This window comes from Lampropedia aestuarii (assembly GCF_004803635.1).
GTDB lineage: Bacteria > Pseudomonadota > Gammaproteobacteria > Burkholderiales > Burkholderiaceae_C > Lampropedia > Lampropedia aestuarii.
This window is the reverse complement of record NZ_SSWX01000019.1, coordinates 1-56925: the sequence shown is the minus strand read 5'-3', so window position 1 is coordinate 56925 and position 56925 is coordinate 1. Positions and strand designations below refer to the sequence as shown.

Annotated in this window: 52 protein-coding genes and 1 riboswitch (1 of these 53 only partly in view); of the genes, 30 read left to right on the top strand and 22 right to left on the bottom strand. The window is 56.2% G+C overall.

Annotated features, from left to right (window positions below; all coding sequences use genetic code 11):
* The 5 genes from E8K88_RS13775 to E8K88_RS13755 all read left to right on the top strand — a co-directional run.
* Positions 1-367: the final stretch of a branched-chain amino acid ABC transporter permease gene (locus tag E8K88_RS13775; RefSeq protein ID WP_136407258.1), read on the top strand. It extends 698 nt beyond the left edge of the window; the window shows 367 of its 1065 coding nt (coding positions 699-1065); the start codon falls outside the window, past its left edge; the stop codon is at positions 365-367.
* A gap of 59 nt (positions 368-426) precedes the next feature.
* Positions 427-1749 (top strand): ABC transporter substrate-binding protein, encoded by a 1323-nt coding sequence (locus E8K88_RS13770; RefSeq protein ID WP_136407257.1) that lies wholly within the window; start codon positions 427-429, stop codon positions 1747-1749.
* 111 nt (positions 1750-1860) lie between these two features.
* On the top strand, positions 1861-2688 hold the full coding sequence (locus tag E8K88_RS13765) for an ABC transporter ATP-binding protein (RefSeq protein WP_136407256.1): 828 nt from the start codon (positions 1861-1863) through the stop codon (positions 2686-2688).
* A 133-nt stretch (positions 2689-2821) separates the two neighbouring features.
* Positions 2822-4075, top strand: coding sequence for a phenylacetate--CoA ligase family protein (locus tag E8K88_RS13760; protein WP_136407255.1), 1254 nt, complete (start codon positions 2822-2824; stop codon positions 4073-4075).
* A 140-nt stretch (positions 4076-4215) separates the two neighbouring features.
* Entirely contained in the window at positions 4216-6183 is a 1968-nt protein-coding gene (locus tag E8K88_RS13755) for a gamma-glutamyltransferase family protein (protein ID WP_136407254.1), read from the top strand.
* 133 nt (positions 6184-6316) lie between these two features.
* Here E8K88_RS13755 and E8K88_RS13750 read toward each other — a convergent pair whose 3' ends face one another.
* From E8K88_RS13750 to E8K88_RS13700, 11 genes are all read right to left on the bottom strand, one after another.
* Positions 6317-6655, bottom strand: a complete 339-nt coding sequence (locus tag E8K88_RS13750) for a DUF6616 family protein (RefSeq protein WP_136407253.1) — start codon at positions 6653-6655, stop codon at positions 6317-6319.
* Between the two features lie 35 nt (positions 6656-6690).
* Positions 6691-7479, bottom strand: coding sequence for a HEAT repeat domain-containing protein (locus tag E8K88_RS13745; protein WP_136407252.1), 789 nt, complete (start codon positions 7477-7479; stop codon positions 6691-6693).
* Positions 7476-7982, bottom strand: a complete 507-nt coding sequence (locus E8K88_RS13740; RefSeq protein ID WP_136407251.1) for a MarR family winged helix-turn-helix transcriptional regulator — start codon at positions 7980-7982, stop codon at positions 7476-7478. The genes E8K88_RS13745 and E8K88_RS13740 overlap by 4 nt, the downstream gene beginning before the upstream one ends.
* Before the next feature lie 226 nt (positions 7983-8208).
* Complete coding sequence (gene fdx, locus E8K88_RS13735) at positions 8209-8547, bottom strand: ISC system 2Fe-2S type ferredoxin (protein ID WP_136407250.1); 339 nt, start codon at positions 8545-8547, stop codon at positions 8209-8211.
* A gap of 50 nt (positions 8548-8597) precedes the next feature.
* The gene (gene hscA / locus E8K88_RS13730; RefSeq protein WP_136407249.1) at positions 8598-10472 is read right to left on the bottom strand and encodes a Fe-S protein assembly chaperone HscA; all 1875 of its coding nucleotides are present in this window, start codon (positions 10470-10472) and stop codon (positions 8598-8600) included.
* A gap of 66 nt (positions 10473-10538) precedes the next feature.
* Positions 10539-11066: a Fe-S protein assembly co-chaperone HscB gene (hscB, locus tag E8K88_RS13725; RefSeq protein WP_136407248.1), complete on the bottom strand. Its 528-nt coding sequence runs from the start codon at positions 11064-11066 to the stop codon at positions 10539-10541.
* Between the two features lie 114 nt (positions 11067-11180).
* A complete protein-coding gene (gene iscA / locus E8K88_RS13720) occupies positions 11181-11504 on the bottom strand; it encodes an iron-sulfur cluster assembly protein IscA (RefSeq protein ID WP_136407247.1) in 324 nt (107 codons plus the stop codon).
* Between the two features lie 114 nt (positions 11505-11618).
* Complete coding sequence (gene iscU / locus E8K88_RS13715; protein ID WP_136407246.1) at positions 11619-12017, bottom strand: Fe-S cluster assembly scaffold IscU; 399 nt, start codon at positions 12015-12017, stop codon at positions 11619-11621.
* A 158-nt stretch (positions 12018-12175) separates the two neighbouring features.
* Positions 12176-13390, bottom strand: a complete 1215-nt coding sequence (locus E8K88_RS13710) for an IscS subfamily cysteine desulfurase (RefSeq protein WP_136407245.1) — start codon at positions 13388-13390, stop codon at positions 12176-12178.
* 71 nt (positions 13391-13461) lie between these two features.
* Positions 13462-13998, bottom strand: coding sequence for a Fe-S cluster assembly transcriptional regulator IscR (gene iscR / locus E8K88_RS13705; RefSeq protein WP_136407244.1), 537 nt, complete (start codon positions 13996-13998; stop codon positions 13462-13464).
* A 454-nt stretch (positions 13999-14452) separates the two neighbouring features.
* Complete coding sequence (locus E8K88_RS13700) at positions 14453-15439, bottom strand: bile acid:sodium symporter family protein (RefSeq protein WP_205880094.1); 987 nt, start codon at positions 15437-15439, stop codon at positions 14453-14455.
* A gap of 346 nt (positions 15440-15785) precedes the next feature.
* Here E8K88_RS13700 and pstS point away from each other — a divergent pair, with 346 nt between their 5' ends.
* From pstS to E8K88_RS13665, 7 genes are all read left to right on the top strand, one after another.
* On the top strand, positions 15786-16826 hold the full coding sequence (pstS, locus tag E8K88_RS13695) for a phosphate ABC transporter substrate-binding protein PstS (RefSeq protein ID WP_136407243.1): 1041 nt from the start codon (positions 15786-15788) through the stop codon (positions 16824-16826).
* A 275-nt stretch (positions 16827-17101) separates the two neighbouring features.
* Positions 17102-18124 carry a phosphate ABC transporter permease PstC gene (gene pstC / locus E8K88_RS13690; RefSeq protein WP_136407279.1) on the top strand — a complete coding sequence of 341 codons (1023 nt, stop codon included), beginning with the start codon at positions 17102-17104 and terminating at the stop codon, positions 18122-18124.
* The gene (pstA, locus tag E8K88_RS13685; protein ID WP_136407242.1) at positions 18121-19008 is read left to right on the top strand and encodes a phosphate ABC transporter permease PstA; all 888 of its coding nucleotides are present in this window, start codon (positions 18121-18123) and stop codon (positions 19006-19008) included. Before pstC ends, pstA begins: the two co-directional genes overlap by 4 nt.
* A gap of 70 nt (positions 19009-19078) precedes the next feature.
* The gene (gene pstB, locus E8K88_RS13680; protein ID WP_420813578.1) at positions 19079-19849 is read left to right on the top strand and encodes a phosphate ABC transporter ATP-binding protein PstB; all 771 of its coding nucleotides are present in this window, start codon (positions 19079-19081) and stop codon (positions 19847-19849) included.
* A 19-nt stretch (positions 19850-19868) separates the two neighbouring features.
* The gene (gene phoU / locus E8K88_RS13675) at positions 19869-20570 is read left to right on the top strand and encodes a phosphate signaling complex protein PhoU (RefSeq protein ID WP_136407240.1); all 702 of its coding nucleotides are present in this window, start codon (positions 19869-19871) and stop codon (positions 20568-20570) included.
* Between the two features lie 15 nt (positions 20571-20585).
* Complete coding sequence (phoB, locus tag E8K88_RS13670; protein ID WP_136407239.1) at positions 20586-21299, top strand: phosphate regulon transcriptional regulator PhoB; 714 nt, start codon at positions 20586-20588, stop codon at positions 21297-21299.
* A gap of 194 nt (positions 21300-21493) precedes the next feature.
* Complete coding sequence (locus E8K88_RS13665; RefSeq protein WP_136407278.1) at positions 21494-22243, top strand: uracil-DNA glycosylase; 750 nt, start codon at positions 21494-21496, stop codon at positions 22241-22243.
* Positions 22244-22265: 22 nt separating this feature from the next.
* Here E8K88_RS13665 and E8K88_RS13660 read toward each other — a convergent pair whose 3' ends face one another.
* The 3 genes from E8K88_RS13660 to E8K88_RS13650 form a co-directional block, all read right to left on the bottom strand.
* Positions 22266-23768 carry a Ppx/GppA phosphatase family protein gene (locus E8K88_RS13660; protein WP_136407238.1) on the bottom strand — a complete coding sequence of 501 codons (1503 nt, stop codon included), beginning with the start codon at positions 23766-23768 and terminating at the stop codon, positions 22266-22268.
* A 152-nt stretch (positions 23769-23920) separates the two neighbouring features.
* On the bottom strand, positions 23921-25084 hold the full coding sequence (locus E8K88_RS13655; RefSeq protein ID WP_136407237.1) for an iron-containing alcohol dehydrogenase: 1164 nt from the start codon (positions 25082-25084) through the stop codon (positions 23921-23923).
* Between the two features lie 463 nt (positions 25085-25547).
* Positions 25548-26666 (bottom strand): PLP-dependent cysteine synthase family protein, encoded by a 1119-nt coding sequence (locus tag E8K88_RS13650; protein WP_136407236.1) that lies wholly within the window; start codon positions 26664-26666, stop codon positions 25548-25550.
* A gap of 378 nt (positions 26667-27044) precedes the next feature.
* Here E8K88_RS13650 and E8K88_RS13645 point away from each other — a divergent pair, with 378 nt between their 5' ends.
* Positions 27045-28019, top strand: a complete 975-nt coding sequence (locus E8K88_RS13645) for an alpha/beta hydrolase (RefSeq protein ID WP_240754536.1) — start codon at positions 27045-27047, stop codon at positions 28017-28019.
* 26 nt (positions 28020-28045) lie between these two features.
* On the opposite strand, the gene E8K88_RS13640 is transcribed toward E8K88_RS13645, so the two are convergent.
* Positions 28046-30013, bottom strand: a complete 1968-nt coding sequence (locus E8K88_RS13640; protein WP_136407235.1) for a hypothetical protein — start codon at positions 30011-30013, stop codon at positions 28046-28048.
* Positions 30014-30422: 409 nt separating this feature from the next.
* Between E8K88_RS13640 and E8K88_RS13635 the strand changes: the two genes are divergently transcribed.
* The 3 genes from E8K88_RS13635 (at position 30423) to dtd (ending at position 33793) form a co-directional block, all read left to right on the top strand.
* Positions 30423-32135, top strand: a complete 1713-nt coding sequence (locus tag E8K88_RS13635; RefSeq protein WP_136407234.1) for a M14 family metallopeptidase — start codon at positions 30423-30425, stop codon at positions 32133-32135.
* 115 nt (positions 32136-32250) lie between these two features.
* Complete coding sequence (locus tag E8K88_RS13630) at positions 32251-33273, top strand: P1 family peptidase (RefSeq protein ID WP_136407233.1); 1023 nt, start codon at positions 32251-32253, stop codon at positions 33271-33273.
* A gap of 73 nt (positions 33274-33346) precedes the next feature.
* Positions 33347-33793, top strand: a complete 447-nt coding sequence (gene dtd, locus E8K88_RS13625; RefSeq protein WP_136407232.1) for a D-aminoacyl-tRNA deacylase — start codon at positions 33347-33349, stop codon at positions 33791-33793.
* A 222-nt stretch (positions 33794-34015) separates the two neighbouring features.
* Here dtd and E8K88_RS13620 read toward each other — a convergent pair whose 3' ends face one another.
* Together E8K88_RS13620 and E8K88_RS13615 are read right to left on the bottom strand one after the other, a co-directional pair.
* The gene (locus E8K88_RS13620) at positions 34016-34531 is read right to left on the bottom strand and encodes a hypothetical protein (RefSeq protein WP_420813577.1); all 516 of its coding nucleotides are present in this window, start codon (positions 34529-34531) and stop codon (positions 34016-34018) included.
* Between the two features lie 97 nt (positions 34532-34628).
* Positions 34629-35147 carry a hypothetical protein gene (locus E8K88_RS13615; RefSeq protein WP_136407231.1) on the bottom strand — a complete coding sequence of 173 codons (519 nt, stop codon included), beginning with the start codon at positions 35145-35147 and terminating at the stop codon, positions 34629-34631.
* Between E8K88_RS13615 and gltS the strand changes: the two genes are divergently transcribed.
* From gltS to E8K88_RS13585, 6 genes are all read left to right on the top strand, one after another.
* On the top strand, positions 35147-36352 hold the full coding sequence (gltS, locus tag E8K88_RS13610; RefSeq protein WP_136407230.1) for a sodium/glutamate symporter: 1206 nt from the start codon (positions 35147-35149) through the stop codon (positions 36350-36352). The genes E8K88_RS13615 and gltS overlap by 1 nt on opposite strands.
* 492 nt (positions 36353-36844) lie before the next feature.
* Entirely contained in the window at positions 36845-38044 is a 1200-nt protein-coding gene (locus E8K88_RS13605; RefSeq protein ID WP_240754535.1) for an ABC transporter ATP-binding protein, read from the top strand.
* Positions 38045-38234: 190 nt separating this feature from the next.
* Positions 38235-39212 (top strand): ABC transporter substrate-binding protein, encoded by a 978-nt coding sequence (locus E8K88_RS13600; RefSeq protein WP_136407229.1) that lies wholly within the window; start codon positions 38235-38237, stop codon positions 39210-39212.
* A gap of 186 nt (positions 39213-39398) precedes the next feature.
* On the top strand, positions 39399-41072 hold the full coding sequence (locus tag E8K88_RS13595) for an ABC transporter permease (RefSeq protein ID WP_136407228.1): 1674 nt from the start codon (positions 39399-39401) through the stop codon (positions 41070-41072).
* Positions 41073-41290: 218 nt separating this feature from the next.
* Positions 41291-41767, top strand: a complete 477-nt coding sequence (locus E8K88_RS13590) for a helix-turn-helix domain-containing protein (RefSeq protein ID WP_136407227.1) — start codon at positions 41291-41293, stop codon at positions 41765-41767.
* Between the two features lie 23 nt (positions 41768-41790).
* Positions 41791-42363 carry an RES family NAD+ phosphorylase gene (locus E8K88_RS13585; RefSeq protein ID WP_136407226.1) on the top strand — a complete coding sequence of 191 codons (573 nt, stop codon included), beginning with the start codon at positions 41791-41793 and terminating at the stop codon, positions 42361-42363.
* A gap of 58 nt (positions 42364-42421) precedes the next feature.
* Here the strand turns inward: E8K88_RS13585 and E8K88_RS13580 are convergent, their stop codons facing one another.
* Genes E8K88_RS13580 through E8K88_RS13570 form a run of 3 tightly spaced genes read right to left on the bottom strand, consistent with a single transcriptional unit; the run spans position 42422 to position 45675 of the window.
* A complete protein-coding gene (locus tag E8K88_RS13580) occupies positions 42422-43399 on the bottom strand; it encodes a Bug family tripartite tricarboxylate transporter substrate binding protein (RefSeq protein ID WP_136407225.1) in 978 nt (325 codons plus the stop codon).
* Positions 43400-43456: 57 nt separating this feature from the next.
* On the bottom strand, positions 43457-44470 hold the full coding sequence (locus E8K88_RS13575; protein WP_136407224.1) for a hydroxymethylglutaryl-CoA lyase: 1014 nt from the start codon (positions 44468-44470) through the stop codon (positions 43457-43459).
* The gene (locus E8K88_RS13570) at positions 44467-45675 is read right to left on the bottom strand and encodes a CaiB/BaiF CoA transferase family protein (RefSeq protein WP_136407223.1); all 1209 of its coding nucleotides are present in this window, start codon (positions 45673-45675) and stop codon (positions 44467-44469) included. The genes E8K88_RS13575 and E8K88_RS13570 overlap by 4 nt, the downstream gene beginning before the upstream one ends.
* 205 nt (positions 45676-45880) lie before the next feature.
* Between E8K88_RS13570 and E8K88_RS13565 the strand changes: the two genes are divergently transcribed.
* Complete coding sequence (locus E8K88_RS13565) at positions 45881-46789, top strand: LysR family transcriptional regulator (protein ID WP_136407222.1); 909 nt, start codon at positions 45881-45883, stop codon at positions 46787-46789.
* A gap of 169 nt (positions 46790-46958) precedes the next feature.
* On the opposite strand, the gene E8K88_RS13560 is transcribed toward E8K88_RS13565, so the two are convergent.
* A complete protein-coding gene (locus E8K88_RS13560; protein ID WP_136407221.1) occupies positions 46959-47438 on the bottom strand; it encodes a CYTH domain-containing protein in 480 nt (159 codons plus the stop codon).
* A 426-nt stretch (positions 47439-47864) separates the two neighbouring features.
* Between E8K88_RS13560 and E8K88_RS13555 the strand changes: the two genes are divergently transcribed.
* The gene (locus E8K88_RS13555) at positions 47865-48446 is read left to right on the top strand and encodes a hypothetical protein (protein WP_136407220.1); all 582 of its coding nucleotides are present in this window, start codon (positions 47865-47867) and stop codon (positions 48444-48446) included.
* Between the two features lie 240 nt (positions 48447-48686).
* Here the strand turns inward: E8K88_RS13555 and E8K88_RS13550 are convergent, their stop codons facing one another.
* Positions 48687-49262, bottom strand: coding sequence for a hypothetical protein (locus tag E8K88_RS13550; protein ID WP_136407219.1), 576 nt, complete (start codon positions 49260-49262; stop codon positions 48687-48689).
* Positions 49263-49685: 423 nt separating this feature from the next.
* On the opposite strand from E8K88_RS13550, the gene E8K88_RS13545 reads away from it, so the two are divergent.
* From E8K88_RS13545 to E8K88_RS13520, 6 genes are all read left to right on the top strand, one after another.
* Entirely contained in the window at positions 49686-50525 is an 840-nt protein-coding gene (locus tag E8K88_RS13545; RefSeq protein ID WP_136407218.1) for a MetQ/NlpA family ABC transporter substrate-binding protein, read from the top strand.
* Between the two features lie 92 nt (positions 50526-50617).
* A riboswitch (TPP riboswitch) is annotated at positions 50618-50752 on the top strand.
* A gap of 93 nt (positions 50753-50845) precedes the next feature.
* Entirely contained in the window at positions 50846-52306 is a 1461-nt protein-coding gene (locus tag E8K88_RS13540; RefSeq protein ID WP_136407217.1) for a sodium:solute symporter family transporter, read from the top strand.
* 391 nt (positions 52307-52697) lie between these two features.
* On the top strand, positions 52698-53792 hold the full coding sequence (locus E8K88_RS13535; protein WP_136407216.1) for a CaiB/BaiF CoA transferase family protein: 1095 nt from the start codon (positions 52698-52700) through the stop codon (positions 53790-53792).
* A gap of 348 nt (positions 53793-54140) precedes the next feature.
* Positions 54141-55100, top strand: coding sequence for a class 1b ribonucleoside-diphosphate reductase subunit beta (nrdF, locus tag E8K88_RS13530; RefSeq protein ID WP_136407215.1), 960 nt, complete (start codon positions 54141-54143; stop codon positions 55098-55100).
* A gap of 234 nt (positions 55101-55334) precedes the next feature.
* Positions 55335-55712 carry a pyridoxamine 5'-phosphate oxidase family protein gene (locus E8K88_RS13525; RefSeq protein WP_205880092.1) on the top strand — a complete coding sequence of 126 codons (378 nt, stop codon included), beginning with the start codon at positions 55335-55337 and terminating at the stop codon, positions 55710-55712.
* A gap of 268 nt (positions 55713-55980) precedes the next feature.
* The gene (locus tag E8K88_RS13520; protein ID WP_136407213.1) at positions 55981-56814 is read left to right on the top strand and encodes an aminoglycoside phosphotransferase family protein; all 834 of its coding nucleotides are present in this window, start codon (positions 55981-55983) and stop codon (positions 56812-56814) included.
* Positions 56815-56925 lie beyond the last annotated feature (111 nt).

Genomic DNA, 56925 nt, shown 5'->3' with positions numbered 1-56925 from the left:
TGCTGTGAGCTCGTTCATTATTGGTCTGGCTGGCGCGTTGTGGGGCTTTGTGCACCTAGGTGCTTGGGAGCCAGCGGCCTTTAACCTTGATATGTCGTTCAAGCTGCTGTTCATGATCATCATTGGAGGCCTAGGCTCAATCTCGGGGGCGTTGTTTGGTGCGGCTTTTTTTGTGATGCTGCCGCTGGTGCTGACCTTGGTGCCGCATGCGATTGGCCTGCCCCTGTCCACTGCCACCGTGACCTATGTGGAACACATGATTTTTGGTGCGCTGATTGTGTTCTTTCTGATTGTTGAACCCCATGGCTTGGCGCGTTTGTGGGCCACAGCCCGCCAAAAAATGCGTGTCTGGCCGTTCCCACACTGAATCTGGTTTTGTGTTTTCCCCGTGTGCTTCACTATTTCAAACCCATTAAGGAGACATCCATGAAGCTATCTCACACCTTGCTGGCTGCAGCGAGTTCACTGGCCTTGTTGAGCTCTTTGGGCAGTGTCGCCCATGCCCAAGCGCAAGAGCAATACGTGCCCGCCTTGGTTTACCGCACTGGCCAGTTTGCGCCCTTGGGCGTGCCATGGGCTGATGGCAAACTGGACTACTACAAGCTGGTCAATGCACGTGGCGGCATCAACGGCGTGCAAATCAAGTATGAAGAATGCGAGACCGGCTACGACACGGCCCGCGGGGTTGAATGCTATGAGCGCATGAAAGGCCAGAACGGCGGCGCACCGGGCTTTGAGACCCAATCGACCGGCATCACCTTTGCCGTCAGCGACCGCGCTCCCGGCGACAAAATGCCGGTATTCACGCCTGGTTACGGCCTGTCCCAATCGGTCGATGGCGAGGTGTTTGAGTGGAACTTCCCGCTGCTGGGCACCTACTGGACGGCTGCTGACTCCATCATTCAAGACATTATGAAGAAGGAAAACGGCAACCTCAAAGGCAAGAAAATTGCTTTGGTCTACCACGACTCGCCTTATGGCAAAGAGCCAATCCCGCTCTTGCAAGCGCGCGCCAAGAAAGAAGGCTTTGAGCTGATTTTGCTGCCGGTGACAGCGCCTGGCGTCGAACAAAAATCCACCTGGCTGCAAATTCGCCAGCAGCGTCCGGACTACACCTTGTTGTGGAGTGCCGGTGTGATGACCCCAACGGCGGTGCGCGAAGCCCAGGCCACCGGCTATCCACGCGAGAAAATTTATGGCGTTTGGTGGGCTGGCTCTGACCACGATGTGCGTGAAATTGGCCAAGGTGCCAAAGGCTATAACACCGTGACCATCCACAACACAGCAGCCAAAGGCGCTGTGCATGATGCGATCAAGACCGAACTCTACGACAAAGGCCAGGGCAGCGCGGCATCCGCTGCGAGCTTGGGCCAGCTGGCCCACACCCGCGGCATGGTCATTGCGATGCTGCAAGTCGAAGCCATCAAGGCGGCGCAAGAAAAATTCGGCAAAGACAAACCCATGACGCCTGAGCAGGTGCGCTGGGGTTTTGAGAACCTGGACTTGAGCGAGGCCGATCTGAAAGAGCTGGGTTTTGAGGGCATTGTGCGACCGATCAAAACCAGCTGCAAAAACCACATTGGCGAAGACTGGTCGCGTATTGCGCAGTGGGATGGCAGCAAATTCGAAGTGGTTTCTGACTGGTACCAGGCTGACCAAAGTGTCGTAGCTCCGCTGGTCAAGGAGTATGCCGATCGCTACGCCAAGGAAAAGAACGTCACACCGCGCGATTGCAGCGCAGTGCAGTGATGGCGACCTGATCGCAGGGCGCTGACCTGGTCACAGTGCGCTGAGCTTGCTGCAGGACCAGCGCCTTGTTTCGCTGATATTTGGAAGAACGGATTTTTGAAAAGGTTCGCCATGAATAATGCCACTGCACCTGCTGGTGCGAAAACCATTCTCGAAGTCAATGGCATTGAGGTCATTTACAACCATGTGATCCTGGTGCTCAAAGGCGTGTCCCTGGTCGTTCCAGAAGGCGGCATTGTGGCAATTCTGGGCGGCAATGGGGCGGGTAAAACCACGACCCTGCGGGCCATTTCCAACTTGCTCAAGGCCGAGCGTGGTGAGGTTACCAAAGGCTCGATCGAATTGCGCGGTGAGCGCATTGAAGCCTTGTCGCCCGCTGATCTGGTAGAGCGCGGCGTTGTGCAGGTCATGGAGGGAAGGCACTGCTTTGCCCACCTGACGATTGAAGAAAACCTCTTGACAGGCAGCTATACACGCAAGGACAAGGGCGAGATTGCAGCCAATCTGGACAAGGTCTACAACTATTTCCCGCGCCTGAAAACACGGCGCACCTCACAAGCGGCCTACACCTCAGGCGGCGAGCAGCAAATGTGCGCGATTGGCCGCGCGCTGATGACCAACCCCAATCTGGTCTTGCTCGATGAGCCTTCGATGGGCCTGGCGCCACAAATCGTCGAAGAGGTGTTCCACATTGTCAAAGACTTGAACAGCAAAGAAAAAGTCACGTTTTTGCTGGCTGAGCAAAACACCAATATGGCGCTGAAATACGCCGATTACGGCTACATCATGGAGTCAGGCCGCATTGTGATGGACGGCGAGGCCCAGGCGCTGGCCAGCAACTCCGATGTCAAAGAGTTCTATTTAGGCGTGGGCGGCGATGGCCGTAAAAGCTTTCGCGATGTCAAAAGCTACAAGCGCCGCAAACGCTGGTTGGCGTAAACGCCGCACTCCAATGGTGCATTGAGCCCGTCGCCAGTGCACCCGTTCATCTGCCCATTTGCCCTGCGCTGAAATCCAGTGCATGGGCTGGGCACACTTGTTTTTTAGGATCTATACATGAGGAGCCATTTGCATGACCAGCCCATTGGATGCGCTTGAGACGCGTGCTCCGCAAGAGCGAGAGCAGGCGCTGCTGGCCGCATTGCCGGCCCAAATTGCCCATGCCCAAGCACACAGCCAGGCATTTGCCAGCATTTTGCAGGGCGTGGATGCTGCGGCGGTGACCAGCCGCGCAGCCCTGGCCCAATTGCCGGTGACACGTAAATCCGAGCTGTTGGAGCGCCAACAGCACGTTCGCGCGCAAGGCGGCAATGTGTTTGGTGGTTTTGCGACGATTGGGTTTGGCGCTGCCATGCCCAGAGTGTTTGCAAGCCCTGGCCCAATCTACGAGCCGGAAGGCTTGCGCCAGGACTATTGGCGCATGGCACGGGCTTTGCGTGCCGCAGGTTTTCAAGCCAGTGATCTGGTACACAACAGCTTTAGCTACCATTTCACGCCAGCTGGCTCGATGATGGAGACGGCTGCCCACGCGCTGGGATGCACGGTATTTCCAGCCGGCGTTGGCCAGACCGAGCAACAGGTGCAAGCGATTGCCGAGCTCAAGCCTGCCGCCTATGTGGGCACGCCGAGCTTTTTGCGACTGCTGATTGAAAAATCCCAAGAGTTGCAATTGCCTATTCACAGTATCCGTAAAGCCCTGGTTTCTGGCGAGGCCTTGCCGCCCTCTTTGCGAGCCTGGTTTCAAGAGCAGGGTATTGAGGCTTACCAAGCCTATGGAACGGCTGATTTGGGGTTGATTGCTTACGAAACACAGGCGCGTCAAGGCTTGGTGGTTGACGAGGCCGTGCTGCTGGAAATTGTCAGGCCAGGCACCAACGAGCCGGTGCCCGAAGGCGAAGTGGGAGAGGTGGTGGTCACCACACTCAACCCCGACTACCCGTTGATCCGCTTTGGCACAGGAGATTTGTCAGCCGTCCTGCCTGGCATGTGCCCGACAGGGCGCAGCAACACACGCATCAAAGGCTGGATGGGCCGCGCTGATCAAACCACCAAGGTACGCGGCATGTTTGTGCATCCGGCGCAAGTGGCTGAAGTGCTAAAGCGTTTTACATCGATTCGCAAGGCGCGTCTGGTGATCAGCGGGGCCATGGCCAATGACCACATGTTGCTACAGGTTGAAGCATTGGATGGCCTTGGTGAGAGCACGCAGGCCATTGCGGCAGCCATGCGAGAGGTGACCAAATTGCGCTGTGATGTAACGCAGGTCGAACTTGGCGCACTGCCCAATGATGGCAAGGTGATTGACGATACGCGCCGTTACGAATAAGCGCAAACTCCAAGGGTTTTGGCTGATGCAGGTTCGGAAAAATGTCTTGAGAATGCTGTAACTATGTAGGCTGGCACTGTTTATGCTTGAGCTGGTGCACCTGTTGTGGTTTATCTCTACCAAATAAAAAAGGACATTGGATGAACAAGAAATCCTTGTTGATGCTGACACCTATTGCTTTTGCTGTGCTTGTGTCCGCTTGCGGTGGTGGCAATGACAATATCGTCTCCAGCGACCTGATTGTCGATACCAACCCCAATAGCTGCACCGTCGCATCCAGTAACGGCACCGGCGTGGTCGTCGGCTCGGGTTTACCGGGCGATCCAGCTGCACCTGAGGCCGCCTCGGGTTACCGCTTGGGCTACAAAGCCAAATATTCCAACAGCTACATGGTCGTAGCCAACACGCCACTGGCCAGCAAGGCTGGCTGTGAAGTGCTGCGCGCCGGTGGCACGGCTGCAGACGCGGCAGTCGCTGTGCAAGCCGTTCTGGGCTTGGTCGAGCCACAATCGAGCACCCTGGCCGGCAGTGCTTTCATGCTGTACTACGATGCTGCGACCAAGAAAGTCACTGCCTACGACGGCCGCGAAACTGCGCCTGCCGCGGCTGGCAACTACTACTTGATGCGCCAGGATCAGGCGGATGAAAACTCGACAGCGCCGCTGCCAAATGCACGCCGCAGTGGCCGCTCGATTGGGGTGCCAGGCGCAATGCGCATGTTCGAGATGGCGCAAAAAGAGCACGGAAAACTGCAATGGAATGCATTGTTTGACGACGGCATCAGCTTGGCTTCCAAAGGCTTTGTCATCCCAGCACGTTTGGGCAGTGCGATCGCCAGCAACGCCAGTAACTTGGCGCTTGATGGCAATGCGATGGAGATTTTCTTTCACCCGGATGGTTCACCTCGCAAGAGCGGTGAGACCATGACCAACGCGCCCTATGCGAAAACCCTTGAGGCTTTGAAAGCGCGTGGCGCCAATGCCTTGCACGAGGGTGAGATTGCCCAGGCGATCATTGCCAAAGCGCAGCAAAGCGTCGGCGACGATGCAGCCAAAACACCGATGACGCCAAGTCTGATGACGATGGCCGATTTGGCCGCCTACCAGCCGAAAAAGCGTGACCCGGTCTGTACGACGTACCGCAATGAATACTATGTGTGCAGCATGTCGCCACCGTCTTCAGGCGGTATCGCGATTGTGCAAGCCCTAGGTATTTTGGAGAACTTTGAGCTGAAAAAATACCCACCAGCGAACGCCACGGTTGAAGGTGGTATTCCTGATGTGATGGGGGTGCACCTGGTCTCTGAGGCTTCACGCCTGGCCTATGCCGATCGCGATAAATACGTCGCCGATACCGACTTCGTGCCATTGCCCGCCAATGGCGTCTCCAGCATGCTCAACAAGGACTACCTGAAGGCCCGCGCCAACTTGATCAGCTTGGATCAAAGCATGGGCGTGGCGGCTGCTGGTGATTTTGGTACGGCACGCAACCAAGGCATTGACACCACGGTGGAGTACGGCACAACGCACTTCTCGATCACCGATGCATACGGCAACGTGGCCTCTGTGACTTCCACGGTGGAAGGCAGCATGGGCTCCTACCACATGGTAGAAGGTTTCTTGCTGTCCAACCAGTTGACTGACTTCTCATCCAACCCAGTGGATGCCAATGGTGATCTGGTGGCCAACCGTGTCGAAGGCGGCAAGCGCCCACGCAGCACGATGGCGCCTACGCTGGTCTTTAAAGGCACTGAGCCAGGCGAGTTCCTGATGGCCACTGGCTCACCAGGCGGCGGCACCATCATCCAGTACGTGCTCAAAACGGTGGTGGGTGCGCTGGACTGGGACATGGACGCCCAAATGGCCACGTCGATGGTCGACTTTGGTGCCACCAATAGCCGCACCACGAATATCGATGGTGCCAACACCACTCTGGACCTGACAGGCTTGATCGCAGGTCTGCAAGCCAAAGGCCATACGATCAATAATGGCGCGCAATCCAGCGGCATCTCGACCATTATGCGTGTGACACGCGATGGCAAGACCCAATGGGAAGGGGGCGTGGACCCGCGCCGCGAAGGCATTGTGCTGGGTGATGGTTCACAATAATCCGAGCTGTTGCCTGTGCGTCGGTGAGGCCTGCCCTTATGGACGCCTTCAAGTACGAAGAGCCTGACTCCATGGTGGAGTCAGGCTCTTTTTTTGTGCTGGCGGGGCGCGTTCACCATGCCAGGCTAGCGAATTAAGCCGCTTGCAGGGCCGCCAAATGCGTTTCAAAACTGCCGCTTTCGCAGGCCGCGTTCAGGTGGTCAAAATATTGGTACCAGCCACAGGCCTGTATGCCTGAGAGCAGGGCATCTCTGGCGCTGGCTGATTCAAAGCGCCAAATGCCGATGAACTGGTGCTGGCTGTTGTGCGCAATGCCAGGGGCAATGGCACTCAAGCTGAGCAACTCGACACCCAATGCAGCCAAGCCTCCCATCGCGGCTTGAATGCTGGCCAGCCAGGCCTGTTTGTCTTGCGCGGGCAGGGCTTTCCATGCGGCATTGGGGGTATACAACTCAACAAGGTAATGTTTCATGGGTTTTATAGTCGGGTGATCAGTGTCAGATAGGATTACAAGCTGCGCTGGGCGCGTGCGGCAATGCGTTGGGTGGCGGGGTTGTTGCTTTGACTGAGCCATTGCTGACACAGCGCGCGCACCCAGTCGGGCTGGTCTTTGGCAGCATCGTTGAGCCAGTTGGCCACGGAATCTTGTACATACACGCTGCCATCGGCGCGTAATGGCTGCAAAATCGGCAGTGCCAGTGCGGGATCTTGTTTCAGCTCGTTGATGTGGGCGCACCATACGCCACGCGGGCGCAGGGATTCGCTGGCAAAGCGGCGCATGTATTCAGACGGATGCGCGGTCCAGGCAGTCAAGGCCTGGATCGCCTCGGGCAGCTGTTGTGCCAAATGCGGGCGCAGTGCCAACCAGGACCATTCACGCACGCCAAAATGGGAGTCATCGGCCAGCGGAGCCATGCTGCTGAGTCGCTGCTCCAGCGAGGCTGCGGGCGCAGCAGCCAGCATGAAGCAGGCCCAGGCCCGCACGGTGTCAGAGCCATGCTGCTGGCATTGGACGATGCCGTCGGCACCCAGCGCATCCCAGAGCAAGCTGCCGATGCTGCGCATGCGTTTTGCAATGCCCAGCGTACAAGCTTGCTCGGCTTGGGTGAGCACGGCTGCAGGCAGATTTGGGAACGCTGTGCGTAGCAAGAGCATGTAGTCCAGTGCGAGTGACTCTGTCAACGTGGCGCTGGCGATCTCGCCTTTGGACAGTGCTTGTAGCACGTCGGCAGGAATATCGGCCGTGCGGCTCGCACCTTTGCGTGCGATGGGGCGTGCTTTTGGGGTGTTGGTCATGGCATGGCTCCGTGTTTGGTGGCAGGCAATCCCTGCGCGACTTTGTTCAGCAGCACTGACAGCTGCATGCGTTCTGGCTCTGTCAGAGGCGCAAACAGGGTGCTGATCCAGCGTGTATGTTGCGCGAACACCGTGTGTGCGACTTGCAGGCCGTGCTCTGTCAAGCGTATGCGCAAGGCGCGGCGGTCTGCGGCTTCTGCATGGCGTGCAATCAGGCCATCACGTTCCAAGCCGTCGAGCAAGCCCGTCACCGTGGCGCGGCTGATACCTGCTTGCTGCGCCAGTGCATGCGGCGCAAGTCCATCGTTGGCCGCTGCCAATAAAAACAGCATCACAAAGCGGCCTTCTGTCAAACCGTGCGGTGCCAATAAGCTGGCGCAATCACGGTCGATGCGGCTGGCCAGCGACAAGGTCTCAAAGCACAAACGGATGTTGTCCGCTTGCGGCAGCCGCTGCTGCTGTGCCTGCGCGAGCAGGGCCTGGTATTTTTGATCTAACTCCATTGAAGGCGCCATATGATAAGGTAGCTAATTATATGGTCAAGTAGTACCTTTCTGCAACCAATGGCCATGCGAGCACCAGGTTGCCTGCGCCAGGCAGCGTGGATAGAGGCTGAGCAGCCCGATCTCGCATGCGGCTGTGCGCGAGAGCCAAATGCACAAAAAGCGCTTTGACAAGCGCTTTTTGTAAGAGGGACCGGCTGCTATATGCAGCGGTAGGGCACCTCGCTCAATGGTTTTCTTTGGCGTGGTTGATGGTGTATTTGGGAATTTCAACCGTCAGGTCTTCGTTGGCAACAATTGCCTGGCAGCTCAGACGCGATTGCGGCTCCAGGCCCCAGGCCTTGTCCAGCAAGTCTTCCTCGGTTTCTTCTGGCTCGTTCAAGGAATTGAAGCCTTTGCGCACAATCACGTGGCAGGTGGTGCAGGCGCAACTCATATCGCAGGCATGCTCGATTTCAATGCCGTTTTCCAACAGGGCTTCGCAGATTGAGGTGCCGGTAGGCACATCGAGCTCGGCTCCATTGGGGGCCAGTTCAGCGTGGGCAAGAATAATGACTTTAGGCATACGTGGATCAAATCTAATGGGGGCAATGGCGGTGCGAAGCGTTTATCTGATTACAGAGATTGCACGTTTTTGCCCGCCAGGGCTTGTTGGATACTGCGGTTCATGCGCTCTGCAGCGAATGCTTCTGTGCCGTGCGCCAGCGCGTGGGTGGCCGCTTCAATGTCCGCTGCGCAACCGGCTTCAATCATCGCATGGATGTGCGCGATCAAGCCGTCAATGCGCTCGTGGTCTTGTGCAGACAAGAGATCGCCATCGGCTGCCAGTGCCGAGCGGGTGGAGAGCACCAGACGTTCTGCGTCCACACGCGCTTCGGCTTTAGCGCGGGCTTGGATATCTTCTTGGGCTGTAGCAAAGCTCTCGCGCAGCATGCGCTCGATCTCCGAGTCGGCCAGGCCGTACGTGGGCTTGACCTGCACGCTGGCTTCAACACCCGAGATCAGCTCTTGGGCGGTGACGCTGAGCAAGCCATCGGCATCCACCGTGAAGCTGACGCGAATGCGTGCAGCCCCTGCGGTCATGGGCGGAATGCCGCGCAGCTCAAAGCGTGCCAAGCTGCGGTTGTCAGCCACCATGTCACGCTCGCCTTGGAGCACGTGAATGGCCAAGGCGGTTTGGCCGTCTTTGTAGGTGGTGAAGTCCTGGGCTTTGGCGGTCGGGATGGTTTCGTTACGCGGAATGATGCGCTCGGTCATGCCGCCCATGATTTCAATGCCCAGCGACAAGGGCACGACATCGAGCAGCAAAACATCGTCTTGGCTGCGGCTATTGCCGGCCAATTGGTTGGCCTGGATCGCAGCGCCCAAGGCCACCACCTCATCGGGATTGAGGTTAGTCAATGGCGTTTTGCCAAACAGTGCTGCCACCGCCTGCTGCACCGCCAGCAAACGGGTCGAGCCGCCAACCATCACAATGCCTTCAATATCCTGCGGACCCAAATCGGCATCGCGCAAAGTTGCTTTGATGGACTCCAAGGTGCGTGCGATCAAAGGCTGAGCCAATGCAGCGAGCTGCTCGCGTGTCAGCGTCAGGGTTTGGCTCTTGCCAGCCCAGCGCACTTGCAGTGGCGCCTGGTCCAGCTCGGACAGCGCTTCTTTGGCGCTGCGGGCCTGGCTCAGGGCAAAGGCTTTTTCGGCGCTGTTGCTCGGTGCTGCACCGACTTCGGCGATGGCCCATTGCACAATCGCAGCATCGAAATCATCACCGCCCAGGGCAGAGTCACCACCTGTGGCCAGTACCTCAAACACGCCTTGCGTCATGCGCAAAATCGAGGCATCAAAGGTGCCGCCACCCAAGTCGTACACCACGTACACGCCTTCGCTACCGTGGTCCAGACCATAGGCAATCGCAGCTGCCGTGGGTTCATTGATCAAGCGCAGCAAGCGAATGCCTGCGAGCCGAATGGCATCTTTGGTGGCTTGGCGCTGGGCATCGTCAAAATAGGCCGGTACGGTAACAACAGCACCATACAAATCGTCATTGAAGCTGTCTTCGGCTCGCTGGCGCAAGGTCGCCAGAATCTCGGCGCTGGCTTCCACTGCGGTTTTGGGGCCGGCTCCGGTTTGCACCGCGAGGTTGATCGCGCCTTCTTCACCGGTTAATTCAACCAAGGTGTAAGGCAATTGCTCCTGGTGGGCGATTTCTGCCAGGCTGCGGCCAATCAAACGTTTGGCAGATACCACCAGATTGGCAGGATCGCTCGCGCCTGCTTCCAGCGCGCGATAACCAATGGTGCGCGCTGCGCCTTGCGGGTAATGGACGGCTGAGGGCAGCAGTACATGGCCTTGCTCATCGGGCAGGCACTCGGCCTGGCCGTTGCGCACAGCGGCCACCAAAGAGTGCGTGGTGCCCAAGTCAATGCCCACGGCCAGTTTGAACTGGTGTGGATCGAGGCTTTGGTTGGGCTCGGCAATTTGCATCAATGCCATAGTCGGTCAGGGCTCCTTCGAATCGGTCTTTGCGCCAACAGCCGCTGGGCTGCGCGCTCAATTAGGTCATGGGCGGCTGGCTGGCAGTTGCAGCTGGCGCGCGCGCACACGCTCCATAAAGCGCGAGAGAAACATCCAGCTGCGGATCTGCTCCACAGCGGTTTCGTATTGCTGGTGCTCATCCAGTGCTTGCTCTGTGGCCGCAATGGTTTTGTCAAGTTCGGCCTGTACCTCAGCGGTGATGCTGTTGACGTCGCCTTGCGTCTGTGCATCATCCAAGGCTTCCAGCCACTCCATTTGCTGCATCAGAAACTGCTTGGGCATCGCCGTGTTGTCTTCGGCGCCAATGGGCAGGCCATGCAGTTCGCACAAATAGCTTGCACGTGAGAGTGGATTTTTCAGGCGTTGATAAGCCTCATTGGCGCGCACCGACCATTGCATGGCCATGCGTTTTTCTGCTGAAGATGCATTGGCAAAACGATCCGGATGAACTTGGGCTTGCAGTGATTTCCAGCGCTGGGCCAGCTCGGCCGCGTCTTGCTTGAATTGTTTGGCCACACCCAGTAGCTCAAAATCATCGGATTGGAGGTTCATAGCCATCAAGGCACCAGGCTGTGGTGCATGCAAAAAACAAGGCCGCCCCAAAGGCAGGCGGCCAACCATAAAATGGGCGAAAACGGATGGAGCGCGAAGACGTGTTGCTTCGAATTAAATTCGGAAGCTCTCGCCACAGCCACAGCGATCGCGTTCATTCGGGTTGTTGAACTTGAAGCCTTCATTGAGGCCTTCGCGGACAAAGTCCAACTCCGTGCCGTCCAGGTACGCCAAGCTTTTGGGGTCAATCAAGAGTTTGACGCCATGGTTTTCAAACACCACGTCCAAGTCTTGTATTTCATCCACATATTCCAGTTTGTACGCCAAGCCGGAACAGCCTGTGGTTTTAACGCCCAAGCGCACGCCCAAGCCTTTGCCACGCTTGTTCATATAGCGCGTGACATGCCGTGCTGCAGCTTCTGTCAATGTGATGGCCATAGGGACATTTCCTTTAAATCATCATCGCGTCTGTCTAAAACAGGCCCAAATGCGTTTACTTGCCTTGGGCTTGAGGGTTTTAGGGCAGGGCGCTAATCAATGGATTGAACCTGCTTAGGCCGGCTGGCTTTGTGGCTGCTTGTCGCGGTAATCTTGCACAGCTGCCTTGATCGCGTCTTCTGCCAGGATTGAGCAGTGCACTTTCACTGGTGGCAAGGCCAGCTCTTCTGCAATGATGCTGTTTTTCAAGGCTGCTGCTTCGTCCAGTGTCTTGCCTTTGACCCACTCTGTCACCAACGACGAGGACGCAATTGCGGAGCCACAACCATAGGTTTTGAAGCGTGCGTCTTCGATCACACCCGTTGTCGGATTCACTTTGATTTGCAGCTTCATCACGTCGCCACAAGCGGGCGCGCCAACCATGCCGGTGCCAACGGAGTTGTCGCCCTTGTCAAACGAGCCAACGTTGCGGGGGTTTTCGTAGTGGTCAATCACTTTGTCTGAGTAAGCCATTGCAAGCTCCTTTTCTTTACTTGTTCATGCTGCCAAGCTGTATCGCTCATGTGGGGTCGCAGCAATCAAAAATCAATGGGCCGCTGCAATGCAGACAATGCCCTTGCCGTATCTTTCAGGCCATGGGTGCTTATCGCTCCGAGGCCTGTATGCCACTTTTAGTGGGCAGCCCACTGGATGGTGCTCAAATCGACGCCGTCTTGGTACATTTCCCACAGCGGGCTCAATTCACGCAGGCGAATCACATTCTCACGAATGGTTTGAATCGCGTAGTCCACATCTTCATCGGTGGTGAAGCGGCCAAAGGTCATGCGCAAGCTGCTGTGCGCCAGCTCATCGCTGCGGCCCAGGGCGCGCAATACATAACTGGGCTCCAGGCTGGCCGAAGTACAGGCCGAGCCAGAAGAGACGGCAATGCCTTTGATACCCATGATCAGCGATTCGCCTTCAACAAAGTTGAAGCTGATGTTCAGGTTGTGCGGCACGCGCTGTGTCATGTCACCATTGACGAACACTTGCTCCATGTCGGTCAGGCCATCAAGCAGGCGTTTTTGCAGGCGGGCTGCATGTGCGCGGTCTTTTTCCATTTCTTCGCGTGCAATGCGGAAGGCTTCGCCCATGCCCACAATTTGGTGGGTGGCCAAGGTGCCTGAGCGCATGCCACGCTCGTGACCGCCACCATGCATTTGCGCTTCCAGGCGCACACGGGGCTTGCGACGCACGTACAAGGCGCCAATGCCTTTGGGGCCGTAGGATTTGTGCGAGGCCAAGCTCATCAAATCGACTGGCAAGGTGTTCAAGTCAATGTCGATTTTGCCGGTAGCTTGTGCGGCGTCGACGTGGAAAATAATGCCGCGCTCGCGGCACATTTTGCCAATTGTGGCCAGGTCCTGTACCACGCCAATCTCATTGTTCACCGCCATCACGCTCAGCAAAGTGGTGTCTGGGCGGAATGCAGCCTCGAGCACGGCCAAGTCCAGCAGGCCATCGTCCTTGACATCAAGGTAGGTGACTTCAAAACCTTGGCGCTCCAGCTCACGCATGGTGTCCAGCACGGCCTTGTGCTCGGTTTTGACGGTGATCAGGTGCTTGCCCTTGCCTTTGTAGAAGTGGGCTGCACCTTTAATGGCCAGGTTGTCAGATTCAGTTGCGCCACTGGTCCAGACGATTTCGCGAGGGTCTGCACCAATCAGATCGGCGACGTTTTTGCGCGCAGTCTCAATCGCTTCCTCCGCTTCCCAGCCCCAAGCGTGGCTGCGCGAAGCGGCATTGCCGAAATGCTCGCCAATCCAAGGAATCATTGCCTCAACCACGCGCGGATCGACTGGAGTAGTTGCGCCATAATCGAGGTAAATAGGGAAATGTGGAGTCATGATGGGGTTCTTGTACTAACTGGTAAGGGGCACAGTGGCGTTGCGCACTGTATTGCAGCCTAAAGTGGCGATCAGGATTTGGCGAGCACACCACCCAAGGCAAATACCGAGTTGGGTGCATTGACGCGAATGGGTTTGACCACTGGCGCAGAAGAAATGGTGCGTCTGGCGGGGCTGCGCTCTTCAATCTGAACGCCTTTGGCCAATTGTTCCTCAACCAATTTTTTCAGTGTGACCGAATCCAAAAATTCAACCATGCGCTGATTCAGTGCCGTCCAGAGGTCATGCGTCATGCAACGCTCGCCTTCGCCCAGACAGTTTTCCTTGCCGCCGCAATGGGTAGCATCAATCGGCTCATCAACCGAGACGATGATGTCCGCGACTGTGATATCGTTGGCTTTACGTGCCAGCGTATAGCCACCACCAGGGCCGCGAGTGGATTCGACCAGTTGGTGGCGACGCAGTTTGCCAAACAATTGTTCTAGATAAGACAAAGAGATTTGCTGGCGCTGGCTGATGGCCGCAAGTGTTACAGGGCCGTTGCCCTCGCGCAAAGCCAAATCAATCATGGCAGTGACAGCAAAGCGGCCTTTAGTCGTTAATCTCATGGCGTGGTTCCTTTTTCCGTGAATTGACAGAAACACCTTCTGAACGGTTGTGCCGAAGCAAAAGGCGCCGACCTCACCTAGCGCCGCTCAGGGCTTGCGTGCCCAAAAAATGGGCCTGCAAGCAAGGGCGATGCAGTGTTTTCCCGTATTATAGCATATTCCCTATTATTTTTGTCGGGTAATAAATGTCTGGTTTATCAACGGCTTAAGTGAGCCCTTGGTGGAGAGGCTGCTTGAAGCGAAGTTCCCAGCATCCATAACAAAAGCACGCTTGCACCTTGGCGACAGTCAAACTGGCTGAATGGGTGCAGGTGGTGCAGTTGATCAGATACTCTTTGCAAAGCTGCTTGCGCAGCTTGTATCAGGCCTGGCTGCTGGGGCGTGCTGCATCGCCACAACGGGGAGTCAGTTCAGTCTATGGATGCAAGGAGCTTGAGGGCCGTTTTGTGGCAACTCAATCGTGTTGCTGGGGGCGCTCAGCGAATTTCTGGGCCAACACGGCGCAAACCATCAACTGGATCTGGTGAAAGATCATGATGGGAAGCAGCATCACGCCCAGGCTGGCGCTGGAAAATAGCACCTGGGCCATTGGCACACCGGTTGCGAGACTTTTCTTGGAGCCTGCAAACAAGATGGTGATGCGGTCTTCCAGGTCAAAGCCCATCAGCTTGGCTGCATACCAGATGGCCACTAGGACAATCGCCAGCAACACACAGCACACTGCCACCAGAGCCAACAGATTTTTGAGTGGGACCTGGGTCCACAGCCCTTGGTTTACTGCTTCGCTAAACGCCGTATAGACAACCAATACGATGGAGGAGCGGTCTACGTGCTTGAGCCAGTGGCTGTTGCGTTTCATCCAACCGGCAATCCAGCGCCTGGCAATTTGACCGGCGATGAAGGGCAGCAGCAATTGCACAATGATTTTTTGAATGGCGTCCAGCGTATGCGCGGTCTGATCGCCTTCTGCGCCCAGTAGCCAAATGACCAGCAAAGGTGTGATGAAAATGCCAATGAGGCTGGAGGCTGCGGCGCTACAAATAGCGGCCGGAATATTGCCGCGAGCCAAAGAAGTAAAGGCAATGGCTGACTGTACCGTCGCGGGCAGCGCACACATGTACAAAATGCCGTAGTACAGGCCATCGCCAACCAATGGCGCGACCACGGGTTTGAGGGCGACGCCTAGAAGAGGGAAGAAGACAAATGTGCAGCCAAATACGATGGCATGCAGCCGCCAGTGCGTAATGCCGCGCACAATTTCATCGCGTGAGAGTTTGGCGCCATGCATGAAAAAAAGCAGGGCAATGGCTGCTGTTGTCAACCATTCAAAGCCTGTGGCAATCTGGCCTTGCGCAGGCAGTAACGAAGCCAGCAAGACAACCGCCAGCAGCGTCATGGTGAATGGATCAAGTAGCGAACGTAAACTGCGAATGGCGGCCATGAGAACCCGGGGTGATGAATGCAAAGTTTCGATTGTCCCTGTTTTCAGCTGACTGTGCAGACCAACCTGTCCCTTAAAGCGCTCGCAGCCTGATTACGGTGGCCGTGCAGCAGTGCATCAATGCATAAGGAAACACAACGTGTGTGTTGCTTTTGAAATCAGCAGTCTGGTGGTGTGCAGGGGATGATTTTTTAACAAATAGCTTAGCTTTTAAAGGCGATGAAGCCAAAGAGACGAAGATGTTAGTGCGAAATGACAAAATTGTCACAATGACTGTCATATTGATGTCATAAAACATTCTTACATTCACGACTGTCTTACTTGACCAACCTGAAAGAGGATCTCGATGAACAAGTTTGTTTTCCGTGCTGTTGCCGCTTCCGTGATGGCTTTTGCCGCTGCTTCTTCTGCAATGGCGCAGGATGTGAACGGCGCTGGTGCTAGCTTCCCTGCACCGCTGTACTCGAAATGGGCTGCTGATTACAACAAGGCAACCAATGTACGTATCAATTACCAATCGGTGGGCTCCGGTGCTGGTTTGCGCCAAATCGAAGCCAAAACGGTAGATTTTGGTGCTTCTGATGCGCCTTTGAAAGACGAAGCTTTGCAAGAAAAAGGCTTGGTCCAGTTCCCAACTGTGGTCGGCGGTATTGTTCCTGTGGTCAACATCAGCGGCATTGAGCCAGGTCAGCTGCGTTTGAGCGGCGAGGTGCTGGCCAATATCTACCTGGGCAAGATCACCAACTGGGACGACGAGGCCATTAAAGCCATCAACCCAGGTGTCAACCTGCCAAACGACTTGATCGCTGTGGTGCGCCGCGCAGACGGCTCTGGCACCACCTTCGGTTTCACTAACTACTTGAGCCAAGTGAGTGCTGAGTGGCAAAAAGAAGTCGGCGAAGGCACTGCAGTCAAATGGCCTACAGGTGCTGGTGGTAAAGGCAATGAAGGCGTTGCTGCTTTCGTGAGCCGCCTGCCAAGCTCGATTGGCTACGTGGAATACGCATACGCCAAGCAAAACAAAATTTCCTATGCACAAATGCAAAACAAGGATGGGCAATTTGTCCATCCTAGCGAAGAGTCCTTCAAAGCGGCAGCAGCTGGTGCAGATTGGGAAAACAGCTTCTACCAAATCCTGAACAACAAGCCTGGCGCAGCAGCATGGCCCATCACGACGACGACTTATATCCTGATGCATGCCAAGCAAGACAATGCAGACAAAGCTGCTGCTGCATTGAAGTTTTTTGACTGGGCCTACGCCAACGGCGACAAAACCGCGTCTGACCTGGACTACGTAGCGTTGCCACAAAGCGTCAAAGACATGATTCGCAAAGAGTGGACTGATGACATTAAAGACGCCTCTGGTAAAGCCATCAGCTGGAAATAAGCCACTGGCCTGAGAGACTGAACTTTGGTTGAGAGAGACACTGGCGCTCGCCTTGTGCAAGGCGAGCGCCTGATTCTGGGTTTCATGTGTATCTCTCGACTAACTCTCGCGTAGAAAAAAAGCAGGTTTTTGATAGAAAAGTGGGTCGCACTCATCACAATAGAGGGTGAGATCGTCCTTCTGGTTTTTAGTGGGGCAATAGCAAGCGATGGAAATGGCCGAGCTCTGGTCTTGGTCCGTTGTGATTATTAAAAGGAATTCTTGTGTCTGATGCCATGACTGTGCACTCCACTGTGAACGCGTCCAAGAAACAGGCCGCCTCGGTGGTCGGTAAAAGCGGAGGGAGGCAAACGCCCCCTGAGCGAAAAATCAATAAGCTGCCAGACCTCGTTTTTGGTGTCTTGGCACAAGGAGCGGCAATTTTGACGCTGCTGCTCTTGCTGGGGATCATGCTGTCGTTGCTGATCTCGGCATGGCCTGCAATTAAAGAGTTTGGGGTTGGTTTTATCTTCAATCCTGAATGGGATCCCGTGATGGAAGACTTTGGTGGTCTTGCCATGATTTATGGCACGCTGGCCACTTCCGTCATCGCCTTGCTGATTGCTGTTCCAGTCAGCTTTGGCATTGCTTTGTTTTTGACCGAGCTGGCGCCGCCTTGGCTCAAACGCCCACTGGGCACTGCGATTGAATTGCTCGCTGCCGTACCATCGATTGTGTACGGCATGTGGGGCTTGATGGTGTTTGGCCCGATTCTGGTGAAATATTTCCAGCAACCTCTGCAAGCCATTTTCGGCAATGTGCCAATTTTAGGTGCCTTGGTCAGTGGTGTGCCAATGGGTATCGGTGTTTTGCCTGCTGGCATTATCTTGGCCATCATGATCATTCCTTACATCGCCTCTGTGATGCGTGATGTATTTGATGTTACGCCCGCGCTGCTCAAAGAGTCCGCCTATGGCCTGGGTTCAACCACCTGGGAGGTGATGTGGAAAGTGGTGCTGCCCTACACCAAAGCCGGTGTGGTCGGAGGCATCATGCTGGGTCTGGGGCGTGCCTTGGGTGAGACCATGGCAGTGACCTTTGTCATTGGTAACGTGGCGCAGTTGTCTACTTCGTTGTTCTCACCAGCCACCAGTATTACCGCCACCTTGGCCAACGAATTTGCCGAAGCGGGTGAGGGCCTGCACCAGTCTTCGTTGTTCTACCTGGGCATGTTGCTGTTCTTTATCACCTTCATTGTCTTGAGCTTGTCCAAATTGATGTTGCTGCGCTTGCAGAAAAATGAAGGGAAAAAATCATGAGCCAACCAGCACTGATTAAACCTTTTGTGGCCAAAGGCACTGAGGCCGACCGTCTGGCGCGCTTCCATAAACGCAAGCGCATCAATGCCATTGCGATTGGTTTGTCTTTGTTCGCCATGGCATTTGGGGTGTTTTGGCTGCTGTGGATTTTGGGCGAAACGATTCGCTTGGGCATTGGTGGCTTGAGCGCCACGCTGTTTACGGAATCCACACCGGCGCCTAATGATGCGGGTGGTTTGGCCAACGCCTTGTATGGCTCGTTCATCATGGTGCTCTTGGCCACTTTTGTGGCTACCCCGATTGGCATTTTGGCCGGTATCAGCTTGGCTGAGTTCAATCCCAAAGGGTGGTTGGCATCTGTCACACGGTTTGTGAATGACATTTTGCTCTCCGCACCAAGTATCGTGATTGGTTTGTTTGTCTACGCAATCATCGTTGCCCAGTTCAAGAGCTTCTCAGGCTACGCTGGTGTCGCCGCGCTGGCTTTGATTGTGGTGCCGGTTGTCCTGCGCACCACTGAGAACATGTTGATGCTGGTGCCCAACGGATTGCGTGAGGCGGCCTACGCGCTGGGTACGCCAAAGTGGAAGGTGATCTCCATGGTGACCTTGCGCGCCGCTAAGTCCGGCGTAATCACTGGTATTTTGCTGGCTGTTGCTCGTATTTCCGGCGAAACCGCGCCGCTGCTGTTCACTTCACTGAATAACCAGTTCTGGAGTACTGACCTGTCGCAGCCAATGGCGAGCTTGCCAGTCGTGATTTTCCAGTTTGCAATGAGCCCTTACGAAAATTGGCAAGACCTGGCATGGGCTGGTGTGTTCATCATCACGATGGCAGTGCTGGCTTTGAACATCTTGGCTCGTTTCTTCACACGTCAAAAATAACCAGTGCTTGGCAGGCTCCAGCTGAGCGCAGCCTGCCCACTCAAAAGGAATTGCATCTATGACTACAGCAATGATCAAACCCCAAGAGCCAGCAAAGATTGCGGTCAAGGATTTGAATTTTTATTACGGCAAGTTCCATGCATTGAAAAACATTTCGATGGACATTCCGGAAAAGAAAGTCACCGCCTTTATCGGCCCATCGGGTTGTGGCAAATCGACGTTGCTGCGCACCTTCAACCGCATGTTTGAACTCTACCCAGAGCAGCGTGCAGAAGGCCAAATCATGCTCGATGGCAATAATTTGCTGTCCAAAAACCTTGACGTAGCCTTGGTGCGCGCCCGCGTTGGCATGGTGTTCCAAAAGCCCACGCCATTCCCGATGTCAGTTTATGACAACGTCGCATTCGGTGTGCGCTTGTTTGAAAACCTGTCCAAATCAGAAATGGACGACCGTGTTGAAAGCGCGCTGCGCAAAGCCGCGTTGTGGAACGAGGTCAAGGATAAGCTGCAGCAAAATGGCTCAGGACTCTCCGGCGGTCAGCAGCAACGACTGTGTATCGCCCGCGGAATTGCACTGATGCCTGAGGTACTGCTGCTCGATGAGCCTTGCTCGGCCCTGGACCCATTGTCTACCAGCAAGATTGAAGAGCTGATTGAAGAGCTCAAAGACGAATACACGGTTGTGATCGTAACCCACAACATGCAGCAAGCCGCACGTTGCAGCGATTACACCGCTTACATGTACCTGGGTGATCTGATGGAATTCGGTCCAACCAAAGAGCTGTTCGTCAAGCCGCAGCGCAAAGAAACGGAAGACTACATCACTGGCCGATTCGGTTGATTTTGGGAAGGCTAACGACATGACTGATATCCATTCATCATCCCAGTTCGAAGCAGAACTGAATTCGATCTCCTCCTTGATCATGGAAATGGGGGGCTTGGTGGAGTCGCAAATCAAATACGCGATTGACGCCTTAACCAATCTGGACAGCCATGCGGTTGACTTGATTGAGCGCTTGGAAGTGCGCGTCAACGCACTGGATGTGGAGCTGGACGCGGAGATCTCTACCGTGATCGCAACGCGCCAGCCTACGGCTAAAGATTTGCGTCTGTTGATTGCGATCTCAAAAGCCACGGCAGATCTTGAGCGTATTGGTGATGAAGCCAGCAAAAGTGGCCGCATTATCAAGAACATCATTGAGACCAGTGCGCCACACAACCTGCCAATTCGCGATCTGAAGTTCGCTGGTGAGTTGGTTGCCAATCAACTGCGCCGTGCCTTGGATGCATTCGCCCGTCGTGATATCACCAATGTGGTTGACATCCTCAAGCAAGACGATGTGATCGACCGTGAATACGAAGGCTACATCCGCAAGTTGGTGACCTACATGATGGAAGATCCTCGCAAAATCTCCATCAGCATGGACTTGCTGTTCTTGGCCAAATCGATTGAACGCATTGGCGACCATGCCAAAAACCTGGCCGAACTGATTGTGTTTATGGTCAAAGGCAAAGACGTTCGTCACACCTCGGTAGAAAACGTCGAATCGGCATTGAAGTAAGGAGTGCAAAGAACCATGAGTGGACCGCGCGTATTGGTGGTGGAAGATGAAGAGGGGATTAGTGAGCTGATCTCCATCAACTTGCGCCACTACGGCTATGATCCTGTGTGCGTAGAGGATGGCGATGCAGCCCAGCGTGAGCTGGACCACATTCTTCCAGACGTGATTTTGCTCGACTGGATGCTGCCCGGCCAAAGTGGCTTGGCGCTGGCGCGTAAATGGCGTAGCCAGTCTCGCACCAAAGCCATTCCTATTCTGATGCTGACTGCCCGTGGCGATGAGCCCGACAAGGTTGCAGGACTGGATGCCGGTGCCGATGACTATTTGACCAAGCCATTCTCTATCCAGGAGTTGCTAGCCCGTATCCGCGCGGTGCTCAGACGCCGCGCACCTGAGCAAGCCGGTGAGGCGGTGCAAATTGGTAGCCTGCATTTGGACACGTCGGCGCACCGGGTCTTGCTGGCGGGTAACCCGTTGAAGATGGGGCCGACCGAGTTCAAATTACTGAACTTTTTGATGCAGCATCCTGAGCGCGTGCACAGCCGCTCCTCACTGCTCGACAAGGTCTGGGGTGACCATGTATTCATTGAAGAGCGTACGGTGGATGTGCATATCAAGCGTTTGCGTGAAGCCTTGACCGAGGCCGGCAATATGGTGGAGACGGTGCGTGGCGTGGGGTACCGCTTTACGGCCAATCCAAGTTCAGCCAGCTTTGGTGCAGCCAAGTAAACGTATTGCTTAGGATATATTTCAAAGCCGCAGGTGTGAGACGCCAGCGGCTTTTTTTTGCACCTTCTAGGGCAGCACTCGATCGGATGGAGCGATGGCCATCGGCAACGCGCTACACTGGTGCACTCTCTAGCCCCAATGATTGGTTATTGCATGGTGCCTTCAAGACCATCTGCTTAGCCATACACACCATGATGAACCAAGACCTGTTCAGCCAAGCTGCCGATGCAGCTGCCAATGCCCTGATGAGCCAACAGTTGCTGACTGCCAATCCGGCGGCTTGGCCGGTGGCTGCGGGTTGGCAAACTGCGGTTGATCAGTTTTTTGCCTCACCTGCTGGCGCCCAATTGCTGCATTTTTTGCAACAACGCATCGATGCTGGTGCGGTGATTTTTCCGCCGCAGCCTTTGAGGGCCTTGGAGTTGACCAAGCCTGAAGACGTGCGGGTGGTGATTCTGGGGCAAGACCCCTACCATGGACGTGGGCAAGCCGAGGGGCTGGCTTTTTCTGTCACACCCGGTGTGCGGCTGCCGCCCTCGCTGCGCAATATTTACAAGGAAATCCAGCGCGATTTAGGCACGCTGCCACCGGCGTTTCCGCAGCCGGGCGGTAGTTTGGTCGCCTGGGCGCAAGATGGCGTGCTGCTCCTCAATACCTGCTTGACGGTGGAGGAGGGGCAAGCGGCGAGCCACTCAGGTAAAGGCTGGGAAGTGCTGACCGATGCACTCATTAGCCAGGTAGCACAAGCTGATCGGCCGGTGGTGTTCATGCTGTGGGGCGCGCATGCACAGTCCAAGCAAGCACTGATTCCGTCTGACAAAGGACACTTGGTGTTGCAGGCCAACCACCCATCGCCCTTGTCGGCGCTGCGCCCACCCAAGCCATTCATTGGCTGCGGACATTTCAGTGCGGCCAAGGTCTTTCGTGAGCAGCAAGGCCAGTGACTGCTGCCGTGCGGGTTGCTCGTTAATCGACTGAAATGCTCAGATGGATGGGCATTTTCTCCCAGGTACTGGCTTCTTCCTGTAGCAGGTAATACGACTGCGGATGGCTGAGTGTCCAGTCTCGGCTTACGCTGACTGCAACCGAGCCGTCTTTTTGCAACGCCCACTGCAACGCCTGTAATTGCGGGTCTTTGCGTGCATTGCACAGCAAAACGGCAAGGCGCAAGCACATCAGCTGGTAGGCAAAGCTGGCGTCCTGTTCAATGGCAGCGGCTACTTTCTTGAGCTTGCCGCGATGGCCGACGATCAAATTGGCCAAGCGCTCTCGCTCGGATGGCAGAAAGCCTGGGCAATCGCCATAATGCAAGATATAGGCACCGTGGTGGTGGAAGCGCTCATACGCAATGCTGACGCCGATTTCATGCAACTGGCCCGCCCATTGCAGTGTTTGCAAATCATCGTCCGACCACAGCCCATGCGGGTTCAAGGCCGTCCAGATTGCTTGGCCGACAGAGGCGATGCGCTCGCCCTGAGCGCGATCATATCCAAAGCGCTGGATCAGGCTGGCGACCGAGTTTTGGCGAATATCACGGCGTTTGGCGTCGTGGTCATCGCGTTGCACCAAGTCGAGTAACGCTCCCTGGCGCAACGCGCCTTCGGAGATTTGCATGCGCTCCATGCCAAACATATTCATCAGGGCCAGCAAAATGGAAATGCCGCCGCCAATCACTGGTTTGCGGTCATCGCGCAGGCCTGCGAACTGCAGGTTGTCGATGTGCTGGGCCTCAATCAGCATCGCCTTAAGGCGCTCAACACCTTCGCGTGTGATGATTTGTTTCTCGCCGCCCAATTGACTGAGTGCCTGCGCCACTGCGCCCATCGTGCCCGAGGCGCCATATACATGGTCGCGCGGATAAAGCGAAAAACGCCCTAGATGCTCTTCAATGATTGCATTGGCCGCCACCTCGGCTTTGGCAAAGCATTTCGCGCTGAGCTTGCCTTCGGCAAAAAAGCGCTGCGACCATGACACACTGCCAAATGGCAGCGAGACGGCTTCTAGTGAGACTCTGCCGGTGCCGGCAATCACCTCGGTCGAGCGGCCGCCAATATCGATTACCAGGCGCTGCTCTTGAACATTGCGCGGAAGCAAATATGTCACGCCTTGGTAGATCAGGCGCGCTTCTTCCTGGCCAGAGATAACCTCAATTGGGTGGCCTAGCAGCTGCTGGCCTTTGTTGAGAAAAGCCTGGCGGTTTCTGGCCTCGCGCAGCGTTTGTGTGGCCAACGCACTGACTTGGGACGGACGGAAATCACGCAAACGTTCGCCAAAGCGTGCCAAGCATTGCCAACCGCGTTCCATGGCTTCTTCCGACAGGTTGCTGTCGGCATCCAAACCACCGCCTTGTCGCACGGTTTCCTTCAAATACTCCACCCTTTGCAGGTGGCCGTTGTGCATGATGCTGATTTCCAAGCGGAAACTGTTGGAGCCGAGGTCCACCGCCGCAAGGCGTTCACCGTTTTTCATGTGTCGGGGGCAATCTGGAGATGAGATGCTGTGATTGTAGGAGCCAGATAGTGCTTTGGTTGCAAAAAAGCACTTGTGCGGCCTCAATCCATTGCATCTCCATTGCTGAGCAAGATCCGATCAGCTGTGGTGCGACGCCTTTCAACAGGCTCTTACATCGACTCTTCCAACATTTGGCGGTACTGCGCTGGCGTGGCATGGATTGGATTGGTCGCATGGCAATGGTCGACCAAGGCACGCTCTATGATCAGCGGGAAATCTTGCTCTTGTACGCCCATCTGTGCCAGGCCTTTGGGCATGCCCAGCTCTTCATTGCGCAGTTGCACCAGTTTGGCCAGTTGCGCAGCCACGTCAGCAGCGCTGGCGTCTTTGCGGTATTCCATGCCCATGGCCTGGGCCATGCGCTGCATACGCTGCTCTTGGATGATATTGTCCGCTTGCGCGTTAAAGCGCAGCACAGCGGGTAAAAACACCGCGTTCAAGGTGCCATGGTGCAGCTTGGGATTGATGCCGCCCAGGCTGTGGCTGAGCGAGTGCACACAGCCCAGCCCTTTTTGGAACGCCATTGCGCCTTGCATGCTGGCGGCCATCAGGTTCAGGCGGGCCTGGCGGTTGTCGCCGTGGTAGGTGGCTTCAGTGATGTTGCCCCAGCCACGTGTCAAGCCATCCAGCGCAATGCCATCGGCGGGAGGATTGAAGGCTGAAGACATGAAAGTTTCCATGCAGTGCGCAATCGCATCCATGCCGGTGGCTGCTGTCAGTCCTGCAGGCAATCCCAAGGTCAACTCAGGGTCGCAAATGGCTGCTTTGGGCACCAGAAACCAAGAGTGAAAGCCCAGTTTGCGGCCATCTTCGACAATCAAAATGGCGCCGCGGGCGACTTCACTGCCTGTGCCACTGGTGGTGGGAATCGCAATGATGGGGGCGACCTCGGCGGTGATCTTCGGTGAGCCGCCTTCAATCGTCGCATAGGTTTTCAACGGGCCTGGATGGGATACCGCAATGGCGACGCCTTTGGCGCAGTCAATCGGTGAGCCGCCGCCCAAAGCGATCAAGCCATCACAGTGCTGCTCTTGGTAGACCTGGGTCGCAGCCAGCACCGCTGCCTCAGTGGGATTGGATGGGGTTTGGTCAAACACCGCATAGTCAAAGCCTTTGAGCTGCGCTTGGACCTTGCTGAGAATGCCGGCAGCACGCACGCCTGCGTCGGTGACGATCAGGGGTTTGACGATGCCAATGCGCTGGCATTCCTGCTGCAAATGTGCAATCGCGCCAAAGTCAAATTGAATTTGGGTGACGTAGTTGATGAATGCCATGGGTGGTCTCCTGGATTGTTGTTTTCAGAGCCGGTTCATAATCTCCGCGCATTGCATCCTTTGGGGCTTCAACGCGGCTGCGTGGGGATGATGAACAGGTTCGTAGAGTCTGCCACAGGCTCTTAGATAGCTCTTGCATGGCACCTCAGAGCGGATCTTTCATGCGAACTGCGCAGCCATAATAGGCCAAAACAGCAGCATCCTTTTCCCATAGGTGACAACTACGGATGCTTTGCAAAAATCCGTGTGGAGGCTTGCGCGCAGGCTCTCAGGCGATCCGCTGCGGCGGTCCTTGTGTTGTTCCTGGCGTCGGCGACGGTTGTCAAAAGACGCCTTGCGATCCATTCTGAGGCCGCACGCATTCAAGCAACGAGGGCTTGGCAGAGCGTGCAAACGCGATAGCGGATCTCCCACTGCTGTGGCAAGCATGCCTGAGACGGGTTTGCTGATCGTAAACAGGCTCTTACAACAAAGACAGATAGTGCTGTTGCAGCTGCGCACAAGCGCTCAAATCAATGCCGAGCTGGTCTTGCAGCCATTGCGGATTGAAGTAGGTGTGTGGATAGCGCTCACCGGAGTCACACAACAAAGACAGGATGGAGCCGCTTTGGCCTGCTGCCTGCATTTCTTGCGCCAAGCGCAACATCGCGACAAAGTTGGTGCCAGTGGATGGGCCTACTTTTCTGCCCAGCACTGTGGAGAGAGCTTGCATCGCGGCAACTGATTCGATATCGGCGACATCTTCAATGCGGTCAATCAGTTGGCGGATAAAACTGGGCTCGGGGCGTGGGCGGCCAATGCCTTCGATGCGCGAGCCGCTGGTGGTCAGGCTGGCATCGCCACTGCGGTGGTAGGCACTGAACACCGAACCCTGCGGATCAGCCACGCACAACTGGCTAGTGTATTGCTGGTAGCGCACAAAACGCCCAATTGTCGCGCTGGTGCCGCCGGTGCCCGCGCCCACCACAATCCAGCTGGGAATGGGGGCGCGCTCATGCTGCATTTGCACGAACATGCTTTGGGCAATATTGTTATTGCCTCGCCAGTCGGTGGCCCGCTCGGCGTAGGTGAACTGGTCCATGTAATGGCCACCGGTGTCCTCAGCAATCTGGCGGGCTGCTTCATACACCTCGCAGGCGCGCTCGACAAAGTGGCATCTGCCACCATAAAACTCGATCAGCTGCACCTTCTCTGCCGATGTGCTGCGCGGCATTACTGCGACAAAAGGCAGGCCCAACAGGCGGGCAAAATACGCTTCGCTGACGGCTGTTGAGCCGCTAGAGGACTCAACAATCGTAGAGCCTGCGCCAATCCAGCCATTGCACAGCGCATACAAAAACAGGGATCTGGCCAGGCGGTGCTTCAAACTGCCAGTCGGATGGGTCGACTCGTCCTTGAGGTACAAATCGATCCCCAGTTTGGACAAGGCGGGCGCAGGCAGTGGAATCAAATGCGTATCGGCACTGCGCTGGTAGTCTGCTTCAATGCGGCGTAGCGCTTCATGCAGCCAGCTGGTGGTTTCTGTGTGGGTGTGCAGAGCTGGATTGGAGGTCGATGCAGTTTCAAAGGGGCTGTGTGGCATAAATCGCATGGATAAGAATAGGGCGCGCATGCAAAAGTGAAAGCGCATGCAAGAGTCAAAATAGTGCAAGCTACTGTGCTGGGGCATTATCTACACCATGATGGCGGTTGAATATGCCTAGAATGTGTTTTTGCGCACATTGCAGCGCGCTGCATGCAACAGTGCCGCCAGCCAAATACCCAGTTAGAACGTGTTTACGAATTTTTTGCAGTCGCGCAAGGCACAAAAAAGAGGCAGTGCAAGGCGCCTGTTGCCGCTCAAACGTGTCTATGAGCACAACGGGCAACGCCGCAATGCGCTTTTTTGTACCTTGCAGCTCCTTTTGGGCTTCAACGCGTTCTGTAAAAAGATCGTAAACACGTTCTTAGATACCAATAGATGACCGATTCAAGCAAAGAACCTTGGTGGCCGCAACTCACAACGTCGATGCGTGCTGTGATCAATGGCATGCAACGTGCGGGCCACCCGCCCTTCAATACGTTGAGCCCAGCGCAGGCCAGGCAGGCGTATCAGCTAGGCGCCCAAGTGCTGGAAGAAGACATGCCGCAGTCCATCAGCACGCGCGATGCGCAGATCCAGTCGCGCGATGCAGGCGCCTTGCCTGTGCGCTTGTATTGGAGCGGCGCACAGCCATCGGCAGACAGCCCGCGCGCGACCGTGTTGTACCTGCACGGTGGTGGCTTCACGATTGGTGGCATTGACACACATGATGTGTTGTGCGGGCGCATTGCTGCCAATACTGGAGCAATGGTTGTGTCGCTGCAATACCGGCTCGCGCCTGAATACCGTTTTCCGACGGCAGTGCATGACTGCTGGGACAGCTTGCATTGGCTGGCCACGCAGGGCTTGCAGTGGGGTGTGGATGCCAGCCTATTGGCTGTGGCCGGTGACAGTGCTGGTGGCACCTTGGCGGCCGTGATCGCCTTGATGGCCCGCGATGCCGATTTGCCACTGCGTGCGCAATGTCTGATTTATCCAGGTACCTGTGCGCACCAGGACACGCCCTCCCATGGTCGCTATGCGCAGGGACCAGTACTGACTGCGCCTTTGATTACCTGGTTCTTTGGCCAATACATTGATGACGCAGACCGTGAGGATTGGCATTTTGCGCCCCTGTTAGCGCCTGAATTGGGCGGCGTAGCGCCTGCGGTGCTGATTCTGGCCGAGTGCGATCCTTTGGTCGATGAAGGCATTGCCTATGCCGACCAGTTGCGCATGGCAGGCGTTGAGGTCGATATAGAAATCTACCGCGGCGTGGCCCATGAGTTCATCAAAATGGGCCGCGTTTTGCCCGAAGCAGCGCGCGCGCACCAGGCGATTGCTGCATTTTTGAAGCAGCAACTGCGCTTATAGTGCGCCACTGAGCTGCTCCAGTGCTCTCATCGCGCCGCAGGGGATGGCTGCGTGGTGGCTAACTGGATATAAAACTGGTATTCCAGCCCCTGGGCGCCAACGGTGGCCGCATCGCCCACGGTGTTGAAGAGGCGCACCCAGTTCCAGGCGGTGCGCATGGCTTGGCGGGCTTGTTCATTCAATTCCTGCTCCTGCTGCTGCGCAGCAGCATCAGGCACTGTATTGCCTTCGAAATCTGCCAGCGCTGCTTTGGTCTGCTGCGCTTGGGCTTCGTACTTGGCATACGCGTCCCACATGATGGGCTCCATGATGTCTGCAAAAAACGCACCGCTGTAGCGCGAGAAAGAAAATGGCGCAGGCTCGCTCTCGGCCTGCGCGAGCAGGCTGTGCATCTGAGTGGCCGCTGCATCGCCTGCGGCCACGCCCAAAGCCGTCTCAGACAAGCCAATGAAGGTCGGGATGTTGAAGGCCTGCCATTCCTCAGAGGCCACCGTGAATGGCTGCGGCGCCATGCCCGGTTGGATAGACATTTGCGCCAGCTTCGGTGTCATCATTGACAAATACGCCAACAAACCGCGTGGATTGGCGCTTTGCGCGAGCACCATGCCTTTGGGGATAGGGGCATCGTCGTGCATCTCCAGATCCGTCAAACGTGCGTAAAAACCGGTGGCCGTGCTGCCCACCGCATACAGCGGCGCTAGCGACTGGATCGTCTTAGGGCTTTGGGCAATCGCATTCAAGGGCTGCAGTTGCTCGCACTCAAAAGGCTTGGCATGGACTGCATTCATGGTTTTTTGCAGCCAGGCGGCCAGCTTGTCAATGCGCATGCTCAGGCCCAGCTCCATCAAGCCGGGCTGGGCCTGCCAGCCCTGCAGTGGCGCTTGCATTTGGCGCCAGTCTTCGCGCACAGCAGGCTCTAGCGCCAGCGACATTTTGGCTTTGAACAGTGTCGCGTTCATTTCAGTGACACCTACAACCAGCTCTGGCACTTGAGCGGCCAATTGCGTCAATTCACGCACGCAAGCGCCTGACAGCGAAGTGTGAATGATCGAGCGCTGCTTGGCCTGCTCTTGCTCCTTGGCGCTGGCGGTCTCGGGTGCAATGCCCGCTAACTGCAGCACACGGGCGGTCTCTAGCCAAAAGGTCCCGTATGGGCTCAGGCCGTGGCGCTCATTGACCTTTTGCAGTGTTTTGGCATCCCAGATGGTGCTGGCGGGTTTTTCAATGCCCAGGAGCTTGGGCCGCAATGACGCCTCGGTAGGGCGCTCAAACGTGACAACCAGGTCTTTGTCACTGAGCGCCACCAACAGATGCGGTGCCATCACAGGACTGTCAGTGCCAGACCACCGTGGCAATGGCTCCAGGTCGGCCCAAGGCGCGTCATACAGGTTATGCTGGCTGAGCCGCTCAACCTGGTTAACCAGTTGTTGGGGGTGGATATCCGACAAAGGAATGCGCCAGTAAGTCAGGTGCTCCAATTGCGCAGTGTCATAGCTGCGGCCTCTGAAAGTTTCGATTTCTGTGATCAGTTGGCGCAGCTTGGCAGGCTCCGAAACAGCCAGGCGCAGCACTGGGTGCAACTCGACTTCATACAACGCATACAGGGCGTTGGGGGCAATGCCAAATCCTGCCAGACCTTGTTCGGACAAGGTCCGGCCGAGGTAGTTGAGCAAATGCTGCGCGCGCTGGCCGCCTTCGTCCTGGGGCAGGTCTTTTTCCAGGTACGGCAACCACTGCGCCCACAAGGCTTTCAATGGGGCTGAAACGGTGGCTTGAAACTGGCGCGCCTGTTCAGGCAAAGGCTCCAGGTTGGCCGCCACAAACAAGCTATTGGCCGGCGCGTATTGCAGCGGGTGTTCTGGCGCTTGCGAACTACAAGCGGACAACAGTACGCAGCTGGCCAGCAGGCTCCACTGCGCAATTGGTTTTTTCAGCCAGCGTGTGCAGGGCAAGAAATGGCTTGTGATGGAGGAGTTGGTAGAGCTGTTGCGCATACGCCTTGTGTGTCCAAAAGCGGGTGTTGTAGAAGCCATTGAGAGGCAAGGCATTTTATCGTTGCAATCGAGGCAATTGGCAGGCGATGGCTCGCCTGTGCATGTCTTGCCAGCACGCATGCACAGTGGCAGCCATGCCAGGTAACGATGTTTGCGTTTGCTTGAGTGAAATGCCAACTGAAATGCCCACTAAATTGGCCGCCTCCCTGAGCCAAGAGGGCGTTTAGGCGCGCAATCTACGCGCATTTGGCATCGACTACACGGCAAGATATGGTATGGTTGGCTGGGCCAAATCGTAGCCAGCGCAGCACCAGCTGCGTTTTGGCGTTGGCAACGTAAGTGGCGCTCAGGGCGACAACCGCGCCTAAGCACCAACCAATGATCAAAGACAGCACGGAGTGAGTCGAACATGTCCATGATGAAGCGCGAGAACTTCAAGACCAAAGGGTTGAAATACAGTGCATTGGCCCTGGCCGCTGCATTGCTGGCTGCCTGCTCGACTACACCACTGCCGCCGTGGCAAAGCCCAGGGACAGAGCAGGGCAAGCAATTGCCTCCAGTAGGCACGCCAAGCGCTGCGCCTGCCAGCTACAGCAATGCAGTCGCAGCCCGTTTCCCTGCGCCCAATGTGCAGTATGTGACGCCAGGACTGCAAGAGGGACGCCAGACTTTCAGCTCGAACGAGGAAGTGCGTGCTTTTTTGAGTGAGCTGGTGGCAGGGAAAAATGCAGGGCTGACGGCCAATCTGCAGTCAATTGGCAAAAGCCAGCAAGGTGCAGACATCCATGCCTTGTTCATGAGCAAAGGTGCGGGCTCGACGCCTGCTGACTTTGCCCGCTCAAACAAACCCACCGTGCTGTTCATTGGACAGCAACACGGCAACGAGCCCGCTGGCGGCGAAGCCTTGCTGGTGACGGCCAAGCAGTTGCTCAAAGGACCGTGGAGTGGGGTGCTGGATTCGATCAATGTGATTGTCGTGCCCCTCGCCAACCCCGATGGAGCGGCTACACAAACACGTGCTTTGAGTAACCAGCTGGATCTGAATCGCGACCACCTGCTGCTGCGATCACCTGAGGCGCGCGCGCTGGCCCGTTTGGTGCGTGACTACCGCCCACTGGTGGTTGTGGACAACCACGAATACATGGTCGGAGGCCGTTTTGAAGAGAAGTTCAAAGCGCTGCAGTCCTACGACGCGATGCTGCAATACGCGAACACGCCCAATATTGGTGAGTTTGTTGTCAAAGCTTCGGGCGAGTGGTTTGTTGACCCCATGTTTGAGGCCTTGAAGAAAGACAATCTCACCACGCAATGGTATTTTTCAACGCCAGTCGATCCGCAAGACGCCGGTCTGGCGATGGGGGGCATCCGCCCGGATACCGGTCGCAATGTGAACGGCCTCAAAAATGCCGTCAGCCTGTTGGTTGAAACACGCGGTATTGGCATCGGGCGTGAACATATTCAGCGCCGTGTCCACACCCATGTCGTGGCCAACGGCAAAGTCCTTGAGCAAGCAGCCGCACGCGCAGGCCATTTGCGCCAGGTGCAGGAGTTTGTGGAGCGCGATGCCGCCTCGCAGGCCTGCCATGGCAATTTGATCGTCGATGCTGCGCAAACCCAGGAGCAGCGCCAAATCACGATGCTGGACCCCGTCTCCGGGGCCGATATCGTGCGCCAGCTGCCTTGGAAATCGTCTCTGGCGCTGCGCTCCACGCAAGAGCGCAACCGCCCATGCGGCTATTTGCTCGCGAGCAGCGAAAACGACGTAGTGGCCCGTTTGCAAATGCTGGGCCTGTCGGTGTTGCGCGTGGCCGAGAGCGGAGAGCTGCAAGTGCAGCAGTATGTCGAGACCGGCCGCAGCGAAGGCCGCAGGCAAGATCCACACGGCGCCATAGTCGGTGAGGGCCCCATCAGACAGGTCACGGTCAACCTGGCTCCGCTGACTGTGCAGGTGCCCGCGGGCAGCTACTATATTCCGATGGGCCAACCACTGGCCAATTTGGCTGCTGCCGCGCTGGAGCCCGACACGCAAAACAGCTATTTCGCCAATGGCATCCAGCGCAATCTGAATAATCTGATGCGCGCAACCGAGCAACCAGTGCTGATATTCGAAGAAATCGAATAAGCGTTTGTTGCCTCACGCGCGTAAAGCCGTTGATGGTATTTGGCGGCTGCGCTGACTGCGCACTATTGGCGCGTTGCAGGGGCAGCCCTCTATCCACACCTAGCACCAGACACCCATGCACCCATTCGACCAGAAATTGGCACTCGCGAGCTGCATCACCGACGTTGCAGGCCTGTGCGTAGGCCATGCGCAAATGCAGCGCCGTGCAACCGGTTGTTCGGTCGTGTTGGTGCCAGAAGGCGCTTGCGCTGCTGTCGATGTCCGCGGAGCTGCCCCTGGCACGCGTGAGACCGATTTGCTCACGCCAGGTAATCTGGTCGAATCAGTGCATGCGATTGCGCTATGCGGCGGCAGTGCGTTTGGTTTGGAGGCAGCCACAGGCGTGATGCGTTGGCTCGAAGCGCATGGCTATGGCCTGCAGACTGGTGCTGCGCAAGTGCCGATTGTGCCGGCTGCCGTGCTGTATGACTTGCTGCTTGGCGACGCCCGTATTCGCCCGGATGCGCAATGCGGCTATGACGCCTGTGAGGCAGCCATGCACGCCAAGGCGAGCTCTGGTCAGCGGCCTTTGGCGCAGGGCAATGTGGGCGCCGGCAGCGGTGCCTTGGTGGGCAAAATATTTGGCGCTGACCGGGCCATGCGTGGTGGTATCGGCTCTGCCTCAATCACGCTGGAGGGCACCACGGTCGGTGCCTTGATTGCCTGCAATGCGGTAGGTGACGTGCGCCACCCATACCAGGGGCACTTGCTGGCCGGTGCGCGGCAAACTGCCGACAGCAGGGTGATGGTCGATGCGTACGAGCGGCTGTTGGCTGGCGAAGCACCCATGCCGGTGATCGCAGGCACCAATACCACCATTGGCGTGATCGCCACCAACACCACCTTGGCCAAGCCGCAGCTGCAGCGTTTGGCCATGGCCGGCCACGATGGCCTGGCCCGCACTATCACGCCGGTGCACACCATGAGTGATGGCGACACCTTGTTTGCGCTGTCCACACGCCAGCAAACACAATCGCCCGGTATGCTGGTGCTGACTGCGATGGCCAATGAAGCCGTGGCCTTGGCGACAATGCGTGCCGTTTTGCATGCGACTGACTACCAGGATGCCCAGACTTGGGCCCCAGCAGCAGCCCATTAATCTCTTCCATTTGCGTCTGCCGGCGTGCCCAAGCTACCTACAATCGGTGCTCAAACTTTCCAATGAGGTAGCGATGCAGGTGTTGATACAGCGGGTGCGCGAAGCACGGGTAGATGTTGCAGGTCAAACCGTCGGCCAGATTGCACAAGGCTTGCTGGTACTGGTGTGCGCAGAGCCGGGCGATACTGTCCAAGTGGCCGACAAGATGCTGGACAAGATACTCAAACTGCGCATCTTTAGCGATGCCTCTGGCCGAATGAATCTGAGCGTGCAAGACGTGCAAGGGGGCTTGCTGCTGGTGAGCCAATTCACGCTGGCCGCCGATCTCTCCAGCGGCAACCGTCCCAGCTTCACCGCCGCAGCCGAGCCCGCACTGGCCCGCAGCTTGTACGAACACATGGTTGCGCAAGCCCGGCTCAAGCATGCCAGCGTGGCCACAGGCGAATTTGCAGCCGACATGCAAGTGGCCTTGGTCAACGATGGGCCGGTGACGATTCCGTTGCGCATGCCTGCTGCTTAAAAAAACCTGTTTACGATCTTGTCGCAAACCGCGTTGAAGACCAAAAGGATGCCATGCGCGGCAAAACCGCAGTTGGGCTACCTGCCCGGCGAGAATCTCCAACCAGGCAGCGCGCACGGAATGCCATATGCATCTATATGTTTTGGTTTTCTGTTGGATTGGCCAATGCGCACAGCCGTTGTGCTTTACAAATAAGCGTCCAATGATTCAAGCCACAGCGGCTTAGCACTGCCCACGTACCTTGCAGGCGGGCACGGCATTGCCTTGGGCGTCACGCCAGAGAGTGTTGCCTTGGGTTGCGGCGGGCGCGGGCGCTGTGTTGGCTGGGGCAGCAGGTACTGTGCCCGGTTGCACCACTGCTGCCGGTGCGTTGGCCGGCGCTTGCTTGTTTTGCGGGTCGTACAAGGTCGTGCTGCTGCCCACCCCTGCGCCAATACGGGCATTGCTGTCACCCAGGCTGGTGCTGGCGCCCACACCGGCCGAACCCGTGACTTGGCCGCGTTGGTTCACGCCCACACCCACGCCTACCGGTCCGACCCCTGTGCCAACACCCATCGAGACGCCGCCGCTGCTGGCACCTACGCCCACTGATACGGGCCCCACAGGCACACTCACGCCGGCATACGGGGTGCAAGCGGCCAAAGTCACGCATAAACCCAAGGCTAACCAGCGCGCAGTGCGTTGTGCGTGTTGGAGGGCGGGGGCGGCTGACGAGAAAGAATGGTGCAAGTGGGGCATGGGCATGGCTAGGCGCGATAGGCTGAAAACTGCTGAATAAACGACAGTGTAGCCAAGTGCACGTCCACCGCGCGGGCAGAGTTGCCATGGCCTGCTCTTAGAACGTGTTTCCGATCTTTTTACAGACCGCGTTGGAGCCCAAAAGGATACGATGCGCGGCAAAAACCGCAGTCGGGCTCGCTGCCCGGCGAGGATTTTTAACAAAACTGCGTGCCTTTTGGACTCCAACCCGAAGGGCAAGGCGCAAAAAAAGCGCATTGCGGCGTTGCCCGTTTTGCTCATACAGACGTATGAGCGGCAACAGGCGCCTTGCACTGCCACTTTTTGGTGCCTTGCGCGACTGCAAAAAGATCGTAAATACGTTCTTACGCTGGCTGATCTCTGCAGCTTGCAGCAATACAGGCCATGGCGCAGTTGCGCTACAAATATATTGCCAGCACGGTTTCTGGGCGAGGTAAGTGGTTAGAATTCGGCTCACAAACACGTACACAAAAATACATTTTGAGGGCATGTTGTCATGCATCCAGTTCTCCCACCGCCACTGTCGCTGGCTCAGCCCCATGCGCCTCTTCACAGCATGCGCCAGTGCATGGAAAGTGGCACCGGTGACGCGCAATGATCTTGGATTCCTTTGCCAGCATCACGTTGGCTATTTTTCTGCTGTTCATCGGCAAAGAACTGATTGTGCGGGTCGAGTGGCTGCGCCGCTTCAGCATTCCTGAGGCCCTGGTTGGCGGCGTTCTGTGCGCGGCTGCGGCCAGTGTGCTGTATTTCATTGCAGGCTTGAAGATCGAGTTTGAACTGGGTGTGCGCGACACCGTGCTCTTGTATTTCTTTGCCACGATTGGTTTGAATACCAATGTGGGCACCTTGAAAGAGGGCGGGCGGCCATTGCTGATTCTGACCGTGCTCTCGATTGGTTTCATGCTGCTGCAAAACTTCACTGGCATGGGCTTGGCCGGTTTATTTGGCATGGACCCCCGCGCGGGCTTGATGACCGCATCCATTTCTTTGACCGGCGGAGTGGGCACGACCCTGGCCTGGGCACCGTACTTTACCGACACCTTGGGCATTGCTGGCGCGCAAGAACTGGGCCTGGCGGCCAATATGCTGGGCTTGATTGCTGCGTGCTGTATTGGTGGGCCGATTGCCAGCTACCTGATGTCGCGCCACCGCATCCAGCCTTCGCACGACGACAAGCTGGAAGTGAGCGTTTTGCATGGAGAGGAAGAGCGCCCGACGATTGATTACCACGGTTTTTTGCTGGCCGTGCTGTGGTTGAACCTCGCGCTGATCGTTGGCTCAGGGATCAACTACCTGATTGACTTCACACCCATTAACCTGCCTGCGTTTGTCGGCTGCCTGATTGCCGGCATCTTGATCCGTGCGGTGTGCGACTGGCTCTACCCGGATGGCCATGGCCGCGTGTGGCGCTGGCACAGCATGAAGCAAAGCCTGGCCTTGATCTCTGATGTCAGCCTGGGGCTGTTTTTGACCATGGCCTTGATGGGCCTGCGCTTATGGGACCTGGTTCCTGTGCTGGGCTTCATCAGCACCGTGATGCTGGTGCAAATCGCCCTGGTCGTGGTGTTTGTGCTGCTGGTGGTATTTCGCGCGATGGGGCGTGACTATGAATCGGCAGTCATTTGTGCTGGCTTTGGCGGTATCGCGCTGGGCTCGACCGCTACGGCGATTGGCAATATGACGGCTGTGACCCGCCAGTACGGCGCCGCGCACAAAGCTTTCATCGTCGTACCTTTGGTCTGCGGCTTTGTGATTGACTTGGCCAACGCATTGGTGATTGGCATTTTGGCACGCTAGTTATGACGGCCTTGTCCTGATGTTGGGCGATTGTGAAGTGCGCGCAATGTAGTTCCTAGGCTGGAGACTGGGCGTAAAACCGCAGGCAGAACACCAGCGATGACCAGGTTTTACAACGACGTACCAAGGCCGGTGTTCACGGCTTTCATGGCGTTAGCGGTGCCGCATACGGCTGGGTAGATTGTTGAGCGCTTTTCTGGGAGCTCTCACGCCCCCATTGTGCGAAAAATTGCAATCAATAAAAGCAATGGTTGACAAGCCAAATACGGCAGAGCTAGGAGGGTGAGATGCGGCCTTCCATGATGGCGTTTCTCATAGGCGGCTCGATACGATCGCCTGCGTCCCATGGAGATGCGATGTTCCTAGCGGCCAAGCCCATAGGTCAATAGCACCACCAATGCTTGGCCGTGTATTGCGCGCACGCAGATGTTCGTATGCCATTGGACATGCTGTCATCAAATTGCCATATCTGCTCATTAGCATGCGCGGATTATGCAAACATTGCCATCTTCTATGCCCAATACGCGCGTTGCTAGCGCCCCCATTTCTCAGCTGGGCGCATCCATTGAGGTGCAACAACTCAAGCGGCAATTTGGCACTTTTGAGGCCTTGCGCGGTATTGATTTTTCGCTGCCAGCAGGCCGTGTGCTGGCCTTGCTTGGCCCTTCGGGCTGCGGCAAATCAACCTTGTTGAAACTGCTGGCAGGGCTGGACCGCCCCAGCAGCGGCAGCATTTCCCTTGGCGGGCGTCTGGTGGCCGATGCCAAAGCCTTCGTGCCGCCGCAGCAGCGCAAGTTGGGCATGGTGTTTCAGGACTATGCACTGTGGCCACACATGAGCGTGGCAGGCAACGTCGGTTTTGCTTTGCGCATGCAAGGCCTTGGTGGCCGCGAGTTGGACCTGCGCGTAGAGCGCGTGTTGCAGCAAGTGGGCCTGGCTAGCATGGGCAAACGCGCACCCAGCGCGTTATCGGGCGGGCAACAGCAGCGAGTCGCCTTGGCGCGGGCCATTGTCGCCCAGCCGGCCTTGCTGCTGTTTGATGAGCCGCTGTCCAACCTCGACCGGGATTTGCGCGAATCGCTGTGCGGTGAAATTGGCCAGTTGCTGCGTGAAATGGGCACGACGGCGGTGTACGTGACCCACGACCACGAAGAAGCTTGCGCGATTGCTGACGAAGTCGCGGTGATGTTCCACGGGCAGATTGCCCAGCGCAGCAGTGCCCAGCAATTGTGGGGCGCGCCAGCGCACATTGATGTCGCCCGATTTTTAAAGCTTGGCGCTTTGTTGCCAGCTTGGCATGACGGCCAGACCATCGGCCTGGCCGAGGCCAATGGCAGCCACACGGTAGCCACCTGGCCTGCTGCTTGGTTGGCGCCTACAGGTGCTGCTCAGACCAGCGCAGCGCAGCGCGTGCCCGGCCATGTGCTGGTGCCTGAAGATGCGATTCGCCTCACCGCTGTGCAAGCCGCTACCAATAGCGCACAAGAGCCCAAAGCCTTGGTGCTGCCCGCGCAGGTGGTCGAGCAGCAATACACCAGCGGCCGCTACCGCACGCGTTTGCAACTGGTTGGCGCGGGCCCTGAGCACCATGTACACGCCTGGACCCGCGAGCGCTTGTCGCAGGCCCAGGGCAGTGTGGCTTTGCAGGTCGACCCGGCGCAAATGCGCTGGTTTGCCGCCCAAGCCGCGTAAGGCACTACAGGCCAGAGCTTTTTTTCTCTATGCAAGGTGGTGTTGTGCTGGGCTGTGCTGTGGGGCCAGAAGCTGTTACCAGTGGGACCGCAAGCCAGCGATGGCTGCCTGTGTTGCCAAGCACACCACGCGAACCGTGCTGCCCTTGTTTTTTTAGTCCTTATTTTTGCCACAGAGCAAAGGATTTTCCATGCCCATTCTCTCTACCACTTTGACCACACTGGCACGCAGCTTATTGGCCGTGGGCCTGTGCGCAGCAGCCTCTAGCAGCTTCGCTTTGACAGTCTATACCGCTGGCCCTGAAGGCCTGATGAAGACATTGGCTGCTGGTTATGAAGCGCAAACCGGCGTCAAAGTCGACTATTTCCAAGGCACAACCGGCAAGGTCATGGCGCGCCTTGAGGCCGAAGCGGCCAATCCACAAGCCGACGTGCTGATCTCCGCTTCATGGGACAGCGCCGTGGATCTGGACAAACGCGGCTGGTTGCTGGCTTATGAAAGCCCGAATGCTGCCCAAGTGCCAGCGCAGTACAAAGCCCCAAGCTACGTGGCGCAAGGCCTGTCGGCCCTGGCGATTGCCTGGAACCCTGCCAGTAATACACCGCGCCCGAGCGACTGGGCCGACTTGGCCAAACCGGAATACAAAGACCTGGTGAACATGCCTGACCCTGCGCAGTCTGGCACGGCGCTGGAATTGCTGTCGGGTCTGGAAGCGGCCAATAGCGCGTCAGCCTGGAGCCTGTTTGAATCCTTGAAGGCCAACGGCATGAACCTGGCCGGTGCCAACGCACAAGCCTTGAATCCTGTTTTGCAAGGCGCAAAAGCGGCCGTGTTTGGCGCCGTTGACTACATCACCTACAGCGCCCAAGCCAAGGGCGAGAAAGTCGACATCATTTTCCCAAGCAGCGGCACTGTGGTGGCTGCGCGCCCGATGATGGTGCTCAAATCCAGCAAGAACCAGGACGATGCGAAGAAATTCATCGACTATGTGCTGTCTGATGCGGGCCAGCAAGCCGTTGCTGATACGTACCTGATTCCGGCTCGAGCCGATGTCAAAGCCAAGCGGCCAACACTGGTTGAAATCAAGGCTTTGCCAGAAGCCAGTGCGCAAGAGCGTGACGGCCGTGAAGCCTTGCTCAAGCGTTTTTCCGCACTGTTTGCCCGCTAATCGCATGTTGTAAGAGCGTGTTTGGGGTTTCTTTTGCAGACCGCAAACAGACCGCAAACAGGCTCTAAGACGGGCGTGCACATGCGGTGCACGCCTTTTGTTTTTTGATTGACTCCCCAAACGCCAAAGACTGAGCCTTCTGCCATCGAAGTCCAGCCAGCGTTTGGATTCATGGCTTGAATTCTGATGCAACCGTCCCGTTTTCTGGTGCCATTTTGCGGTGCTGTCCTGGCCTTGTTGGTCGCTGTGCCTTTGGTGTTCATCGTCTTGCAGGCAATCTTCCCTGATTTGGCCAAAGGCTCGCTGGCCAACCCCTTGGCGCATGTGCAAGCAACGCTCGGTGATCCTGCTTTGCTAAAGCTGACCGGCAATACGATTGCATTGGGGCTGGCAGTGGTCTGCGTCAGCGCTTTGATTGGCGTGCCACTGGGCGTGTTGCGTGGCCTGTTTGATGTGCCGCTGGCGCGGTTTTGGGACCTGGTGCTGCTGGTGCCATTCATGGTGCCGCCGTACATCGCGGCGATGGGTTGGATTTTGCTACTGCAGCCCGGTGGTTTTTTGCAGCAGCTCACCGGCGTGAACATGGCCGGCTTGCTGTTTTCTTTTACCGGCGTGGTGCTGGTCATGGCCTTGAATTTGTTTTCGGCCGTGTATTTTGCGATTTCACGCGCCGTGCAGGGCAATGGCTCACGCTTGGCAGAAGTTGCCAATATTTTTGGTGCCAACCACTGGCAGGCATTTTGGCGCGTGGTATTGCCGCTGGCGCTGCCTGCTTTGGCTGCGAGTCTTTTATTGGTGTTTGCCGCCAGCATTGAGGAATACGGCACCCCCGCCGTGCTGGCCTCGAACGCTGGTTTCTATGTGCTGGTTACCGGCATTGAACAACGTTTTTCTGACTGGCCCATCGACCTGCCAGGCGCGGCCATGCTGTCTGTTATCTTGATGGTGCTGGCGCTCAGCGCCTGGTATGCGCAGCGCTGGATCACCGCCGGGCGCGACTACGCGACCAATACTGGCAAGCCCAATGCCAGCACATTGCGTGCGCTGGGCGTGTGGCGCTGGCCTGTGTGCGTGCTGTTTGCTGCCGTGACCTTGCTGGCCACGCTGGCGCCGCTGTTTGCCGTGGCGGCCACTGCTTTTACTGGCACCTTGTCAGGCGGTTTGACCTTCGAGAACCTGTCGCTGCGGCATTTCAGCGGCCTGTTTGAGCAGGGTTCGCAAGCGCTGTCGGCCTTGGGTTTCAGTTTCAGTCTGGCCGCAGGCGCTGCGCTGCTGACCGGCATTTTTGGCGCTGTGCTGGCCTACACAGTGCTGCGCACGCCTGGCAAGGCGGTGGCCTGGCTCGATGGCGCCACCATGCTGCCTAATGCCATGCCAGGCATTGTCGTGGCTGTGGGCATGATCCTGGCCTGGAACCAGCCTTGGTTGCCCGTCACGCCTTACAACACCTGGGTGATCCTGTTGATGGCGTATATGTGTTTGCTCTTGCCGTATCCGCTGCGCTATGCGCATGCAGCGCTGCGCCAAATTGGCAGCAACCTCGAAGCCAGTGCGTTTGTACATGGTGTGGGCTTTGGCCGCACGCTGTGGCATATTGTTCTGCCCTTGGTGGCCCCGGCAGTGGGCGCTGCAATGCTGCTGGTGTTTGCGATTGCCTCGCGTGAACTGGTCGCCTCGCTGCTGCTTGCGCCCACCGGCACGCAAACTGTGTCCTTGTTCATCTGGCGCCAGTTTGACCAAGGCTCGATTGGCCAGGGCATGGCGATGAGCCTGATCACGATTGGAGTCACCTGCTTGTTGTTGGTGCTGGCCCATGGCTTGACGGTGTGGGCCAAGAAGCGCCTGTCTGAGCGCGCCTGAGTGCACCCGCTGTTTAGTTCCTTGTTTGCTCCTTGCGCGACTGCGTGGGGATGATGAACAGGTTCTTGCGCCAGGGCATTGCCATTGCGCTTGGCGGTGATGGTGATTGCGGGCTTTTCTGATTTATCCACCTTAACGAAATTGACGAAATACCCGGCTTTCGCTACAATGGCCAGGCTGCACATGCAGGTGCCAGCCAAATAAGGAGAGACAGGGACATGCTGAATCACGCCATCACTGCTATTTCTTCTCTGTATCCAGAAGATGCGAAAGAGCGCGCGGCATCCAAGGCTGAGCCATATGCCACGCCAGCGCAGTCTGCTGCGGTGCTTCGATCAGGCGCTGAGTTCCGCAAACGGCGCATAGCTGCGGCTGACATGCTGACCACCGATGAGGCGGCCGAGCTGGCAGGGGTGTCGCGGGTCACGATCAATGCGTGGATTAAGCACAACCGCTGCATTGGTGTCGCCAATCTGCGCCGTGGCTTCAAGTTGCCCAAATGGCAGTTTGAACCGCAGATTTTTGAGGCGATTGGCCCTTTGTTCAAGGCATTGGGCACGACAGATGGCTGGAGCCTGCTGTCATTTCTTGAAAACGCCCAAGAAGCGCTGGACCGCCGCACCCCGTTGGTGGCGCTGTCGCAAGGTGAGTCTGTCGACCGGATTATTCAACTGGCTATGGCAGAAAGCCATTGATCTAGGTCTGTTAGCCAATACAGATGCTGAGAGACCAGATTGCCATCATTGAGTTGCCAGCAGGGCAGTTCTTCTACCGAGTACAACGCACTGTGGCGCGTGCAGGCAGTGTCACAATGAACCGCATGATCCTGCCTCCAGCAGGGATCAAAGCGGGTCGGTTTTGCCTGGCAGATGGCATCACAGCTTATTTGGCTGACAGCGCCGAGACTGCTTTGTACGAAGCTGTTTTCAGGCGTGAGCTGAGAACATCCGTTGCTTTGTCTGATTTGAGACTGAAGACCTTGGGAACGTTCAAATCAAGGCAGTCTATGCGGCTGGTCGATTTGAGAGGGCTGGAGGAGCATTACCCGATGCTGCAGTCGCAACGCATTGAGCACACGCAGGCCGTGTCACAGCAGTTGTTTGAAGCGGGCTACGACGGCATTGTCTATGCCTCAGCACAACACCCGCACCACGCGTGCTTATGCCTGTTTCAGCCGGGCTGCAAGAAAATGCGCTTTGTTGAGGCCTGGCCACTGGTCAAGCCTGACACAGAGCTTTTGCATGGCGCGGTAGTGGATACCGCAAGGCGCTCTGGCATAGAGATTGTTTGATGCAGCAAGCAAAAGCCCGCGCACACATGGATGCGAGGGCTTGGGTTGGCAGGTCGTTTTAATCAGCGCGGATGTTCGAGGTTTTGACCATCTCTCCCCAGCTGGCCCAGTCCTGCGCTACGCGTTTGCCAAAGTCGGCTGGGCCTTCAAAATAGGCCTCTGCGCCTTGCTCGGTCGCGCTTTTTCTAAAGCCTGGCTCCGCTGTGACCTTTTCAATTTCCGCCACCAGCTTGTTGACAACGGCCTCTGGCGTTCCTTTGGGCGCAAACACGCCAAACCATGAGGTGGCATTCACGCCTGGATAACCGGCTTCTGCCGTGGTGGGCACGTCAGGGAAAGCGGCCAGGCGGTTGGTGCCGGTCACGGCCAGCACTTTCAGGCGGCCGGCTTGCACATGGGGCACGAATGGTGGCGCAGTGCCAAAGGTCAAATCGACCTGGCTGCCGAGCAAATCCTGCAACGCCGGCGCAGTGCCGCGGTAGGGAACGTGGGCCATTTCGATATGGGCTTGCTGCTCCAGCTGTACACCGGTGACGTGCTGCAGCGAGCCATTGCCTGACGAGGCGTAGTTCAACTTGCCGGGGTTTTCTTTGGCGTAAGCAACCAGCTCGGCCAAGGTATTCACTGGCAAATCGCCACGCACGACGATGATTTGCGGTGCGGACAGCACATTGGCCACTGGCACCAAATCGTCTTGCTGCCATTGCTGGGTGCTGACCACATGGGGGGAGATGACGTGAAAGCCTGAATACTGCATCAGCAGGGTGTAGCCGTCCGCTGCTGCGCGTTTGACCTGGGTTGCCGCAATTGCACCGTTGCCACCGGCTTTGTTGTCGACCACGACAGTCTGGCCCAAGGCCGTGCCCAGCGGCTGCGACAGCATGCGGCCAGCGAGGTCGGTGGTGCCGCCAGCTGAGGCGGGTACAACCATGGTGATGGCTTTATTGGGGTAATCGGCCTGTGCAAACGTGCTGGTGGCAGTCAGCGCGATGGCGGTGAATGCGGCGCCTAGTAGCAAGGTGCGTGTGTGGGACATAGGGGGTCTCCTGATGCTTAGGTATTGGGGTGAATGTTTGCGGGCGGCAGGACTTGCTCAGCGGGCCAACGCGCGCTGGCGAATCTCTTCCAGATTGGCTGGCGCTGGGTGGGTCTTCCAGCGCGGGCCGGCTTTGACCAGTTGGCTGGGCAATTCATGGCCAATCAAACCGGGCAGGCGCTCGGCCGCTGTGAGCAAGGCTTGCAGGTCAATGCCGGTGCTGTAGCCCATCAATTGCAGTGCGTGCACCACTTCTTCAGTGCTGATATTGCCGCTCGCACCCGGTGCGTAAGGGCAGCCGCCCAAGCCGCCGAGGGCCGAATCAAAATGGCGCACACCGGCATCGAGGCCAGCCAAAATATTCGCCAGACCCATACCCCGCGTGTTGTGAAAGTGCAGCGTGCATTCAACCTCGGGCCAACGCTTGATAAAGCTGCTGGCCGCTTCATGCACTTGGGCGGGGTGGGCCATGCCAGTGGTATCGCATAGGCTAATGCCTTGCACGCCCAACGCAATAAAGCGCTCGGCCCAGTGCAGGGTTTGTGCAAGCGGCACATCACCCTCCATCGGGCAGCCAAAGCTGCAGGACAGCGACACATTGATCGGCACGCTGCTGCCGACTTGCTGCACGATCTGGGCCAGCGCAGCAAAGGACTGCTCTTGCAGCATGCGCAAATTGGCCAGGTTGTGGGTTTGCGTGACCGACATGACCAGATTCAGCTCATCGGCACCGGCCTCCAGCGCCCGCTCGGCCCCTTTGAGGTTGGGCACCAGCGCGCTGTAAGTGCAGTCTGGCAGCTTGTCGATGCCTTGGAACACCTCGCTGGCATCGGCCAGAGACGGAATCGCCTTGGGCGAGACAAAGGCGCTGACTTCAATCTTCTTCAGGCCCGCTGCACTCAGTGCGTTAACGAGGGCGATCTTGTCGGCAGTTGGCACCACGACGGGCTCGATCTGCAAACCATCGCGCGGGCCAACTTCCTGGATATGCACCTGGCGCTGCGCGCCTTGCCAGACCTGGCTGGCACCGGCGGAGTCAATGGCTTTGGGGTTCAAGACTGGGGCGTTCATTGCACGATTCCCTTGGCTTTGAGGGCGGCCACTTGCTCTTCGCTCAAGCCGATGTCGCGCAGTACCTGCTCGGTGTCATCGCCCAGATGGGGCGCGCTGGAGCGGATCGAACCCGGCGTGGCCGAGAGCTTGGGCACAATGCCGGGCACGGTCAGCGTGTAGCCATCGCGGGTGGTTTGCTCCAGCAACATGCCGCGCGTCTGGTAATGCGGGTCTTCGACAATGTCTTTGGCGGTATACACCTTGCCAGCGGGCACGCGCGCTGCGCTGAGCGTTTGCAAGACATCGGCCACGCCGCGCGCAGCTGTCCACTGGCCAATCGCGGCATCGATTTCAGCGACGCGGGCCACGCGGCCGCTGTTATTGCCCAGCGCCGGGTCTTGCGCCAGATCATCGCGCTCAATCGCTTGCATCAGACGTTTGAAAATACTGTCGCCATTGCCTGCCACCAAGACCCAGCCATCGGTACACGGGTAGGCGTTGGAAGGGGCAATGCCCGGCAAGGCACTGCCAGCGGCTTCGCGCACGGCGCCAAACACGCTGTACTCGGGCACCAGGCTTTCCATGCAGTTAAAGACCGCCTCGCTCAAGGCCACATCGATCACCTGGCCGGGGCCGCCGTTGACTTTGTGGTGGTAGAGCGCGAGCAAGACGCCTATCGTGCCGTGCAAGGCGGCCAGCGTATCGCCAATTGACACGCCACAACGCACCGGCACGCGGCCAGGCTCGCCAGTGAGCTGGCGCAAGCCGCCCATGGATTCGCCAATCACGCCAAAGCCGGGCAGGTCGCGGTAAGGGCCGGTCTGGCCGTAGCCAGATATGCGCAGCATCACCAGTTTGGGGTTCAACTCCAGCAATTGCTCGGGCGCCATGTCCCAACCTTCCAGGGTGCCGGGGCGGAAGTTTTCGATCAGCACATCGGCTTCGGCAATCAGCTGGCGGGCAATCGCCTGGCCTTCGGGCTCGCGCAAATCCAGCGCGAGCGAGCGCTTATTGCGTGACTGCACTTGCCACCAGACCGAGGTGCCATCCTTCATCATGCGCCAGTTGCGCAGCGGATCGCCGGTTTCTGGCGGCTCAATCTTGATGATGTCGGCGCCAAAATCGCCGAGGGTTTTGCCACAAAACGGGCCAGCGATGAGTTGCCCCATTTCGACGACGCGCAGGCCTTGCAGCACACTGCCTTGGGCTAAATTGGGAAGCATGGTGATGCGGCTCCTAAAGACATGGGCGCTGCTGCACCACCAGCGCAGCAGCTTTGAAAATGAAGCGCGCATCATCGCCCCCTAAGATAGAAATCAAAAGCGCTGATGTATCATCGTGCCATCGCATTTCAGCATGGCAATGCCATTTATTAGGGATATTACTTATGAAAATCGCACAAAATCATGCATACCAACGCATTTTGAGATGAAGATCGACCCGATTTCCTTGCGCCTGTTTGTTGCCGCAATGGAAGAAAAAACCATCGCCGGAGCCGCTGAGAAGCAGTACATTGCCGCCTCAGCGGCCAGCCGCCGCCTGGCCGAGCTGGAGCAACAACTGCAAGTGAGCCTGTTTGAGCGCAGCAACAAAGGCATGACGCCCACGCCCGCGGCCTACGCGCTGCTCAGCTCAGCGCGCACGGTCTTGAACGATTTGGACAGCATTGGCGCGCAAATGCAGTCGTACCGCAGCGGCTCGCTGGGGCAGGTGCGCATTGCTGCGAATATCTCGGCGATCACGCAGTTCTTGCCGCATGACCTCAAAAGCTTTCTGACCCTGCACCCCGGCGTGCAGGTGGAGCTGGATGAAAAAATCAGCTCGCAGGTCGCGCAATCGGTGCGCTCCAATCAGGCCGATGTGGGCATTCTGAATGCCGGCCAATACGGCGATGGGCTGCAATTCTTCCCGTACCGGCAAGATGAATTGGTCATGGTCGCGCCGCAAGACCATCCGTTGAGCGCCCAAGCCAGCGTGCGCATGCAGCAGGCACTGGCCCACGATTTTGTCGGCGCGCACTTGGGCAGCGCCATCAACCACCTGATCCATTTGGCAGCGGCCCAGCACAGCTTGCCGCTGCACATGCGCATCCACGTCACCAGCTTTGATGCGATGTGCCTGATGGTGTCCGCAGGCTTGGGCGTGGGCATCTTGCCCGATGGCGCGGCACGCCTGTACGTGGGCGCACTGGGCTTGCGCACCCTGGCATTGGACGAGCCCTGGGCCAAACGGCAATTGGTACTGGCCGTGCGCGAGGGCGCTTCGCGCTCACGCGCGACGGATTTGCTGATGCGGCATTTGTTGGGGCCGATGAGTCCCGAGTCGCAACAAGCATGACGAACGGAAAACGCAGCGCTTAACCAAGCACTCCATCACGGCGCGTGTAACAGGGCTTGAGGTTTTTCGCGATGCGCAGCACTGATGCACTCGCTCATTACAAGCGCATGTCACTCAACAACCGAAAGTACAGCCTCAAGTGCTGTGCTTGCCGAAATCAATTCCAGCGTTATTCAGCTAGCGCTGCTTTATTCCAATGCACAAAGGGCTGGGTAGACAGGTTGGCGTTGTAGTAACGCGCATCGTGCGTGACTTCTTCGCCCAGCCAATCGGGTTTGTCAAACACCTCGTCTTCGTTGGCCAGCTCAATCTCAGCCACGACCAAACCTTGGTTGTCGCCCAAAAAGGCATCGACCTCCCAGGTCTTGCCTGCATGCACGTATCGGTGGCGATATTTGTCGATCACCCCAGCGCCGCAGAGCGCTAACAAAGATTGGGCATCGGCCACTGGAATCGGGTATTCAAACTCCTGCCGCGTCGCACCTTGGGTGATGCCCTTGATCGTCAAAAACGCCTGCTCCCCCGCAATGCGCACGCGTACTGTGCGCGAAGGCTCATGGCATAAATACCCTTGCGAAAGCCGCTCGGCCGGGGCGTTGCGCCAGCCTTCGCCGGTGACTAGGAATTTGCGTTCGATTTCGAGTGCCATGGGTGCGTGCTCTTTTACTTTAACAATCGGTTTGGGATGTGGCCCGATCGTAGCGCGTTTCAGTGTTTGAGTTCGCATGTGAGCGTAGAAAATCGCTTATTCGGAAAAATATTTGATGCGGCTTAGGTGTCAGCCAACTGTATATATTGTTGAAGCTTGTGGGCGATATAAAGATTGAACCGTTTGACGCTTGTTTTGGTTGGAATAATTCGTTTCACTAATGAGAAGGGTTCGGGTGTGTTAAGAATGCATTTGTTAAATAATGATATTGAATGCTTGATTTAATTGACAGGAAAGTGGTTGGGTATTAGATTGCACAAAGTTTTGGTGAGTATTGTTTTACGATTTATCAGTGGGTGATCTATTTTTTAATTGAATGTGTTGATTGCTGCTGGTTATTAAGCTGGTTGGATATGGAGGAAAAGTATGATTAAGAAAGCGTTGTTTGTATGTCTGCTGTCTGGATTTACGAGTTACTCGTATTCAAGCCCATGTTCTCCTCCAGTCTTTGAAGGCATTGATAGTCTTCAGGAATTGGTTAAGCCATCAGTTGAATTTACTGTTCAAGAGTTCACCAGTGTGCGACTAATGCGAATTGCCTCTTTGAATTTGCCAAGTCCTTTTTTGGATGTAATCTATTCGGATGGCTTAGGGTTCAGAACTCCTTCGAAAGATCTCTCTGTTAATATTAATTATCAAGGATTTGATGAGATTTCGGAATTTGATGCTAAAGGTATTGCGCCGTACGAATTTTATGAAAAAATGTTTGAATCTCCTTCGGGGGAAGCGCAATGCATGTATCTAGAGGTTTTTGATGTGAATAGGCAAGATTACCGTGTTTCCGCATCAGTGGGGAATGGAAAGGTATTTGCTTTTGGCTCTAAGGATTTGCATAGAATTTATATCTTAAATAAAAATAATCAAAATAAAGTGGCGGCGATTGTTTTGAAGACGTTTAATGTCCGATATGTTTTTGAAATTCTAAAAAGTTTAAAATTTATGGAGTGATTTATGGATGGTGTAACTGATAAAGAGGCGGCGCAGATGCGTGATGTGCTTAAGCAATTTTTCGATGATGATTTCGTCAATAACTTAAATGTAACCCCGGTCACCTATGCAATTGCAAATGAGCTGTTTGATGCTACTGAAAGCTGCACAACAGCTGTCAGCAAACTGCCATTGCCTTCTTCATACTTTAATCCTCAAATGTTCTTGTCGGCGTATGCGCGGGATCTGCTTATAAGAAAATTACAAAGCAGAAAAGGTCGCCGTTTTATGGGGATGTGCATGACTATGCAGAAAAGCAAATGGAGAAGTGCTTTGGTGATTGCTTCTAATGATGCGAATTAAATTATTGATTTTTTGAAGTTCGAAGCATGAAGTGCTATTCAAGGTAGGTTGAGGGTAAAGGCGCAGAAGCTGTTCTGCTTTGCGATTGTTTAATTCAGTTTCACATGCAAGTTGCCTTACATCGAGTGCGTTCCCAATTGCACTGCCTCCAAGCAAGTATGCCAAGTCGCATTGGTCTTTTTTGAATTTTTTATATGATTCATTGGCTAAGTTAAGTTGTTGTGTGGACTTGTTGATATGAGAGGCATCTTGCTCCCATTTTGCAAGCATTGCTTGCATTTCCATTTCGGCTTGTCGTAATGCTTGCTCGCTAATTGTTTGTTTTTCTTCTAAGCAAGCTCTTATGCCTGCTTTGTCATAAGAACACATTTCTCGGATTTCAAATTCTGTTTGAAGTGATGTGTTTTCTTGTGAGTAAGAAATGCTTGATGGAATTAAAGAAATTGCATAAATAGAATGTTTTATTTTTGACATTTAAATAGTGTTGTATGCAGGTCAAAGGTGGGAATTTAGTGCTTGCATTTATTTCGAAGTGTTCTCTGTCATCTTAAAACTTCGGTAGTGTTGCTCTGCAAATGCTGCAGTCTTTATCAGGGCTATGGCTGAGCTACTCTTATCTCTGCCACTGGTGAAGCGGAGAGAAAAGCACAGTATTCAATGTTCCAAACACCTTCCATAAGCCTGCCGCAGTTGTGGATGAAGCCCAAGCCCCTTTTGGCAAACCTACAGACTCACTACAATGGCGCCGTTTCAGATCGCCTGCTTCTGGTGTAGCAGGGCGGTCTTAGGCGCAAAGCGCCGCTGCAGCCAATGACACTGAGAATTTGTTTAAGCCAGTCTGCGCGCATTGTTAGTACAACATTTTTTGAGACATTTCTCATTTCGAGAGGACAACACATGCGTGTGACACAGTGGGCAAAATGGGCGGCCGTGGCTTTGGGCAGTTGCGTGCTGGCGTTGGGGGTGCAGGCTCAAACGCCAACGCCAACGCAAGCGCCTAGCAAGCCTTTGAAGTTGGGCGTTATTCCAGTGGCGGCCAATGCGGCTACCGAGTTGGCGATACAAGAAGCCAAAGCCCAGGGCTTGGATGTTGAACTGATCGAATTCAGTGATTGGGTTGTGCCCAACTCCGCTGTGGCCGATGGCGCGGTGGATTTCAACTTCTTCCAGCATGAGCCGTTCATGCAGCAGTTCAACCGCAACAAGGGCGCTGAGCTGATGGCGATTGACTATGGTTATTCAACCACGATGGGCATTTACTCGAAGAAACTGAAAAAAGGCGAGGCCATTCCTGACAAGGCCAAAGTCGCCATCCCCTCAGATCCGGTCAACACCGCCCGCGCGCTGCTGCTGTTGCAAACCGCCGGTTTGATCCAGCTCAAGCCCGGCGTGACCACGGAGGCGACCTTGGACGATATCGTCAGCAATCCCAAGCAAATGGACATCATTCAAATCGATGGCGCGCATTCGGCACGCTCGTTTGACGATGTGACCGCCTCCGTGACCTACGCCACCTTTGCCAAGCAAGCCGGCATTGCCGAAACCGATGGTTTGCTGTTTGACAACACCGATCCAGCAAACATCCGTCGCTACGCGATTCGCTTTGTTACCACGCCAGCGCGTGCCAAGGACGCGCGGATTTTGAAATTCATCGACATCTACCAAAACAGCCCGCAAGTGCAGCAAAACCTCAAAGCCAATTACGGCGAATTGATTGACTTTGCTTGGCAGAAATGAGCAGTTAGCGCGCGCTGTGGCCAGTAGGTGCCTGGCCAATTGCTCTCTATAATGCTTGGCCAAAGCGTTGCATAACATGGTGCGGCGCTTGCCAACGTTCCTAGGGGTGTCCTGGCCCATGCTTGACATGGGCGCAGGGCTGAGAAAACAGCCAGCAAAACTGTAGGCTACGACCCTTAGAACCTGATCCGGATCATGCCGGCGAAGGGAAGGAATGAGCGCCCCAGCTTGCATTGCCCATGCGCACCGATTTCCTCGGCGCGAGGCAACAGAGCCACGGCCTACACCTTTCCCGTTTTTTCAATTGTGGAGATGGGTGTATGGCTTCGATAGCCCCTTTGAGTTTTCAGGCCGGTTTACTCTGGCTCGTGCTGTTTGCTGCATTGTTCGCATTGGCGGGCATGGCCTACGCGCGGCGCCAGCGCGACAATTTAGAGCAATTCATTGTCGCGCGTGGCAGCCAAGGCTCGATTGCCACGACCGCCACCTTGATGGCTTCGGCGCTGGGTGCATGGATCTTGTTTTCACCCCCGCAAGCGGCCACCTGGGGCGGCATTGCTGCCGTGGTTGGCTACGCGCTAGGTTCGATGTCGCCCAGACTGGCGATGATGCCCTTGGGCCAGCGCATGCGCGAGCTGATTCCGCAAGGCCATTCGCTCAATGAATTTGTGATTGCCCGCTACGGCAAAGTCACGTATTTGCTGACCTTGGTGGTCATGCTGTTTTATATGTTCATTGCCATGACTGCCGAGATCACCGCCATGGCGCTGCTGATCACATTGGTTGCTCCCGTGCCGCTGTGGCTGACGGCTGCCATTGTCATGGGCTTTACGCTGCTCTATACCGCATACGGCGGCCTGCGCGCCTCAATCTTTACCGACAAGGTGCAAATTGTCTTGATCGTTCCCGTGCTGCTGTGCCTGATGGCGGTCGGTTGGTGGGTTACCGGTGGTGTCGCGCCGGTGGTCGAGCGCCTTTCGCAAACCGCGCCGCAATTGCTGGACTGGAGCAGTGCGACGGGTATCAAAGCCGGCGTGACCTTTTTTGTGGCCATTTTGCTCACTGAAATCTTTCACCAAGGCAATTGGCAGCGCGTTTATTCGGCCCGCAACACCCGCGATATGCGCCGTGGCTTCTTGCTCGGCGGTGTGCTGGTCGGGCCGTTTATTCTGGCGATGGGCATGTTCGGCCTGGCTTTCATGGCATTCACACCGCAGGGCGACAGCTCAGTGGCCTTGTTCAATTTGATCATGCCCAGCTTGCCGCTGTGGTTGGTGGTCGCCTTGATTCCGCTGGGCCTGGCCTTGGTGATGAGCAGTGCCGACACGGTCATCAGCGCGGTATCGAGCATTGTCGCAGTCGATGTGGGGCGCTTGTACCCGCAGGTCTCCACTGCGCAGTTGATGCGCTTGTCCAAGTGGTTGATATTGCTGCTGGCCATTCCCGTCATGGTGGTGGCCGCGCAAGGCTATAGCGTCTTGTACCTGTTCTTGCTGGCCGATTTGCTGTGCGCTGCTGCTGCTTTTCCAGTGTTCTTTGGCATGTACAACCGCCGCCACGATGGGTTTGATGCAGCGCTTTCGATGGTCTGCGGCTTAACCGCCGGTTTGTGGATGTTCCCGCTGCCGGGCGAGCCCATGACCACCTTGCTCGAAGCCTTTTTGCTGGCCGCTCTGGTGCCTGTGGCCGTTGTGGGCCTGCTGCAACTGGTACGCAAACAACGCCAATTGTTTGACTGGAGCGCCTTGGCGCGCAGCATTCGGCGCATGGACCATCTGTAATTCAATGGTTTAAAACCGGCCCTAAGCGCCATTGCTTAGGGCCGGTTTTTAATGGTTTGGACAGACTGACAAAAATCGCCCTCAGCGACGACTGCGCACAGGCGTGTTCATCACGACAATCGCGCCATGGCCACTGGCTCTAGGGCAACTCTGCAAACAACTCGTTGCTGGGGAAGCGGTATCGAGCTGGACGGCAAGGCCTCTTATGTGGGCCATGAGAGCATAGGCCAGACCAGTTGCAGCTGCGCGCTGCACCGTTTGGCTTTGTGCCTTGCGTGACTGCCAAAACACCGCAAACCCGCTCTAATCACCGCATCGCGCAAGTCTTTGGCAACAAAGGTTTTGCAAATACAAGCGAGTGGCAATGGGCCAATCACATCAAGGAATGCGCATGGCAGGACCATTGCAAGGACTCAAGGTTGTTGAAATGATGGGCACAGGCCCAGTGGCATTTTGCGGCATGATGCTGGCCGATATGGGCGCTGAAGTGCTGCGTATTTGCCGGCCAGGCACACAACACCAAGCCACCGACGTGATGGGGCGTGGGCGCAGCAACCTGGAGCTGGACATGCGTGCCCCTGGCGCAGCCGAACAGGCCCAGGCCATCATCGCTGCAGCCGATGTGCTGATTGAAGGCTTCAGACCCGGCGTAATGGAGCGTCTGGGCCTCGCTCCCGAGCCTTGTATGGCCCGCAATCCGCGCTTGGTGTATGCGCGCATGTCTGGCTGGGGCCAAACCGGACCACTGTCCAAAGCTGCAGGCCACGACATCAACTTCATTGCCTTGTCAGGCGCATTGCACGGCATTGGCCGCTCAGGTGAGGCGCCCGTGCCGCCACTGAACCTGGTCGGCTTTGGTGGCGGCGCCATGGTGCTGGTGTTTGGCATCATGGCCGCGCTGTATGAGCGCAGCAGCTCCGGCAAAGGCCAAATGATTGATGCAGCGATTACCGATGGCACGGCCTTGCTTTCAGCGATGCCCTATGGAGCCAAAGCCGCAGGTACATTGAGCAATGAACGCGGTGAGAACGTACTCGATGGCGGCGCGCATTTTTATGACACCTATGCCTGCGCTGATGGCCGTTATGTCGCCGTGGGGGCGATTGAGCCGCAGTTCTACGCGCTGCTGCGCCAGCATTGCGGCATTGCGGATGACCCGGCATTCGACGACCAGTTGGACCGAGCGCGATGGCCTGAGCTGAAAGTGCGCTTGCAAGCCGTTTTTCGTACGAAAACACGCGATGAGTGGTGCAGCTTGCTAGAAGGCAGCGATGCCTGCTTTTCTCCGGTTTTGGATTGGGATGAGGCGCCGTTGCATCCACATAACCAGGCGCGAGGTACGTTTTATAGCGAGGGTGGGGTGGTGCAGCCCATGCCTGCGCCGAGGTTCAGTCGCACGGCTGCGGGGCGGCCTTTGGCTGTTGGGGCGGTGTCTGCCGAAAAGGTTTTGAGAGGGTGGGGCGTGGCGCAGCAGGTCGTTGGTTGAGTTGCGAGGGCGTTGCTGATGGGCTTGCGGTTCAATAGATTGAGTTTTAAGAGCTCAGCCATGAATCATCTTTGTCCCGCCGCTCATGAGAAGAAAGCCAGTGAGCGAATCTATACGTTGAGCGGCTGAGCAAGGGCGTGACTGACTGCCGCGCAATACCTTGCGTATGCACGAACCCTGCTGACTGGAATGCGACAGCCAGGAACGCCATTTCCGGCGCAAGCGCATAGCACCACGCAAGCTCAGTAGGCTCAATTGCCGGCGCAAGCAAATAAAGAGTATAGCAAATGCTATACTTTGGATGCATCCTTTTCTGCGTCGCACCCCGATGGACCATTCAAGCTAGCTATGTATAAAAATTTAACCCGTGCAGTCAACTGGAACAACATTGAAGATTCCATGGATTTAGAGATGTGGAACCGCGTGACCAGTAATTTTTGGTTGCCTGAGAAGGTTCCTCTTTCCAACGATATCCCGGCATGGGCTACGCTTTCTCAGCAGGAAAAAACGGCGACGATCCGTGTGTTCACTGGCCTGACCATGCTCGATACAGTGCAGGCCTCGATTGGGGCACCACGCATGATTGAAGATGCCGTTACCCAGCATGAAGAGGCTGTATTTGCCAACTTCACTTTTATGGAAGCGGTGCATGCACGCAGTTACAGCTCCATTTTCTCCACCCTGTGCAGCAGCCGTGAAATCGAAGAAGCATTTCGCTGGAGTGAAGAAAACGAGTTTTTGCAGCAAAAAGCAGCAATCATCAAAGCTGCGTATCAAGGTGATGACAGTTTGAAGGTCAAGATTCTTTCGGTTCTGATGGAGTCTTACCTTTTCTACAGCGGCTTCTTTTGCCCGTTTCGTTGGGCCAGCAAGGGCAAGCTCACCAATACAGCCGACTTGATTCGCTTGATCTTGCGCGATGAAGTGTGCCATGGCTACTACATTGGCTACAAATTCAAGCGCGCTTTTGCACAGCAATCGCCGGAACGTCAAAGTGAGTTGCACGCTTTTACCTTGCAGACGCTCAAGACTTTGATGGCCAATGAGTACCGCTATGCAGCCGATCTCTATGACCCGTTGGGCTGGACCGAGGACGTCAAACAATACATGCATTACAACGCCAACAAGGCTTTGATGAATCTGGGGTTTGAGGCGTTGTATCCCAAAGAGCTATGCCGTGTTCCGCCGGAAATTCTGGCTGCGCTTGATCCTAGTTCCAACGAAAACCACGATTTTTTCTCTGGCTCTGGATCGTCTTATGTGATTGGCAAAGCCGAAGTGACAGCCGATGACGACTGGGACTTCTAAGAACCTGTTCAAAGTCTCGACGCAGTCGCGCAAGGTACAAAAAAGGGCATGGCGCTGCCTCTTTTTTTGAGCACTGCGCGACTGTGAAAAGATCGTAAAAAAGTTCTAACGGTTATTTGCCCATGCTGATTGAATTCGTGGCTAAGCACATCATGGGCTGACTCGTTGGCAGTCAGACCAAGGTATCTCTTTCTATTGTGACAGGAACGCATTATGAACACCCTCAATGACACCATGAAGGCCATGCTGGCCAAACAACTCCCCATTCAGGCTACGGTAAGCAAGGATGGAGTTCCAGACATTGGCCCAAAGCGTTCATTGCGTGCATACGACGACCAAACCTTGATATACAACGAAAATACGGGAGGCCAGACTCTGCAAAATATTCGTGACGGTTCAAAAATGGCGATTGCCATCATTGATCGTGAGGCCTTGGATGGTTATCGTTTTATTGGGAAACCAGAGGTTTTTGGTGAAGGCTCACCTGCGTATGCCAATGCATTGGTTTTTGCTGAAAAAAACGGCATGAAACCGCCAAAGTTTGCCGTGCTGATTCATATCGAAAGCATTTACTCCTTGCGCTCAGGCGCAGACGCAGGCAAGAAGCTGTGACAGCTCACTTGTGTCGCAGCAAGAGGCAGTGGGGCAGGGGTAGCATGAATCGACCAAAAATCCTTGGTAGTTGCCAACTGACTCTGTTGCTGTCATCTACTTGTTGCTGCTGAAAAGCATAACAGGCAAAGAACTTGAAGGGCCGCTGCTTGGTGATGACCATTGACAATGGCCTTCAAAACCTCCACTTTGAGACGGCAATCTCCAATCGGGATCGGAAGCTAGAACTTTTCTTTTGCGCACACGAGCGTCTCTGAAAGTCAGGTGAATGTCCAACATCAACGCATTTGACGCTTATCTTCAGCGCTGGGGTGCACAGGCCGCTGGTGAGCCCTTTGTCACCTCTAGCAGTGACCTTCTACCTGTGAGCCTCACCGGAGAGTTGGAAGGCTTGCCGGCGATGATAAAAATCTCACGAGACCTTGACGAGCGCATCGGAGGGCAAGTGATGCAATGGTGGGATGGGGTTGGGGCGGCTCGTGTCTATGCTCGAGCCCCAGATTCAGGCGCGCTGCTGATAGAGCGTGCAACGGGTCCCAAGCATTTACTACGCATGGCTTTAGAGGGCGAGGATGATGCAGCGACTACCTGTATCTGCCACACCCTTGACCAGTTGCACTCAAACAGACCCTCAACGCCACCTGAAGATTTGCTGCCACTGGCGGTTTTTTTCAGGTCACTGGCTCCTATGGCCCACAGAGAGGGGGGCCTGATGGCCGAATGCGCCAAGCAAGCCGATGCGCTGTTGCGTGATCAGCGGGAGCAGGTCGTTCTGCATGGCGATGCACACCATAGCAATATCCTCGATTTTGTTCAGCGAGGATGGCTGGCGATAGATCCCAAGCGCGTCACCGGCGAGCGCTATTACGACTACGTTAATGTGCTATGCAACCCTGACCTGAAAACCTGTGCCGACCCAGTGCGCTTTGAGAGGCAGTTGGCGATAGTGGTGCGTATTGCGGGCCTAGAGCGTCAGCGTTTGCTCAGATGGGTGATGGCCCATTCCGGTTTGTCTGCTGCCTGGTTTCTGGAGGATGGATTGCGCAGCGAGGCCAATGCCGAGTTGGCCGTTGCGAAGCTTGCTCAACAGGGGTTAGCCTGATGACTTCATTACAGCGCCTAAGAAGTGTTGCAGGCAGCTTTTCAATTGATCAATTGATGTGCCGCAATCGCTGCCTGAGATTGAATCGACCAGTATTTACTAGACAGTTTT

What these genes read in the sequence shown, in the direction of transcription:
- hscB (WP_136407248.1), bottom strand. Translation starts at nt 11,066, where the DNA reads ATGAACCTCCAATCCGATGATTTTGAGCTACTGGGTGTGGCCAAACAA.
- E8K88_RS13755 (WP_136407254.1), top strand. Translation starts at nt 4,216, where the DNA reads ATGAACAAGAAATCCTTGTTGATGCTGACACCTATTGCTTTTGCTGTG.
- E8K88_RS13770 (WP_136407257.1), top strand. Translation starts at nt 427, where the DNA reads ATGAAGCTATCTCACACCTTGCTGGCTGCAGCGAGTTCACTGGCCTTG.
- E8K88_RS13550 (WP_136407219.1), bottom strand. Translation starts at nt 49,262, where the DNA reads ATGTCAAAAATAAAACATTCTATTTATGCAATTTCTTTAATTCCATCA.
- pstS (WP_136407243.1), top strand. Translation starts at nt 15,786, where the DNA reads ATGAACAAGTTTGTTTTCCGTGCTGTTGCCGCTTCCGTGATGGCTTTT.
- E8K88_RS13760 (WP_136407255.1), top strand. Translation starts at nt 2,822, where the DNA reads ATGACCAGCCCATTGGATGCGCTTGAGACGCGTGCTCCGCAAGAGCGA.
- E8K88_RS13555 (WP_136407220.1), top strand. Translation starts at nt 47,865, where the DNA reads ATGATTAAGAAAGCGTTGTTTGTATGTCTGCTGTCTGGATTTACGAGT.
- E8K88_RS13570 (WP_136407223.1), bottom strand. Translation starts at nt 45,675, where the DNA reads ATGCTTCCCAATTTAGCCCAAGGCAGTGTGCTGCAAGGCCTGCGCGTC.
- E8K88_RS13750 (WP_136407253.1), bottom strand. Translation starts at nt 6,655, where the DNA reads ATGAAACATTACCTTGTTGAGTTGTATACCCCCAATGCCGCATGGAAA.
- E8K88_RS13535 (WP_136407216.1), top strand. Translation starts at nt 52,698, where the DNA reads ATGGCAGGACCATTGCAAGGACTCAAGGTTGTTGAAATGATGGGCACA.
- dtd (WP_136407232.1), top strand. Translation starts at nt 33,347, where the DNA reads ATGCAGGTGTTGATACAGCGGGTGCGCGAAGCACGGGTAGATGTTGCA.
- E8K88_RS13635 (WP_136407234.1), top strand. Translation starts at nt 30,423, where the DNA reads ATGTCCATGATGAAGCGCGAGAACTTCAAGACCAAAGGGTTGAAATAC.
- phoU (WP_136407240.1), top strand. Translation starts at nt 19,869, where the DNA reads ATGACTGATATCCATTCATCATCCCAGTTCGAAGCAGAACTGAATTCG.
- pstA (WP_136407242.1), top strand. Translation starts at nt 18,121, where the DNA reads ATGAGCCAACCAGCACTGATTAAACCTTTTGTGGCCAAAGGCACTGAG.
- E8K88_RS13600 (WP_136407229.1), top strand. Translation starts at nt 38,235, where the DNA reads ATGCCCATTCTCTCTACCACTTTGACCACACTGGCACGCAGCTTATTG.
- E8K88_RS13605 (WP_240754535.1), top strand. Translation starts at nt 36,845, where the DNA reads ATGCAAACATTGCCATCTTCTATGCCCAATACGCGCGTTGCTAGCGCC.
- iscU (WP_136407246.1), bottom strand. Translation starts at nt 12,017, where the DNA reads ATGGCTTACTCAGACAAAGTGATTGACCACTACGAAAACCCCCGCAAC.
- E8K88_RS13740 (WP_136407251.1), bottom strand. Translation starts at nt 7,982, where the DNA reads ATGGAGTTAGATCAAAAATACCAGGCCCTGCTCGCGCAGGCACAGCAG.
- E8K88_RS13585 (WP_136407226.1), top strand. Translation starts at nt 41,791, where the DNA reads ATGCTGAGAGACCAGATTGCCATCATTGAGTTGCCAGCAGGGCAGTTC.
- pstB (WP_420813578.1), top strand. Translation starts at nt 19,079, where the DNA reads ATGATCAAACCCCAAGAGCCAGCAAAGATTGCGGTCAAGGATTTGAAT.
- E8K88_RS13595 (WP_136407228.1), top strand. Translation starts at nt 39,399, where the DNA reads ATGCAACCGTCCCGTTTTCTGGTGCCATTTTGCGGTGCTGTCCTGGCC.
- E8K88_RS13655 (WP_136407237.1), bottom strand. Translation starts at nt 25,084, where the DNA reads ATGGCATTCATCAACTACGTCACCCAAATTCAATTTGACTTTGGCGCG.
- E8K88_RS13565 (WP_136407222.1), top strand. Translation starts at nt 45,881, where the DNA reads ATGAAGATCGACCCGATTTCCTTGCGCCTGTTTGTTGCCGCAATGGAA.
- iscA (WP_136407247.1), bottom strand. Translation starts at nt 11,504, where the DNA reads ATGGCCATCACATTGACAGAAGCTGCAGCACGGCATGTCACGCGCTAT.
- E8K88_RS13540 (WP_136407217.1), top strand. Translation starts at nt 50,846, where the DNA reads ATGGCTTCGATAGCCCCTTTGAGTTTTCAGGCCGGTTTACTCTGGCTC.
- E8K88_RS13520 (WP_136407213.1), top strand. Translation starts at nt 55,981, where the DNA reads ATGTCCAACATCAACGCATTTGACGCTTATCTTCAGCGCTGGGGTGCA.
- E8K88_RS13590 (WP_136407227.1), top strand. Translation starts at nt 41,291, where the DNA reads ATGCTGAATCACGCCATCACTGCTATTTCTTCTCTGTATCCAGAAGAT.
- E8K88_RS13645 (WP_240754536.1), top strand. Translation starts at nt 27,045, where the DNA reads ATGACCGATTCAAGCAAAGAACCTTGGTGGCCGCAACTCACAACGTCG.
- phoB (WP_136407239.1), top strand. Translation starts at nt 20,586, where the DNA reads ATGAGTGGACCGCGCGTATTGGTGGTGGAAGATGAAGAGGGGATTAGT.
- gltS (WP_136407230.1), top strand. Translation starts at nt 35,147, where the DNA reads ATGATCTTGGATTCCTTTGCCAGCATCACGTTGGCTATTTTTCTGCTG.
- E8K88_RS13640 (WP_136407235.1), bottom strand. Translation starts at nt 30,013, where the DNA reads ATGCGCAACAGCTCTACCAACTCCTCCATCACAAGCCATTTCTTGCCC.
- E8K88_RS13665 (WP_136407278.1), top strand. Translation starts at nt 21,494, where the DNA reads ATGAACCAAGACCTGTTCAGCCAAGCTGCCGATGCAGCTGCCAATGCC.
- E8K88_RS13700 (WP_205880094.1), bottom strand. Translation starts at nt 15,439, where the DNA reads ATGGCCGCCATTCGCAGTTTACGTTCGCTACTTGATCCATTCACCATG.
- E8K88_RS13745 (WP_136407252.1), bottom strand. Translation starts at nt 7,479, where the DNA reads ATGACCAACACCCCAAAAGCACGCCCCATCGCACGCAAAGGTGCGAGC.
- E8K88_RS13650 (WP_136407236.1), bottom strand. Translation starts at nt 26,666, where the DNA reads ATGCCACACAGCCCCTTTGAAACTGCATCGACCTCCAATCCAGCTCTG.
- iscR (WP_136407244.1), bottom strand. Translation starts at nt 13,998, where the DNA reads ATGAGATTAACGACTAAAGGCCGCTTTGCTGTCACTGCCATGATTGAT.
- E8K88_RS13620 (WP_420813577.1), bottom strand. Translation starts at nt 34,531, where the DNA reads ATGCCCCACTTGCACCATTCTTTCTCGTCAGCCGCCCCCGCCCTCCAA.
- hscA (WP_136407249.1), bottom strand. Translation starts at nt 10,472, where the DNA reads ATGGCATTGATGCAAATTGCCGAGCCCAACCAAAGCCTCGATCCACAC.
- nrdF (WP_136407215.1), top strand. Translation starts at nt 54,141, where the DNA reads ATGTATAAAAATTTAACCCGTGCAGTCAACTGGAACAACATTGAAGAT.
- fdx (WP_136407250.1), bottom strand. Translation starts at nt 8,547, where the DNA reads ATGCCTAAAGTCATTATTCTTGCCCACGCTGAACTGGCCCCCAATGGA.
- E8K88_RS13575 (WP_136407224.1), bottom strand. Translation starts at nt 44,470, where the DNA reads ATGAACGCCCCAGTCTTGAACCCCAAAGCCATTGACTCCGCCGGTGCC.
- E8K88_RS13630 (WP_136407233.1), top strand. Translation starts at nt 32,251, where the DNA reads ATGCACCCATTCGACCAGAAATTGGCACTCGCGAGCTGCATCACCGAC.
- E8K88_RS13580 (WP_136407225.1), bottom strand. Translation starts at nt 43,399, where the DNA reads ATGTCCCACACACGCACCTTGCTACTAGGCGCCGCATTCACCGCCATC.
- E8K88_RS13765 (WP_136407256.1), top strand. Translation starts at nt 1,861, where the DNA reads ATGAATAATGCCACTGCACCTGCTGGTGCGAAAACCATTCTCGAAGTC.
- E8K88_RS13525 (WP_205880092.1), top strand. Translation starts at nt 55,335, where the DNA reads ATGAAGGCCATGCTGGCCAAACAACTCCCCATTCAGGCTACGGTAAGC.
- E8K88_RS13545 (WP_136407218.1), top strand. Translation starts at nt 49,686, where the DNA reads ATGCGTGTGACACAGTGGGCAAAATGGGCGGCCGTGGCTTTGGGCAGT.
- E8K88_RS13660 (WP_136407238.1), bottom strand. Translation starts at nt 23,768, where the DNA reads ATGAAAAACGGTGAACGCCTTGCGGCGGTGGACCTCGGCTCCAACAGT.
- pstC (WP_136407279.1), top strand. Translation starts at nt 17,102, where the DNA reads ATGACTGTGCACTCCACTGTGAACGCGTCCAAGAAACAGGCCGCCTCG.
- E8K88_RS13710 (WP_136407245.1), bottom strand. Translation starts at nt 13,390, where the DNA reads ATGACTCCACATTTCCCTATTTACCTCGATTATGGCGCAACTACTCCA.
- E8K88_RS13560 (WP_136407221.1), bottom strand. Translation starts at nt 47,438, where the DNA reads ATGGCACTCGAAATCGAACGCAAATTCCTAGTCACCGGCGAAGGCTGG.